This is a genomic window from Bradyrhizobium sp. Ghvi (genome assembly GCF_900115265.1).
Lineage (GTDB): Bacteria > Pseudomonadota > Alphaproteobacteria > Rhizobiales > Xanthobacteraceae > Bradyrhizobium.
In genome coordinates this window covers 1-57,671 of the sequence record NZ_FOVU01000015.1, presented here as the reverse complement: position 1 = coordinate 57,671, position 57,671 = coordinate 1, and the positions used below count along the sequence as shown (strand labels likewise).

Below are 57,671 nucleotides of genomic sequence, written 5' to 3'. Positions count from 1 at the left end.
GCGACCATGTGGCCTACGCCAGGTTTTTGAGGGGGGTCCTGAGTCGCGCCGCCGGTGAAGGCAAATTCCATCGCGATCAACGGGACAGTGGAATCCTGCACGAACCAGGCTTCGATACCGCAAGACGAAACCAGGCGCTCGATCCTGGCCCCCGCAAGCGTCCTGGTGGCAGCAAGCGAATTTGGCGAAGCGAGCATCGCGATTGAGAGCGAGGCTTCCCCGGGGAGGATCCCACGTCGTGTGCAAGGATGGACCACTAGAGCTTCTCCCCGTGTTTTGGCGCAGACTCTTTGATGAGATAGCCGGTCACCGATCGTTTCTTGTCGAGCCATTTCCGCACGGCCTCGCGCACCTGCTGTGCACCGACCGCGCGGATGCCGTCCGGCCAGCCTCGAATATCGTCGATGCATAGTCCCGTTGCCAGGCCGCGGCCATACCGGCGCGCGAGCATTTCCTGATTGTCCCGGCCGTAGGTTACCTGCGCGATCAGGCGCGTTTTGACCCGCTCTAGATCTTCGGCGCTCGCGGGACTACGTGCAAGATCGGCGATTACCTCGTTGATGGAGCGCTCGATCTGGCTGAGTTTGACGCCAGGTTTTGGTATGGCAGAGATCGCGAATAGCGAGGGATCGAGCGCGGCAGAGTGGTAGCTCGCTCTGGCTGTGACCGCGAGCTGCTTTTCGACCACCAGCGAGCGATAGAGATATGAGTTGACGCTGCCGCCCATCAACTGCTCTAGCACGTCAAGCACTTGGCTCTCGCCGGCGGCTGCGGTGCGAGCCGACGGTACGAGATAATAGCGGTGCAGCGCTGGCTGCTCGACGCGGGAATCGGCCAACGTCACTGTGCGCGCTGCCGCCGGCGTCGGCTCCTGCGGCCGCAGGCGTTCCAGGGGAATCGATGGTTGCGTGGGGATGCCGCCGAACGTCTCCTTCACCATCGAGCGGATTTCCTCAGGGGCGACGTCGCCAGCCACAATCAGGATCGCGTTGTTCGGTGCATAGAAGCGCTTGTAGAAGGTAAGCGCGTCCTCTTGGGTAAGCCTTTCGATTTCCTGGCGCCATCCGATAATGGGGCGACCGTAGGGGTGGTTGAGGTAAAGCGCCGCCATCATCTGCTCAGCGAGCCGTTCACCTGGACGGTTGGCGACGCGCATATTGAACTCCTCCAGCACGACGTCGCGCTCGGATAGCACGTTCTCATCTTTGAGAACGAGACCGGTCATGCGGTCGGCTTCAAATTCCATCATCTTGCCGAGGTGCTCGCGCGGCACGCGCTGGAAGTAGCTGGTGTAGTCGAATCCGGTGAAGGCGTTTTGATTGCCGCCGGCGCGCAGCACGGCCTTGGAGAATTCATTCGCCCGATGTTTGGAAGTGCCCTTGAACATCAGGTGTTCGAGGAAATGCGCAAGCCCCGATTTGCCAGGCGGCTCGTCTGCGGAACCGACCTTATACCAGATCATCTGAGTCACAACGGGTGTGCGATGATCCGGGATCACGACCACCTGCAGGCCATTCTGAAGCGTGAAACTAGCTGGTCGATCTGATCTGACCGTGTCGGCAACGACGCTCCCCTCTCCAGGAAGATGTAAGTCAGTGCTATCATCCATTCTGTGCTCGACCGCCAGCACGGTGGTCGTCGTCGAGTCGGAGGCATTGGCGGCGGTGCCTCCCGCCTTGGCGGTGACCGAAATCCGGTTCTTCATGGCATCGCCTTTCGTTCCATAGTGATCCACGTTTATGGCGGACAAATCCGACAAAGCGGGCAGCCGCACGTCGTTTGGCAAAACAGCAGAGCAAAGGCCGGACCAATTGCGGGATGGCGTACTCACGGTCGCGCGCACGCCAACTGGACACAAAACAGAACTGGCGCGGCCAAAGGTGAACCGTCGACATGTCGTGAACGCGACATTGCGCACAACGCGTCAGGGCAACTTGGCGTACTGACAGAATGGACTGAAAAGGTGGGGTTCAGCGGCGATATGACGCCGGTGCAACTCTCGGCAGGTTCGCTGTTACAGATGTTGCTCTAAACGATGAGTGGCTTGGCAATATTTCTCATGGTCGCGAGGCGGGAGTCGGCGAGCAGCTCCTTGGAGTACACTGCGCCGAAGTAGTCGAGGACGAAGGTGCCTGAATAACGTAGATTATCGGCCGCACGGATTAGGTTATCGAGAATTGTGGCGGCTTGGTCGATGCGGTCGCGATAGCGTGCGCGGATAACGTTGACGGCATTCATCGAGTGGACCGCCTCGTCGGCAATAACCTGCCGCAGCCAATGATGGAACGTATTGTTCCCAAGGGCGTCATAAAATGGCTTTTCTGCTGCATAGGCGCGGCAAGTGCACATCTCATCAAACGCGATTATAACCATTAGAGAGAATTCGTCCTTCAGGTGTTCAACGATCGGACCAAAATCATGCGTTCGGGCCTCCAATCTCGCCCGAAGATCCTTTTCCGATCCGTCAGCGACAAGTTCAATGATTCGGATGAATCCGTCGGTGTGGCGCTCTTCATCAATCGCCCAAGCGTTGAAGAATGCCGCGGCTTCATCGGAAGCAATAAGATTTCGCGCCACTAATTCTTGTTTCAGATAACGGGCGTCATATTCCGTGTACAGATCAGGCCATAATTTGTCCCAACGTGCCCGGACAGCCGACGGCTCGGCGGCAAACATCGCCGGCGTAAGAGCGTCGAATAATTCTTTTGGACTCCAGTTCCGTCGAAACGGCGTGATCATCCGAGTGCCCCTAATCGCCTACAGGTGCGAGCGCTGCGGCGCAACATTGTGTCATCTGTTGTCGTACGCTTCACACAGCACATGCTACAAACTTACAAAGGATGCCGTCGTCTCCTTGTTTTGGTAGGCTGACGGAACACTTTGAGATATCAAACACTGGCGGCTCGGAAATGAGCGAGTACGGCGGGGTCGCCATCCAAGATCGACTGGAGGAAGAATTCGATGGCGCCGGAATCTTGAGCAGAGACTATGTCCTGGAAACGTTTGACTATCAGTTCAGAACGAGCATTGTTCGTGGGTCGGTCGCGGATACACTTGGCGTGTGGTTGGGTTACTGATCTGGTTATACATGCCGGTTTCATTGTACGAACTGTCGCTTCGCCGGGAATTTAACTCTTGAGCCTCCACGGCGGCTGATAATCAGCTAGCTGTCGGTAAACTGACAGAGAAGCACCGAGCAACTGCGATCCGCTCTTGTTCGTTGGCTACATCTAACTGTGCGGTGCGTGCCGACCATCCGCTCGCAGTACCGGGCCCGGATTGCCGTTCTGCGTCGTCTCTTCAAGGGCGAGCGACAGCTTGAGATTGTTGCTCAACATCGGATTTGCTGGGTCAATTGCCAGAGCCTGGCGGTATAGCGTTTGCGCCTCGTGATGGCGGCCTTCGTGATCGAGCACAACACCTTTGGCGTTCAGTGCGCGCAGGTCGCCGGGTGCTGCAAGCAAGATATTGTCGAGCACCTCAAGTGCCTCATCGGACCTTTCACGCATCAGCAGGCCCCGCGCAAGAGTTATCGCTGCATCGACATTATCCGGTCGTTGCTTCAGCGCATCGCGCAAAGCCCTCTCGTCAGCATCCTGACCGAGGGCGTGAGAGATGCGCTCGCGCATAGCGGGATCGACCTCCTTGGCCTCAACCAGCTCTGCCGTAGACGCCGGCTGCTCTGAAAGACCCGACTTGTGCGAGTTAGCGCAACCCGCGAGCAGCACGATGACAAGCATGGGGAGAAAGGCCGAGCACGAATCGCGACGAAAGTTACGCCAGCGCCGCGGAAAATTAATCTTACATGAATTCATAAGCGACCTCACGACCACACACCTGTGCTCGTCAGCCAGCCACAGGGAGAAGGTCACGATGGCCGCCTGTCGGAATCTTGTCCTTGCCAGGCGCAAGTTTGACCGAGCCAATCGGCTGGACGGTGAAATCCGAGGCGAGATCCTGATACGAGAGAACAGGTAGGTCTATTCCATTGCGGGTGAGAAAGCCGCGGACGAAGCGCCGGATATCCATCGAGCCCAGGATAACTGGCTGGTTCTGACTGCGCGCGATGCTCGAATGGATCTGGCGAAACTGTGAAAGTAGCATCTCGCTCTGCCGATCCTCCAAAACGAGGTAGGGACCGACAGCGGTCTCGCGCACCGCGCCTCGCACGATATCCTCGGTCTCACGCTCGATGATAAAGGCCGCCACAACACGATGGGCGTTGGCATAGCGGTGACAGATCTGCCGCTTCAGAACCGAGCGCACATATTCGGTGAGCAGTACGGCATTTTGCTCCCGTTCGCTCCATTCTGCAAGCGCCTCCAGAACCAAACGGGTGTTCCGGATCGGGATGCCCTCGTCCAGCAAGCGACGTAGGACATCCGCGATGCGAGGGATCGGTGTCGTGCGCAGCACCTCCTTCACCAGATCGGCATATTCCTGCTCCATCCGGCTAAGCAACTGACGTGTTTCCTGAATGCCCACCAGACGCTGTGCATAGCGTGTCAACGTCGACTGGACGCCCAAGGCGATGATTTCGCTCGGACGGTGGTGCCCTATTCCGGCAGCTTTGAGAGCAGGCGCATGGCCTTGTTCGATCCAGATCCGATTCGTGTCTGGGTCCTGCCAAAAGGGGATCCCGCTCAATTCAATGTTCGCCACGTCGTCGTTAAGTAAGAGCTGTGTCGGGTCAATGGCGCCGCCTTCCACCGGCACTCCTTCGACATCCACCCGGAATTGCGATTGGGCCAGGTGCTGTGCGCTTTGGGCGGGAATGCGTGGAATTGTGATGCCAAGATCAGCTGAAACCAGTGCCGAAACCCCTGCGACGCACTGCTCGAGTTCCCCTACGTCGATTGCCTGCATCAGGCTCGGCGCCAGCAACAGCGTAATCGGAAGTGCCTCCGCGGGCACGGTTCGTTTCTGACTTTGTGCGGAAGCGGGAGCCGAACCGCTGGGACCGGCGCTGGTCTTGGGAGCGGTCTTGGCCTCTTGCGCGCCAACCTTGAGAAAGCTGCCGGCTGAGAACAGCGCGGCCAGTATGACAAAGGGGAGCAAAGGGAAGCCAGGAACGAATCCCATCGCAAGCAAGACACAGGAGGCCAAGCGTAGCGCTTGTGTGCTGGCCGTAAGTTGGTTGACGATATCGGCGCCGAGATTGAGTCTCGAAGGACCGTTGACACGAGTGACAATGGTTGCGGCTGTAATTGACAGCAGCAGGGCCGGAATTTGCGAAATGAGCGCATCACCGATCGTCAGGATGGTGTATTGATGCATCGCCTCCTCAAGGGACATGCCCTTGGAGAGCGATCCGATCGTGATGCCACCCAGCATGTTGATGCAGATGACTATGAGTCCGGCTATGGCATCGCCCTTCACGAATTTCATGGCGCCGTCCATCGCGCCGTGCAGTTGGCTTTCTCGCTCCAGCACGCCGCGCCGGCTGCGGGCTTCGTGCTGATCGATATGGCCGTTGCGCAGCTCCGCGTCGATAGCCATCTGCTTGCCCGGTAGTGCATCGAGCGTGAAGCGCGCCGATACCTCCGCCACCCGCTCGGCGCCCTTGGCGAGAACCATGAACTGCACCATGGTCACGATCAGGAATATGACAATGCCGACGGCGATGTTGCCGGATATGACGAAATCGCCGAACGTATGGATGATGCTGCCGGCATCGCCCTCGGCTAGGATCAGTCGCGTCGTTGCAACGGTAAGAGCGAGACGAAAGACGGTGGAGATCAGGATGACGCCCGGCAGGGACGAAAAGTCGAGCGGCGTGTTGAGATACAGGGCTACCATCAACAGCAATATGGCAAACCCTAGATTGAAGCCGATCAGCATGTCGATCACGACGATCGGGATCGGCATGATCATCATTCCGATCGCCAGAAGAAGCATCAACGCGACCATCAAATCCGGGTGAGCCGGCGCGCGCGTGATGAGATTTCGTAGCAGGTTGGCCATGAGAAGCCTTATTGTTGTTTGATCGCAGCTGTGCTGCCCCGCAACAAAACATAGCGTTTGAAGACGGCTTGCGCTTCGGTCATGCGGCCAGCGTGACGCAGGGCGTGGCTGCGCATCAGCATCAAGGGCAGACACGAAGACGGCTCGTCATCCAGTTTGTCAAGCCTGTCCAATACCGACAGTGCTTCGTCACCGCGACGCTCCGAGATGAGAGCGTAGGCTAGGATGCGAAGCAGGCCGATGTCTTGAGACTGTTCGTGAGCGACCAGCCGCAACAGAGCCAGGCTCTTGGCGCTCTGTCCGCACGCAAGGTAGACATAAGAAAGCACGCAGAGCAAATCTCGCTCCGGCCCGGAGATCAGGTCGACAGCGCCGGCTTCGGAAACGATTGGCGGCTGTGTAGATGTGAAGTGTTGCACTTTGTCTGGCCCGACCATCGCTAGCCTTTGATCAAGCCGTTGTGACTCTGCCGGAGCAGGATTAAACGTTGCAGTTCCAGTTGCAGAAGGGCGGTCCCTTCACGTGGCACCAAATCCTCCGGCGCGGCTGATAGCGTATCAGCCAAACGCTCCAGAAGAAGGCCGTGTTGCTCAGGACGCAGAACATGCGCATGACGTAAGCGCGGCGTCACGAAGGAGAGCAGACTGTGCGCGAGATTGGGCTCATTAAGCCACGCGAGTTCTGAGCCTGGCTCGATCTGACGTGGCGCGGCGCGCGCCGCGTCGAAATTGATGCGCGAAACTGCAGCGATCGAACTGAGCTCGAGCGCGCTCTCGATCGTGGCGTCCACCAACCGATCCAGCACGTCATTATGACGAGAAATCGAGGTGTGGCTCTTGTCATCATTGCCACGCGTCCGGTCAAGCCCGATGGACTTGGCTCGAGAATTGGCCGGCGTAATGGCAGATGCATGATGATCAACGTGTGGCCCCTGAAAAGAGGTGCCGGGCTCGACGAGATTCGGGGGCAGCCTAGTCATGGCACTTTGCTTCCTTACCTGCGGCCTAAAACGCTAATAGGATAGAGTGGCAAGCCGGCCATCCCGGCTCAGCAGAACACGCCCTTCCTCAATGCCGTAGACGGTCCATCCATTGCTCAGGAGCGCGCCGACGAAATACTTTTGACCAGCAATGACAATATAGGGGTCGCTCCCGCGCCAAACTGCTTCAACCCCGATTGCGGGAGGCGTCTTCTCATCCTTGATAGCCACCGTATTGACGAGCGTATAAGCGCCATTGCTATCGTGATCAAACCGCTGCTGGACGTCTCGCCATGTGGCGAGCGAGGCGGGCGTAACGGTGCCGTCGGCGGTGACAACGCCCGCCCCAGAGCCGACCTTGATGCCGACAAGGCCCGCTCTGTCAATCTCCTCTTGCAGCCGCTCGGCAGCTGCATCGGTGGCCAGAGAATCAGGAGTGCTGAGCGCCAGCTTGGGTGCAGCAGGGGATGGACTTGACGCCACAGTGGTGTCGGTCTGAGCAAAAGTGGATGAGAATGCGCCAGCCGCGGCAGAACTGATCAGGACCAAAGCGAGAAAGGCGAGCGATATGCGCCGGCGGTCGATGGAGCCAGCTTGTTTGTAGTCCTCGATCGTCCAGCGAATGGACATTGCCCCCGCATGCAAAACGACAGGAAGAGGGACAACAATGGACTCGTTCGGTAAAACAGTCTCGTGCCCCTCGATCCTAACGTCCCTCGCAAGGGCCTCGATCTGGATTGAATTGGAATGGGGGGTGACACGAAGATGGTGCGGTTCGAGGCCTTGTTCAACGAAGATTAAGTCGGCATCGAGGCTGCTGCCAATCAGACACGATCCGACCCCCAATTTACTTGTCAGCCCTGAGTAACAGCCCGACAACACTTCGAAATGCGGGCAATTCGGTTCGTCCACGGTCGGTTTCCTGAACAACGAACGGAACCGTACGGCAAAACCGTACGGCCCGTTGCGACTTCACAGATTAAGCAGCCTGGAAAGTGGGGCGACGACGCCGCCCCACCTCATCCCTTACTGCACCCGCTCATCGGCCGCTTTCTTGACGGTCGAGAGCTCGGTCGAGACGACGCGAATTTCCACGTCCCTCTCAGCGGCCTTTGTGCTGGTCGCAGTGAGAGCGGCGATTTGCCGTTGGAATGCCGCCTCTCCAGCAGCTTCAGCGGCCGTGGAGGTTACTGCAGCAGTAGCGGTGCCGGCTGCCCCACCTGCAGTCGAGGTATGAGACGCACCAACATTGTTAGCCATACTATTCTCCTGTGTGTTCAAGTTCGCCGCAAGTTGCGGCTCCTATTTCCTAACGTCGCAACATGCGACGTCAGGAATCCTCCTCTGTCTCGGCCATAACATCGTCGAAATCGCTCATTGAACTATTCGCAACCTGGAGAGCAATGGCTCCCAGAGCGACGTTGAATGCTTGCTGCATAGCGGCTTCATGCGAGTTACCGCCCGGAGTGGATGCGCCGCCATTTACGGGGACGTTTGCATCAGGCGATCGGCCATGATCGTCACGCTCGCCAGGCTTGTGAGATTCCTTTTTGCCGCCAGCAGCATGGATGTCAGCATCAACGTGTCCAGCGGCGCTAGAGCTCGTAAGGCGCATCGGGTTCTCCTACGTCAATTAGATCTGCCAAGGGAGACAGTTTCCAACCTCCATTATGGAAGTATTAGCTTTCGGCAACCTGACGAGTCGTAGAAACCGCAACAAGCCGATGGTGGATCGTCATGAAACGTCTTCACCAGCAGACCCTATTTGAAAGGTTGCCGGCGGAAAGCTGGAGCTCAGATGGTTGAGATATACAATTGCTTGTTGGGCTTGGTGGGGTGAGTACGTTGCTCGTCGCTTCGAAAGCTTCCAAAAGGCAAAATATCAAAGCCACCATTAATAGAACCGTCTTCGAGCCGAGGTGATGCAATCTCGGGCTCACGTTCCTTGTGATAACTCCGAGCTCTTTCGACAATTTGCTTGCGGTGAGGGAAGCGGCACGGAGCTTGACCTGGTCGGGAGCGAGGCGGGAAGCCAGAGTCACGGTCGATTCAGCGGCACAGAAAGGCCCATCGGTCCTCACGGGCCCATAGCAGATCCGTCGATCGCGCCCCACTGTTACGGAGACCGAGCAGGAGCCGCCACTTGATACAGAGCACTTCGGCCGCTCGGGACCAATGAGCTCTCGATCCGTGCGCAATCGGCAGGCCGGGGCTATGGCCGGTTTGTCGCGTAGTGTCACGGTCCTGACAGGCGGCGTATGCAGTCGATCTAACTTCACAGGGGGGCGGGTGATCGAGTGCGGCCAACATAGTGTGCGCAGTGAAGAGCTGAACGAGAGTCCGCGGATGAGTGGCGGTCTCAAGTATGCTGGTAGAGCTTGCGCGACCTACTGCTCGGCAGAGAAGTCCAAGCGCGCGGAGGCCGCGCAAGCTCCGTTTCCAGTGCGATCCTGAGAAGATGCGCTTCTCCGCCTAGGCGAAAGCGCCTGCAGCTTGCAAGCGATCGGACTCGATGCGAGCCTTCAGGTTGTTCAGATAATCCTCCGCATAGGACTGGGCCACCGACACGGGCAGGTTGATGCCGGCCGTCGCGGCTTCTTGAATTGCCTGCTTCACCAAGCCTTCTCGCATTGCTAATTTGACCTCAGGTCCGGCGATGCAGCCCACCGCCTGTGCCGCAAGGCTCAGCCCGGCTTCTTCCAGCGCTTGCTTTATGTTGCCGCCGCTGATCGCAGTATGAAGGAGATTCGCAGCTTGCGCCTCCGCTTCGAGCACCATTGACGCCAGGTCAGTCAACTCACCCAAGCCTGGAATGAAGCCAAGTACACCAACTGCTGTTGCGGCCCAGTCGAGTACCTTAGAGCCAACCTTGAGCACGTCATTAAGCGCGTGCATGAAGGCGCCACCGTTCTTTTTGGGTGACTTTATGTCGGGCTGGTCTGCCACGCCCATCGTCATGTCCGCGACAGCGTCCTGCTCGGCAGGCGTTCGGGCGCTATGCGTCTTCACCTGCTGAACGGTGCGGTTCGCGCCTGACATGTTGTTGAAGAACTGACTGAAGTCGCTGTTGCTGATGTTGCCAGAATCAACGGTATGCCCCCCGCCGAAGTCGAAGAACTTGTGGTGGGTTTTGTAGCCCGTAATCGCGTTGTTCATCAGCCCGAACAGCACAGGATCGGCGAGCAGCTGGGAGGCCGCCTTTCGCAACTCGGGCGCGAGGCTCTTGTCATCGACCATACTCACCAGCTTTTCCCGGGTCAGGTCGTCCTTCCCGAAGAAAGCCTTTTGGTTCTTGCTGATCGTATTGAGGGTATCGAGCTCGGCTTGCGTGAGATTGATCGATGATGAAGCAACCTGCAGGAAGTCCTCTTTGTGGACCTTGTCTATGGAGCCACCATACAACTGCTTCCATTCATCCGGGTGGTCGAGGAAGTATTGAGCGGCCGCGAGCACTTGCGGCGGGCATTTTCCGGTTTTCGCTTCGCCGTCGACGATCCGCTTGAAATCCGCAAGGCTCAGGTTCTTAGGCAGGTTGTCGGAATACCGATAGAGCTCGCGCAATGCATCGGTCTCGGTCATAACCGATAGCTCGCCATTCCCGGTGCCGTCGGAAGGGATGTAGTTTTGCGTATAGCTCTTTGCCCGCTGCTCCTGAAACGCAGCAACCTGAGGGTGGTGATCGGAGAAGCCGGAGAGATCAGCTGCTTTGATTTTCCCGCCGCAGCGGCCGTCACCTTGCGAGCCGATCGCATAGAAGAGCTCTGGGTCCTGTTGCAGAGCCTCAATCGCCGCCTTTAGATCGGGCGGTGTGGAGGGATCGTTGGCCAAATCTCCAAGAGATTTCCAATCCAGCGGGCATTTGTCTTTGTGTCGATTCAGCACCGACACAATCTGCAGCTCGGGATCAGTCAGCGTGCCGCTGTTCCACGTGATCCTGGAGCTTTGTACGGGTGCCTCTGCAATGGTCGGGGCGCTCGCAGCGGAGGACGACTCCGGGGAGGATGGCTGTGGGGCCTGTTGACATGCGTCCAGTGCGGCCTTGATCTCCGGCGGGATGATGTTCCGCACCTCTTGCGTGAGTTCCTCCGTCAGCTGCTTGGCTGAGTCCGCAGCGCCCGGATCCTGCGGTGCGGAACGGTCATCGGTCTTGTCTTTCAACGAGAAACTAGCCAGCATCGCCTCGAAGTTTGAAAGATCCCGCGCCGATGAGGACCCGGGGGTCAGCCCGGATAAAGACGAGCTGGCGGTTAGCGATAGGTTGTTGACTGACATCATACGTCCTCTGATTTGACATTGCACCACAAGCCGGTCATGTGGCGCAGACTGAGAAACGCGACGAACAACGAGCAAGAAATGTCGATCGGATTCGATGGCTCCTACGACTTGCTTCCGATTTCTCCGTGCGCCCCAGCGTTCAGTTCCGCTACAATCTATAGGCACATCGCCCCTAGACATTCACGCCGTATAGTAGGTTCGATTAGCTTTCCAAAAGCTGACGGCGCCCAGAGGCTTCACAACCGCACGCGAAATGACAGTGTGAAAGGCGGTGATGGGGTCTCGAGATCGAAATCGGCTTGCATGTTATGCCCGATCGCTCACCTCCGCGCCAACCACGATCCTGGAGTGCCTCACACAGCGGAATGGCGAGTAGAGGGGGTATTCGTCTCAGACCCTTCGCTGGGCTCTGCCCTTTGACTGTCGGATCGAACGAAGGCTCGCGAAGCGGCTAAGCATGATAACATGAAGAATGCCAAGCGCAGCTGAGCTTCGATCTGCTCCGGGCAAGATGATCCGTACAATACCGTCGGACTCTCTCGATTATCTAGTCACTCTGATACGATCATTCTGTAATGGGTCATCGGGCAGGCGCCGTCGGCGTGAGATCGCGGCCTCTTAGCATTTCGATCTGAGCAGGCGCAGCAGTTTGAGCAGTGAAGACACACTCGTACCTGGCGCGAACGACCGTGCGCCATGGCGAACAATTTCCGGCGGAGCAACCCGTGCGCTCAACGTGGGCTCCGCTTGAGACGGTCCAGCGTAAGCTGACCCGGCCCGCACGAGGCAAGGATCTCGAACTTGCCAACAAGATCGTTGCCGAAATCGGGGCCTCCGCGCGGTGTTGAGTAATCGGCTGTTGGGATTTGGAGCGCTTGCTGATGGCTCGACACGCGATGATCTGCCTCCGAATCCTGCCAAATTAGCTTCTGACTGTATTCGGGTATTTCGCCATCCCATTAGTTCACGCTCAAACTCCCTTGAACGGGCCGGCGACGAGGACGAAATGGGGCGCTGGGCGGTTGTCCGCCGGGCTTAGCACGTTAAAGTCCATCCTGTTCCTCCTTTTGAGCAACGGAGTGGCTTCATTCTTTATGCGACGAAGCTCATTTGCATGACGGATTTCGTAGAGTTGTTCAAAAGCTCGCATGAGGCGCTACAGTGGCAAAGCACGGCCGCCGATGCTGCTGGCCAGGAGGTGGTTCGCATCCGGCTCCGGCCTGGACGTTTATTGCGCAGTCCTGCGGCATCCCATCTACACATCCGCGCTCCGACAATCGCAGCAGTAGCTTTCGAAAAACTGACATAGGGCATAAACAGACGGATTGGATCTCTTCCTGAACCATCTGTTGTCATCTCTTAGTTGCATCGGGTGTGTGGACCACGCCTTCTTGATGTGATGTCTCCGGCGAAGGAGCGTCATTGGAGCGGCCTTGGCGAACGACCACGCTGGAGGATCCCCGAAATAGCATCAAAACCGACTCGTGCGGTGGCTTTTCGTTACCGCTCGGGTTTCGCTGTGCCTGCGCCTCCGCCACAAGTCCTTTGAGTGTTTGCTCCACAAGCGCGACAAAGCGGGGTGGACCTGAGGCGAAGACGAGGCCATCTCCCGGTACGGCTCTCACGATGTAACGCTCGTCGGAGATGTTGAGCGCATCGAGTGCCGCCTTCAACGCATCAAAGCTGATTGGACTCAAGACCAAAAGGCGGCTTTGCGCCTCATGCGCGTCCGATACGTAGAGCACCAGCCCATCGTAGTACCATTGAAGATTGTAGAGATTGATCAACCGTTCGAGGAACTCTCGCGGTGGGAGATCGGGCATTCGCCCGCGAATCCGCCCCTTTACCCCGGCGCTGACATTGACTCTGATATTTAGGTTGTTGCCGAGTTCCTGCAGTGCGGCCGCGAGGTCCTGATCCAGAACTGTGTAACTATAAGGCGTCGACGGCAGTGCCAGGGGAGCGCCGAGCGCCTCGACGACGCCTAAGCAAATGAAAACACCAGCAAAGAGAACTTTCTTCAATTTGTGCCGCCTTATGGATGAGTTGAGCATTCCTGCTATTTACACTTGCGAACAAGCACCGGAATTCGTGCCAAAATTTGGAAGCCGGTGCTTCGTCTCAAATTGAAAGCTGACCGTGATCATTAGGTGACAGATGCTCGTCAGTTTTTGGTCAGCTTGCTTCTCTACGGTGCCCCGATCCGTGTGAACGGATGGCTCATCTCACTACGTGACAGCAATGATTTCCTCCATGTTGTTTGGCATTACGTCGGCCTCCGCCAACTCCGTCGAGTGTGCCTCCAGCGGCTGTTCGGCGGCACGCGCCCAGTTCGATGAGAGTCTTGCGCAGGCGGCCTCGAACCAAGGTGCGGCCTCTTCTGTGACCGAGTACGCGCCAGCTCCATCGCTGCCGGAAGTGCAGCGCGCAGTCACCCAGGCGAGCCCGCTCGGCGATCGCATCCTTCAGAGCATTTCTGCTCTCCACCAGGGCAAATCATTTCCGCCAGGTTCAGTTTCGCCGACGCTCGTCGGGGAGGCTGATTTAACCGAGAGTCTCCAGCGCGGCCCGGCGGCCCAGCCAGTCTTGCGTGTACAGCAAGTCGAGGTACATCCAGTGGGCAAGCCGGAAGGTGCGGATCATTTCGACTCGGCGCTGGCGAATCTGCGGAATGTTTACAATGACGTCATCCAAGTCTCGCTTCTCTCCAAGGGGACAGGTGCCGTCAGTTCATCCCTGAACAAGCTTCTATCGGCCGGCTGAGCGGGCCGGTTGGCTGTCTTGAAGAAAGATCAGATCGATAACGGCTGGCCTGCAAGCAAGCGGCTTTATGCTCTTGTCCTGTTGCCGGCTTTGCTAACCCTGGCCGGTTGCAAAGCTGATCTGTATACCAAAGTTCAGGAGCGTGAAGCTAACGAGATGCTTGGGTTGCTCCTGAGCAAGGGCGTCGATGCCATCCGTGTCGTCGGTAAGGATGGGACCAGCACAATTCAGGTGGAAGAAAAGCAGCTCGCCTATTCAATCCAGCTGCTGAACGATCAGGGCTTGCCGCGCCAACCCTTCAAGAGCCTTGGTGAGGTGTTCAAGGGGGCGGGCCTCGTTGCCTCTCCGGTTGAGGAGCGAGCCCGCTACGTCTATGCTCTCAGTGAAGAATTGTCGCGCACGATCAGCGACATCGACGGGGTTATCTCCGCCCGTGTTCATGTCGTTCTGCCGAAGAATGATCTTTTGCGACAGGATGCAACTCCGTCCTCAGCATCGGTGTTCATTCGACACGCCTCGAACGCGAAGCTCCCAGCCTTGCTGCCGCAGATCAAGATGCTCGTCGCCAACAGCATCGAAGGTCTATCCTACGACAAGGTGGCGGTCGTATTCGTGCCGGTTGAGCGGGCTCAGCATGAGCTCTTCGCTGTGCCAGCGGCAGCTCCCGCCGAACAAGCCAAGTTCATCTCAACCCACATTGCGATCGCTGTAGGAGGTGCGCTCGCCACCTTGGGCATTCTATCTTACGTGCTGCTGAGCACACGTGGACGACAGCTTCGTCAATCCTGGCGCAAAATGATAAATCTCGGCAGAGACGCCGGCAAACCAGTGGTCCAGTCGGCCGGCAAGAAGCTCCCCTCCGTTTCGAAATAGCGGCAGCATGTCGGCATCAATGGCATTCACTGACCAAAATCGTTCAATCAACTCGGATTCCGATCGTCTGCGCGAGCTTGCCGCCTTGATCCATCCCAGCCGGTTTGCCGGTCGTCTTGATGGGCTCCTATCGGCCGCCACAGTGCTGCAGTTGCAGAAGTCTCCGAGACTTCAGCAAAGACTCGTCGAATTGCTGCTAGGTAGTGAGCTGGTTTCGAACGGCGGCCCCTGGGGTAGGGACCTCCTGCTCGGGCAAGATCCGCGCCGGGCGGCGCTGCTCGCCGGCAGCATCTGGCATGCCCGTTCGGTGCTGAAGCTCGTGTCAAGGCATGATGTAGCGATTCTGATCGAAAATGTTGGCGCCGAGGCACATGCTTTCGCAATCCGGCACTTATCCAGCGCCGTCGCGACTACATCGATTGGCGATCCGGAGAAGCTGGCGAGCCAGATTGAACACGACGGATGTGCCTGCCTCGGCGCTTGGCTCAGCGACGCATCAGAGCTTGACCGTGTGCGCGTTCTTTTTCGCTTACCTGTGGGGACCGCCGCCGAATCCCCAGCAGCCGAACACCACAACTCAGCGGGTCAGTTGCTGTCTTTAGTGGTGGCCCACTTGGCCACGGAGGAGCCAGCGGCATGACGGACAATGAAACAGTCTTGCCAGATCGTCCGCAAATACGGCCGCTTGATCGGCTCATACCAGCCGCGGAACTTGGCATCTGGTCCGATGCGGTGCAGACGCGCGCGTTAGCTGAGCGATACCTGCGGCAGGTACGCAGCTTTGCAAGGAAAGCCTATCAGCAGGAGCGGGAGCGCGGCTACTGCGAGGGTCTTAGGTCAGGCTCGGACGAAATGGCACAGCTGATTGCCCGAGCTGCTTCCGATGTGGCCCGGCGAAAAGCCGTTCTGCAACAGGAGCTGCCACAGCTCGTCTTTGAGATATTGACCGATTTACTGGGCTCCTTTGATCCAGGTGAGATGTTGGTAAGGACCGTCCGTCACGCCGTCGAGCAAAGATATGGCAGCGCAGAAGTATGCCTTCACGTGTCTCCCGTGAACGCTGATGCACTAAGACATGAATTTCTGGCGTTCGACGGAACGGACGGTCGGCCGAAAGTCAGAATTGATCCGGACCCGGCCGTGCAGCCGGATCAGTGCGTTCTGTGGAGCGAGTTCGGCAGTGTCGATTTAGGACTTGCCGCGCAGCTCCGAACATTGCGTCTCGCCCTTAATCCATCTTCTCAGGAAAGCCCTCCGTGACGACGCAGCGATCAGGCCATGATCAAGCAGGCGGAGAAGGAGATGTACGGGCGGCGATAGCATCTCTAAGATTCGCAGCAAAGGAGGTCGATACGCGGGCCCTGCGGGGACGGATCACGCGTGCGGTCGGCACCTTGCTCCATGCGGTGTTACCAGGAGCCCGTGTTGGAGAACTTTGCCTGTTGCAAGACGCTTCCGGATGGTCACTTGAGGCTGAAGTGATAGGTTTGCTGCCGGACGGGGTGTTGCTGACGCCCATTGGCGATCTGGTGGGCTTGTCCCACCGCGCGGAAGTGATCGCGACCGGACGCATGCAGGAAGTGTCAGTCGGGCCAAACCTGCTCGGCCGCGTAATCGATAGTTTCGGCCGTCCACTCGATGGCAAGGGGCCGATAAAGACGGTCCACACCTGTCCGCTCCGCGGCAAGGCGCCAAACCCGATGAGGCGGCGTGGCATCGAGCAGCCGTTTCCACTCGGCGTTCGCGTGCTGGATGGACTTCTGACGTGTGGCGAAGGTCAACGGATCGGAATCTATGGAGATGCCGGTTGCGGCAAGTCGACCTTGATGTCGCAAATTGTAAAAGGCGCGGCGGCAGATGTCACCGTGGTTGCCCTCATAGGAGAGCGTGGACGCGAGGTGCGTGAATTCATCGAACGTCATATTGGGGAGGCTCTCGCTCGCACGATCGTTGTCGTTGAGACATCCGATCGATCGGCAATGGAGCGGGCGCAATGCGCCCATATGGCGACCGCACTCGCCGAGTATTTTCGTGATCAAGGGCTGCAGGTTGTTCTAATGATGGATTCGCTGACGCGCTTTAGCCGTGCGATGCGCGAAATCGGCCTTGCCGCAGGAGAGCCTCCTACCCGGCGCGGCTTTCCTCCTTCCGTCTTTGCTCTGCTTCCTGGTCTGTTGGAGCGAGCCGGTATGGGCGAGCGGGGTTCGATCACGGCATTCTATACCGTGCTTGTCGAAGGTGACGGTACGGGCGATCCGATTGCCGAAGAGTCGCGCGGCATTCTCGATGGTCATATCATTCTTTCGCGCTCGCTGGCCTCGCGAGGGCACTTTCCCGCTATCGACGTGCTGTCGAGCCGAAGTCGTGTCATGGACGCGGTCGCCTCTGGTCCACATCGCAAGGCGGCATCCGTCTTCCGCGATCTGCTCTCGCGCTACAATGAGGCTGAGTTCCTGATCAAGGTCGGTGAATACAAGCCGGGCGGCGATCCACTGACTGATCGGGCAATCGATTCAATCGAAGAACTGCGCGCATTCTTGCGCCAGGGACAGGACGAGCCGTCAAGTTTTGAGGAGACCATTTCATGGATGTCGCGTCTGACGGCCTGAATCTCGTGCAAGCGTCGAAATTGCGACTGGTGAAAGACATGAGAGAGCGAAGCGCGCTTCGTGAATTGTCGAACATGGAAGCCAGGCGCCAAATTGCCGTCGAAGCGTTGCAGCGAGCGTCTGAGAATCTTACAGGCGCGGAGAATCATCGTGCCAAGGTCGAAGCTGAACTTTATCAGGAGTTGGCGTCGCTCGAGACAATGTCCGTGACCGAGCTCGATCGTCGCTGTCAATTGGTTCTTGAGCGCCTGGCCGCAGAGATCGAACCGGCACGCCAGGCGCGTGAGCAGGCGCGCATCGCGCTTGAGCACGCTCAGCTGGCAGTGAATGAGGCGCGGACCATATGGGCCAAGCGTTCGGCGGCGAGCCAGAAATGGCAGGGGATTGAGGGCGATGTCCGGCGCACTACAGCTGTCCGTTCGGAGTTCGCAGCCGAAATCGATGCCGACGATGAGGTTTTGCTCCGATATCAGGCTGGTTCGCGCAGTCAGGCGGTCGGTGGCTCGAACTGATGGCTGGTTCTCCTATGAAGTCGCGAGCTGCGCCCGCGGAAACTGTCGGTAAATGCCGTGGGTGAATCCGCACCATTTCAGCCAGCGGCAAAGCTGTCGCATGAAGTGGTCTCGTGGCTCAACGAGATCGCCGCGCCGCGCATGGTTCTAAATAGCCGCATTGGCGATAAGCCGTTATCGATGCGTATGAGCCGGCTTGTTTGGCAGGCCGAGCCATATGCCATATCGATGCTCGATTGCGTATTTTGCGCCGGAGGTGAGACCGTTGTGTCGTCCGTGCCCCGCCTTCTCATCGAGGCACTGATCTCAACGGTCCAGCATGGCCTTGCTTTACCTTCCGACCCAACCCGATCGCTTCTTCTCGAACTTGCACTGGAACCTTGGCTCGCCCAATTAGAGATCGCGCTCGCGCGGAATTTGCAGCTGATCGGCGTCGTGGACGCAACGTCCAAAGGCCCCTATTTAGAACTCGACGTTACTTTCGGACCGCTTGCGGCCAAGGCCCACCTGTTCTTGTTCGCGCCCCTTGACGGTCTGGTTCCGTCTGCGTTTCGTGCCTTAGGCGAGTTGGTCGGCCAATTACCGGTAGATCTAGGCAAGATTTCTTCGGAATTGCCAGTTGTAATTGCGAGAGAGATCGGCTCGCTGCGCGCGCCCATCAAGCTTCTTCGCCAAGCACAGCGCGGCGACGCGCTGCTACCCGACGTCATTCCTTTTGCCCACGGCCAGCTCATCCTCACTGCGGACAAGTTGTGGGCGCCCGCGCAGGTCGCGGGCGACAGACTTATCCTTCGCGGCCCATTCCGCCTGCAGTCACATCCTCTAAGGTATGCAAATATGACGATACGTCCAGAAGCTGAGCAAGCGCTCCCGCCCTCGGAAGCCGACATTGATTGTGTTGAGATCCCGCTTGTGTTCGAATGCGGCCGTTGCTCCATCCCGCTGGGTACGTTGAGAAGCATCAACGAGGGGCACGTGTTCGAGTTTGGGCGTCCGGTGGACGGTCCGGTCGATATTGTTGCCAATGGTCAATTGATCGGCCGCGGCGACATCGTACGTGTCGGTGAAGCGTTGGGGGTCCGGTTACGTAGCAAGTTGGCGATCAATGGCTGACATTCAACCGAGCCTCCTTGCCCTTGTTGCGGCGACCGTCGGTCTTGGCCTGCTGGCGTTCGCAGTCGTCACAACAACGGCGTTCATCAAGGTGTCCGTCGTTCTCTTCCTGATCCGCAACGCGCTCGGAACTCAGTCCATACCACCAAACATCGTTCTGTATGGTGCTGCATTGATTCTTACCGTGTTCATAGGCGCCCCAGTATTCGAGCAAACCTACAATCGCGTGACCGATACGCAACTTCGTTACCAAACCGCCGATGACTGGTTGACTGCCGCCAAGCAGGGCAGCGAGCCGCTGCGTGCCCATCTCAAAAAGTTCACCAGTGAGGAGCAGCGCAAGTTCTTCCTGTCGTCGACGGAACATATCTGGTCGGAGGAGATGCGCGCCAACGCAACAGCCGATGATTTTGCGATCCTCGTGCCGTCCTTTTTGATCTCGGAGCTTAAGCGTGGGTTTGAAATCGGTTTCCTTCTCTACCTTCCGTTCATCACGATCGACCTGATCGTGACGACAATTCTGATGGCCATGGGAATGTCAATGGTATCGCCAACAATGATATCCGTTCCTTTCAAGCTCTTTCTGTTCGTCACAATCGACGGCTGGTCGCGGCTCATGCACGGATTGGTCTTAAGCTACGCATCGCCGGGGGGGTGAGATGGACGAGGCCAGCATCCTCACCCACCTGAGCCGATCACTAGTCCTGTTCATGATCTGGGTTCTACCGCCGCTACTGGCAGCCCTCGTGGCCGGATTGGGTATTGGCATCGTCCAGGCAGCAACCCAGCTCCAGGATCAGACGTTGCCGCTGACCGTGAAGCTCCTCGTCGTCGTCGCCGTGCTCGTTCTGTTTGCTCCGGTCCTGAGCGCGCCGCTGATCGAGCAAGCCCAGCAGATCTTCACTGAGTTCCCCGCGCTAACAGCGAGGTATTAGTGCGCGCGGAACGCAAGTATCTAAGTGTCAGCTACAGCGTCGCGCTTGTCGGTCTTCATTGTGAGCCATAAAAAAGTGAGTTCGTCAGCTTATTGAAAGCTCGCTTCACTATCATGAGACGGATAGACCTCCGACCTGTCCTGATCGGCTCTATGAGCCTGTCGTATTCGGACGTAAATAGACCCAATTTGGAACTTCTATCCGTTCGATACGCGTTGCTTACGTGATGGAATTACCTGCTGAGACCCCGTTCTCGATGCACAGCCTGACGAGTTGTCGACGCAAGTGAACGGGCGAGCCGCTTTGACTGCAAGCGGTCCCGCGATTCTGGCGTCCTGGTGAATGAGCTTGCGAATGAAGGGGCCGCTCGAGACCGATCTCCATAGCCTGCGAAAAATGATGGAAGCTTTTAGGTCCTCAGATCACGAGAGCGCGCTGCGGCCAGTGAGAGTCGAAGAAGCTTGGCTTGTAGGCCGCAGCGCGCGATTGTGGCCGGTGCTCTCATAGAATGGTTATACCTCTGCGCCGGATGACTCTAGCCATATGGAATTCAAGCCCAAGTCCTCTACCTTGTGGATGCGTGTCGCTCTGCAACCGCTCGGAGACGAGGGTCGCTGATCTGCATGGTTCTTGAGGTCTCACATCATGTTGAGGCGAGTGCAACCGTTGCAACGACGAGCTGAGTTCAAATGGATGCCTTGTCACCTACCGAGATGCAAACTCTGGTTCAGGCTGCTGTCGAGTTCGTCGTTGCCGCGGGACTTGGCGCGGCCCGGACTCTGGGCATTATGCTGGTTCTTCCGGTATTCACGCGACCGCACATTAGCGGGATTATCCGCGCAAGCGCGGCGATTGTGATTGGATTGCCTTGCTTGATGCAGGTCAGGAACGGCTTGCAGACACTAGATCCGGGCACCCGTATGATTGCGGTCTCGCTCCTCGGTTTAAAGGAGATATTTATCGGCCTGCTGTTTGGTTTTCTGCTTAGTATACCACTTTGGAGCATTCAGGCCGTTGGTGACATCATTGATACCCAGCGCGGCATCTCCAGCCAGGTGGACGATCCTGCGACACGCAGCCAAACCTCCGCGATGGGGCTCTTTCTCGGGACTGCTGCGGTTACGATCTTCGTTGTATCAGGAGGTCTGCAGACGATGGTCAGATGCCTATATGGAAGTTATCCGATCTGGCCCGTGTATCGGCTGCTACCTCCGCTGACCCAGCAAGGGGCAATGGAGTTTATCGGGCTTCTCGACCATATCATGCATACGACCCTCGTGGTCGCCGGGCCCGTGCTGGCTCTGCTGCTTCTGATTGACGTATCCCTCATGCTGCTCGGGCGCTTTGCGCCGCAAATCAAGCTGAACGATCTCTCTCCGACCATCAAGAATGCCGCCTTTGGCATTATCATGGTCAGCTACGCCGTCTTCCTGGTCGACTATATGGGAGCAGAGATCATTCAGTTCAACGGCGTGCTGGAGTGGCTCGAGAAGTTCTTGAAATGAACGACACAAGCGAAGAGAAAAACCTTCCACCTAGTCACAAGAAGCTGAGGGATGCGCGTAAGAAAGGGCAGAGTCCCCGTAGCGCCGACTTTGTGACCGCGGCAAGCCTTTGCGCTGGTTTCGGCTGCCTGTGCTTCAGGGCCGGCCGGATCGAAAACGGATGGCGCGAAGCCGTGAGGCTCATCGACAAGCTACAGGAACAGCCCTTCAACAGTGCGGTCCGGCAAGCACTGGTCGGATTGATGGACCTTTCTATAACAGCCGCGGCTCCCATCCTAGGTGCGGCGGTGGTTGGGGCGATTCTGGCCGGGGTCTTGGCGGGAGGCGGGCTGACGATTTCGGGTGAGCCGCTTAAACCCAGCTTTGAGAAGTTGGATCCCGTCAAAGGGCTGAAGCGCATTGTGTCACAGCGGTCGGTAGTCGAGCTTGGCAAGTCTATCGTCAAGGTGTTGGTTCTTGGCGCTACGTTCGTTTTCACTGTGCTCGCAAGTTGGAGAGCACTGGTATATTTGCCCGTTTGCGATTTAGGCTGCTTTGGTTTTGTCTTTAAAGAGCTCAAAGTGCTGATCGCGATAGCTGCCGGCGCTCTTCTGATCGGCGGCTTGGCCGATCTGCTCATTCAGCGTTGGTTGTTCTTGCGCGACATGCGCATGACGCAGAGCGAAGCCAAGCGCGAGTCCAAGGAACAGGATGGTAATCCGCAGATCAGGGGTGAACACCGCAGGCTCCGAAGGGAGTCGGCAAACGAGTCTCCGCTCGGCATCAACCGGGCTACATTGATCCTGACGGGGCGAGCGACATTGATTGGGCTGCGCTACGTTCGGGGCGAGACTGGCGTCCCGGTCCTGGTGTGCCGCGGTGAGGGCGAAAAGGCTTCACAATTGCTGGCGGAGGCGCGTACCCAACGTCTGAGAATTGTCGAGGATGATGTGTTGGCCCGTCAGCTGATCCGAAAAGGTGCGATGGGCAAGGCCGTTCCGATGGAGTGTTTCGAGAGGGTTGCCAAGGCAGTTTTTGCCGCCGGCCTTGTTTAGCGTCGCGCAAAACAGCGATGCGCTCAAATCTCTGGTGAGCGACGCAACTGTCCAAGAACCTGGTCTGCAAGCTGCACGATCCCAAGAAAAGGACCGACCAAAGATTGGATTCCAGGAGGCTCGTCGGCCGAGTCCAAGACTGATATGACCAAGAATGCCAACAGGCGTCATGCTGCTCTCGGATCTTACGAGCCGCTTTATTGGGCTTCTGGCGCACCCCTGTTATGCGTTTCATCCTCCAAATTGCTCCTGTTGCCCGCCGACGTGGCCCCTCGTGCAGTAATGGGAAGCACGGCACGGTCACCACTGGTCGGCATGACAGCGCCATTTCCTAACAAGTCGCCAGGTTCATTGACCATGACCGCAAGGTTATTCCGGACTGAGCAGCCAAGGGTTGGATTGAACGAATTGTCGTTCACTGTAGGACCGACGATAGAGAGCGAGGGGCAGACCGGAGGATGGGCTTCGAAAATGATCGCTTCGATCCTCACCCCGGAACGCGCCGGCAAATCCACACGAGAAGCAGACAGACGGATGTTGTAGGTGGGAACGCCCATGGCGCGAATCTCGTGGGCGACCTGTGCAATGAGTCTGGGTGGTCCGATGACACCCACATGGAGGGCATCCCGCCGGCCGCGACTAGCCGCTGCAATAAAGCTTCGGAGCCGATGCCGTTCGGGGCCACGAAGGGTCGGCAGCAACAGTACGCTACTCTTCTGCTCCACCTGGATCTCTTGGTCAGCCGGCGCGGCCTGGATCGAGACAGTATTTGCGCAGCCACCCAATGTTGCTGCAACGAGGATGGGGAAGCACAGATATTGCAAAGTCATTTGGCGATCCTCATTCGATAATAAAGCCCGCGCTGCCGGTCAATCCTGGTGCGCTGACGTGAGGCGCATCGCGGTCTCGCGGGGGCCGGGTCACGGTGTTCATCAAAATCCGCCCCGCGTCTGAGGGCGGTGAGATGCGCTCGCTCGGAGCACTCATCCGGGTCGGATTCGATGCGGGCCGCACGATGTAGGGTGTGACAATAATGACCAGCTCGGTTTCACGTTTTTGAAAGGATGAGGAGCGAAAAAGCGCGCCCAGGATCGGCACATCGCCGAGCCAGGGAAACTCGCCTATATCAGTGTTGAAGTTGCGCCTGATGAGGCCGCCGATTGCAAAGCTCTGACCGCTGGCGAGCTCGACCACGGTGCTCGCTCGCCGTGTCGAGAGGGCAGGGACCGCCATGCCATTGATTTTGACTTCGCCCTCGCTCGACAGTTCGCTGACTTCGGGCTTCACACGGACATTGATCTGATTATTGTTGAGAACCGTCGGAACGAACTCTAGGCTCACGCCGAACTGGCGAAATTGGACCGAAACCTGCCGGTTGTCCTGCATGACCGGAATGGGGAATTCGCCGCCGGCGAGGAAGCTTGCGGCTTCGCCGGACATCGCCGTCAGATTCGGCTCAGCCAGGATTGAGGCGAGGTGCTCGCTCGCGAGAGCGTCCAGAACAGCGCTCAGATTGGTATTGCCGGCGTTAAACCCAATCCCGATCGTGCCGCCGCCGGCCGCGCCGGAGCCACCCCCTTTGCCGGTGACAAGGAAAGCGCCGTTTGGGCTCGAGGCGGTGAAGTTGATGTTGAGATCCTTGACGGCGCTGCGGGAGACCTCTGCCACTCGCACGCTGAGATTCACCTGCAATGATCCGGCGACCTGGATCTTGTTGACAACCAGCGCGCCGGCCCCAAGAAACTGCTCAGTGACTTTCCTGGCGGTCTCGACGACATCGGCATTAGGCGCCGTACCGCTAAGGATCGCGCCGCGGGGGGTATAGCTGACCTGAATCGGATAGTCGCCGACCTCGGCCTTCAGCGCGGCCCGCAGATCCTCAATAGGTTGGGTGACGACAACACGCAGCTCGGCGAGGGCCTCTCCGTTGTCGTTCAGGGCGAACAGGCTCGTCCGTCCGGACTTTTTGCCAAACACAAAAATCGTGGTGTTCGACGGCGCCTGATAATCCGCAATCGCCGGGTCGGCAACAAAAATGCTCGCAGCCGGTCCGGCCAGATGAACTGTCTTGCCCTGCGAGGAGGTAAGGGCGAGCGTGCCGCTGGTGCTGCCAGGCGCGGCATGTGGAGCTTCTCCTTTGCTATCCCGCTTTGTCTGAGCCGTGACATTAAGCGGAAATAGCAGAGCGACTGCGCACAGGACGTAGCAGAGGCGGAAAATAGCGGCATGGTGCGAGCCGCTGGCGACCGTCAACGGCTCAGCAGTGCCGGCGTCATTGTTAACGACGTTCAAGGGAGTGTTGCTTTCAAGTTCGATCGGCTAGGCAGCCGATGCTGCGCCAATGAGTTCAAGGGTGTAGCCGACACCGCGCGCGGTCTTGATCCTGAGCGTTGCACCCGCCTGACTCAAATGCGTGCGTAAGCGATAAATCCCGACTTCCAGTGCATTGGTCGAGACCTCGTCGTCAAATGCATACAAGCTATCTTCGAGCGATGCGCGCGGCACGGTACGGCCCGCGCGGTTGAGCAGGTGTTCAAGAATGCACACTTCGCGGCGGGCAATTCTCAGTGTTCGACCACCGACCGAGACCTGTCTGGCGATCGGATCGAAATGCAGATTACCGAACGTCACCACAGGCGCCGTCATTTGCGTTGAACGCCGCAAAATGGCTCGCATGCGAGCAATGAGTTCGTCGGTGGACACGGGCTTGGGCAGGAAATCATCCGCGCCCGCATTGAAAATCGCAATCCGCCGGCCGAGATCATTGAGACTGCTCATCATCATGGCCGGCATTGACCGCCCCTCGCGCCGCAACTGCCTCAGCCAGTCCAATCCGTCTCCATCGGGCAAAGCCGATTCGAGCAGGACCATGTGGTAGTTCGCGCAATCGATCGCGGCCGCCGCCTCATCCAGCGTGCGTGTCACGTCGACGGCGAAGCCGCAATCTAGGAGCGCTTCCTTCACGTCGCGGGCAAAGTCCGCATGATGATCAACCAAAAGAATTCGCATTCATCGCCTCTCGTCCATCCACGCCAAGACCTGAGCGCGTCACGATTGACCATAAGGCTCGATGGAACTGAAAGGCGGCTGCATTGGCGTGAATTTGAAAAGCCCGAAACGAAAGGGCGGAACATCCTGGCAGGCGATCCATATCTGGGGGGCGATCGTCACCGGGTGGACGGCGGATCGGCGCGGATAGCTTACACCGTGGGCGCCGCTCAACATGCCCTTCATACAAGCAAGAGATCTGACTTTGCTTAAAAGGCTGAAGGCCACGGCAGCCCGCCGACGCCCCTGTGTGCCGATCACAGCCGTTCTTGCATGCACTGAGCTGACGCCTGCTTTGCGAATAGCGCCAAGTCGCGCAATCGAAGACAAGGCGCGGGAGACGATCCGATTTGTGACCGAACAGATGAGCGAAACCGACATAAACTTCCTCAATTCGTCTTGGTCAGCGGTCGGTCTTGCTGGGCTGTTGAGCCCTACGTGTCGTGAAGTCACGACAATGCAAGTCTTTCCGCATTCGAAGACACTTCACGCGACGCATCTGACCAGTGGCTTCACAGGCCTGAGATGAACGACAGAAAAGATCAATGCCCCTCCGGCTTGAGGACCGCCCTCCTTCTTTCTAGCGAATTGTTCGCACGCCAGGTGTCAACTGTCCTGAAGTTCAGGCGCGCCCGAGGTCCCCTCGTACGCCGCAGCCAAGCGAAACACGCGACCGATGGCAGAACCGGGCTGCACGGTGTTGCCATCGCGCAAAGATCCAGGTGGCTACACCAGCACCATTTCTCTCACGGGGGGCACGGCGCCAGAATGATCGCTTGTGGACTTTGAAGTTGGCGTGCGCTCGGCAAGCGCGGGATGGCGACCGCCAGCGTTCCGCTCGCGCGCCCCATCTTGAGTCTCCTGCGAGGGCATCGGCGCTGCGTCCTCCGATCTGCACATGGGCGATGTCGCACGCGATCCCCGAAGAGGAGCAGTCTAGCAGCGTGAGGGGGCCGAGCGGTGGAGTATTGTGCTTTTGAGACGTTCGCAATTCTTGCTACCTGTCAGGAAGAGTTCACGCGAGCGGGTTCTGTGTCGCGGACTGTCGGAAATCCTACAATCTGACGCTAGGTGAGATTCAAGTGCCTTTGACTGCTGGCTGGAGCAGTGCTCTCGAAACTCGCAAGCATTCTGAAGCGGGTGGCGACACAGTCCGGACCAGACTATCGCCCTGCCGTAATGCGCGTACCTCTCGCCAATGTCATGACCATTTTGTCGATCCAATTAAGGCATAGCTTGACCAACACCGATGACACTGTGTGAAGGCAGTCGCCTTTGCTGGGCCTTAAGGCGTGACGTCACGGTCGTTCAATCGACCCCATACGTCCCGATTTAGCAAGGAGAGGGTGGCGATCTGCGTGACGCTTCTATGTGACGCGCGGGACCCAACTTTTGGGATGCGGACGCCCAAGCGCGCAAGCCGATTTGACCGGCTAGGGACTGAAAGAAGAATCGATTGCCACACCACATTCTTGAATGCTGCCTCCATGGATCACGATCGACTATGGGGCCTTTAGGCAAGATCGGCAAAATCGATTGTTTTGATGGAACGCATCCAAGTAGCGAATAGGCCATTGGCTTTGCTTGCCGCTCAACACTCCATTACCTGATCCGTTGATGCGATCGCACCCTATCTCTTTTGATTGATCGCGCGGATCGATGGCAGGTCGAGCTGCCGAAGGGTTCGATGCTCCACCTTAGTGGCTCACGTCATCCGAACTTCCTGCCAAATGTGTTGACGGCGATCGGATCAATGCAGGCGAGGCCGCAGCGCTTTAACGAGAGCGGTGGAAGAACGAATAATAGGTCCGAGTGTGTCCTCCAGAGCGTCGGGTACCTCTTGTGGATGTAGGCGCGCCTCGTCCCTTGCGCAGGTCCAGGGATGGGGTTGATCGGAGCATTATTCGCAAAGCCATTTATCGTAAGGCCGGGCCGCTGGGAGGAGTGTTCCTTATTTGGTTGTCTTGGAGAATATCAAGGGAGGAGCGAGAACGACGCGGCCGCCGGTTGTCTAATCATTACTCTTCAGTGTCCCTCTTGTAGGGATTTGCTTCGCTGGCGGTTCGGAAGGCCTCCAAATTGCCACCCAGGAACAGGCGCTCGGTCTCACGGGTTGGCGTTCTGCCCAGCGAGCACATCAAATCCACATCCGCATCGATGTTGTCCTCATCCTCCACATTCATTCCAAGGCCAATACTACTCAGTACGTCGTCGGGCGTCAGCCGCGGGTTTCGGTAGGGCGTAGGTGTGCAGCCTGTTCGCATTGTTGGCGATAGCTCTCGGCCAGTGGTCACGAGAAATGGTGAGTTTTGAGGGGGCTTCGACCAACGACACGAATGCAGAAGCTGCTGTCTTGCATATGCCATCCAGCCTGCCGCGCCCGATCCATGGGATATCGTTCCAGAGGATCTCCAATGGAAGAATGATCCCGCGCCGTGTTACGGACATGTGATATTGCACACGTGCTGGCTTCCGTGCGCGGTTTGCAATCGCTGTCCTGGTTCTGAAAACGATGCAGCTGGATATGTGACGATGCCGCTACATTCTCAAAAATGCGGTCCCGATCGACACTCTCGTCCCACAGCGCGGTTGCTGGGGCCCATCGTGCTGATTGCTGTGCGGCAGGGCTATCTCGTTCTTGAGCGCTCCAAGCGTTGCGCCCGTTAGCGTTGCGGCAAGTTGGTCGCGCGCGCTGACAAATGATGCGGCCGGATAGTGATTGGTCTGCGGCACCGCCTCACTCGACGCACTGGATGATTCGATAGCAGGATCAGATGTTTGGTGAACCGAATGCAGGCCTTGTAGCTGGTCTTCAAAGTCTTCGTGATCGATCGACGGCCGCACCGGTGAGCTGGCTTGTACGCTCAGTTCGTCTGATTGCCGATCTGCCTGGTGCGGCTGCGGCAGCGCATCGTGACTGTCAATCGAGGCATCTGCGGCATTCCATCGATCGATGTTCATCCGTTCCCCCCCCCGCAAAGTAGTTGCTGGTGACCATTTCTTTGCAAAGGCAGCTTTCGGGAAGCTGACGGGAGCGAAAATGCTGCTGTTGTTTTAGATGAGAATCGGCGGATGTGCTGAGGCGCGAACGCGCAGCCGGACTCAAAGGCGCAAGTTGGCGCTCCCTTCCGCCATCTAACAGTGTATTTCAGGGGGTAAGCTCAGCTGCCTTGACTGCACGGACTGTTACCGCGGCGCGAGGTTTGTGCCAGCCTAAGTCCGGACCTGTCGTTCAGGCGGCAGATACCGGCGCCGTTTGCGGTTTCTGGATCGATGAATCATTTCGCGCGACGACGCTCGCGACGGGACGACTTGAGCAAACCTGACCTACGATGTTGTGAGGTCGGAATAGCCGTCACGACCACTTGCGTCTGATTGCAACCGATTGTCTTGTTCGAAGTGCGACCACGCTTGATGCCTGTGATCCGCCAAGCGGGTTTGCGACAGCCGCATCTTGTGACGTTTCGCGTTCACGACCTGTCGTTCCTATGAAGGGAGAAGAGCATATGAAGTTAAGTGGCAGAGCCTTGTTGATCCTGTTGTCCGTGCTTTCTGCGACAACCGTGCGCACGGTAGCCAGGGCCGATGAGACCTCGCCGAAATACGCCGAGGTGCTCAATGCCCTGCAGACCGGCAGGAGCGTGAAACTCATACTGGATCTGAACCGCTGTACGACCGCCGAGGGTGGCAAACCGGGGCCCGCGACGCAAGCCGGTCTGGTCATCAATGCCTTCAGGGTGACTGCCCAGAACGGCATCAGCTTCGCTAACGCGCACCAAACGGTGGACAGCTCCGGACATGCCGTGACCGAATACATTCGCCACAGCCTCAGCCGCGAAGGCAAGCTCACGGTTCGGGCTTCCAAGCTTGTCGTGGGAACGAGTGAACTCGTGAACCAAGGCGAATTCATCTGCGAACTACCTGATGGCGCAAAGTTCATCTGGTAAGCCAACAAGTACGGCATAGGCGGCTGGGGATGGGCGGGGTAGCTTATTGCAAGTGGACGGCTCCACCAGCCGTGGCGCGTAGCCTCAATCGTGACACGACGGTCAGATAGTCTCGGGCCGTCTTCCGTCGCGGAACGAGCTGTAAGAACTTGCGTCGGTTCGCCTCGATGTGCTGACGAGGAGCCGTCGATCCTCATTGGATGCTAGTAGCGATCGGCAAGATCGCTCGGAGCCGCTATGCTCATATCGTGCGGCGCGATTCTCGCCCAAGCTGCATGTGAGCACGCGCACCGCGTCGTCGCCTGAAGCGGGGGCTGGCGACCTGCTGAAAAGATGTGATCAGCGCGCAGTTGCTGTTGAGATCACGCTCGAGAGGCCATCCTGGCGTTGTACTCGGAGCCTAGCCGCCGCTCCGCTGGTTCAGGAGAACGAACACCGGCATGCCGTGTTTCGCTTGCGGAGCTTAATCACGGCGTGTCCAAGGTTAGCCAAATTGTGGCCGATGGAACAGAAGAACGCGGCCTCCGGGTAGGCGTTCGGCCGTGTACAGCTGGCCGTGGATCAGGAAGCCGGTCATCGGGACATGCTCGCTCGGCAGGAGATTAAGGTTTTGAAGCATATCGATCACGATAGGTGATGCCTCTTGGGGGCCGTGCCTCCAGTCGTCGCCGAACAGCTCTCCGAGTTCAGGCAGATTTGGGAGTTGCTGATGACGCGCTGCCATTGGCGCAGACGGCAGCGCAGGGGTCTGCACCTGCCCCATATGAGCACTCTCGCGCAATCCGGCGGGCGGATCAAATCCTGGTACAAGAGTGCCGGGGATAGCTGAAGCATCCGCTGGCCTCGTAGGTGGGGCGTCACCTGGCAAAGCGAGGCGAGGGTGATAAATGAGCTGGACGTCGTTAGGTCCTTCCGGTCCCAACACGGCCGTGTAGCGTTCACCGCCAATCTCGTAGTTCATGATCCGCTGTTCCGCATCAGGCAAGAAGTCCCACTTACCCAGCGTCGAAAGCAGCATGCCAGGAGCCGGCTGGGTGCGATGGGAAAACTCCCTGGGAACTGCGAACGACACGTCAAATGTGTCGCCCACGGGGGGAGAGCGAAGGTGGATAAGCTGAATGTCATTCGGCCCTTCCGGGCCTAACACCGCTGTATAGCGTTCGCCGCGAATGTCGTAGCTCTTCACCCGCTGTGCTGCATCCGGCAACAGACCCCAGCGGCCCAGTTTAGAACGCATCATGTCCGGCGCGGGCTGGGTCCCGTGGGAGAAGTCCTCGGGAACTGTCAAAGAAGCATCGAAGCTATCCGTGGTAGTGGAAGCTGCCTGCTCAAGCACGGCCTGGGCCGCACCAGCGTCGCCCGTCATCCGCCGAGAGTTTTCAGGTGGCGCGGGATTCTGCAACGGGGAGGGATGCCAAATTGTGGCATCGAAAAGCTCTTCCCGACCGGCACTTGGAATGGGCGGCGGGACGGCTGACCACGCGGACGACCAGGACTCCTGGGCATCAAAACGGTCAGCAGGCACGCAATAGTCCAGTCCTGCAGCATTCAAAGAGCCCTCTTGCACTACACTTTGTACAGGTAAGCGAAGGGCTGAACTCATTGGCTGCCCCAGCACCGGTGCATCAAAGATCATCGCCGGCCGCGGAGCTTCCCGTTCAGCCGCATCGAAGAGCTCCTCCTGAGTGATACTTTGCATCGGCGAGTGCGCGCTTGAACTCGCGGTCGTAAAAAGCGCCGGCGCACCAAAGGCTCTGACAGGCGGCAGGCCCTCGCGATCCGCGGCATCAAAAAGCTCTTCTTGAGCGAAACTTCGGACGGGCGAGGCAGCGGATGAACGCATTTCCTGCCAAAGAGCTGGAGTTTCGAAGTTGTGAGCTGGAAGGTTGCCCTCCGCCGCGTCGAAAAGCACATCCTGGGCCACACTTTGTGTCGGAGAAAGAGCGGTTAACACCTGCCCTTGCCACTGCGGAGCATCGAAACCCTCAGCCGGCAATGCCCAATCCCGATCCGCAGCGGCGCACAATGACTGCTCATCGAAACCGCGTGGTAGCGAACCGACGGCCGGCTGAATGATCGCAGAGCGCGTGTTGTCTCCTTCTTCACCAGAATTGGTGTGTCTGATAATCTTACGATATTCACGTAGCCTATTCAGGGCGAAGATGACTTTCTTGTCTTTCGGAAACAAAGTGATGGCATGGCCGAGCAGTGCATCATCACTCAGCTTGGCAATGGACAACGGCCGGAGTGCTGCCGCGAGCTTCCGAAGAGAGCTCGAATAATTTGCGATGCTTTTCGCCTCTATTCGTCGGCCAAACCCTGCGGCGGCCGCCTGCCTGATCAGGCGGTCATCTTCCTTGGAAGGGCGGTAATGTGTTGGGGTCGGCTGAGGGTCCGCATTGGGCTCGCGGTATCGCTCGACCATTTGCAATGCTGGGGCGATGATTTTGTCGTTCGGCAGCAGCTTCTTGGCGTAACCCAGCAACGTGTCGTTATCGAGGTCAGCCATTGATTTGCCCGACTGCTTCAGCGCGTCGGCCAATTTGCGAAGCCGACGATCATACATACTGACGCTGGTAGGACCCGGGAGCCCGCGCTCGAGGGCGACGCCAGACGCTGCGCGGATGAGGCGGTCGTCTTCCGTGGTGACATCATAAAGCTCGCTATGAGGATATATCGGGCCAACCTGTCGCGCCTCTCCCAGATGCTGCTCAAACTCCGCTTGCCGCTGTTGCGGCTGTTGCACGGTGGAGTCAGCGAAATTGTTATCGGCTGGATTGATATTGGTGAGTCGGTCCATGATCCCGTCCGTTGACATCGCTCTCCAGTTCCATCGCTACGAACATTAGCTTTCCAAAACCTGACATGACACCGAACTAGGGCGGGGCTAGTCCCTTCTTCGAGCGTGCTGCATCCTTCGATCGACGAATTTGTCCTAAAGGGCATAAGATCATCGGACAATGCATCCTGCGGCCGTGGTTATCTCCAATAGCCGGCCGCCCAGGATTGTCTGCGCGTAAATCTTGCAAGGCCATTGAGTATGCCGTCATTCTGTCTGCTCCTTTCAAATGCTGGAGCAGGTAATTGCTAGAGAGCGAGCGCGGCATTCGGTGTGCCGTAGATTGCCTTGCTGCTTGGGGGATAGCAAATCCAGCATCGGCTATTTGCCAAAATGCGTTAGACGAAGCTCCTATCTCATTGCCAACAATGCGCCGAGTTCGACAATCCGCTACCGAAGGGGGGCTGCTCTGTCGGCTCGCTTTCTACAGGTTGATCGCCGCTTGGCGCCGTGGCCGCCACAAACATTCTCGTTACGTCTCGACACACGCCGGATGCCGGGCTGGATGGCTCTTGCCAATTTGCTCTGTTGAAGAGGCGGGTTCGGCTTGCGCCCAAGCATTCGATCCCGGGACCGCATCAGCAATCCGTTTCAGGCGGCTGGGGGGACGATCGCTGACATTGGGGTGCCCGCAGCTACATGCGTCGTGCCCAACGGTGCTCGTTTTGCAGGCGCAGACCAATCCACTGACTGTATTGCGAGGCAGGCACGCTTTCGCGTTTCATCGGTGTATCACTGGCGCCTCGGCGCCCGGCTAATATCACTACCGCTTCCGTTCCCGACTATGAAGTCTCGTCACCACCTCCTCGAAGTTGCACTTCTTAACGTGCACGCAGAGATCCGGATAACTGCTCCGCTCCGCGACCTACATAGTCGCCGGACAAATGATGGCCGAGCCCTTTCCAATCAGCCAGGCCTTGTCTTGCAACGAGCATCGCGTATTTTGAGTGTTTCATCGCATTATTAGATAGTTTCCGAGCGCAAGCTTGCTGGCTGCGCTTATTTGCCAAAGTCAGCAACTAAGCTGCTGATCAACATTGTCGCGCCGAATGTCTGATGTGTTCTCGAATGCATCAATTTATGTCACTCGGGTTCGGGGCCATCCTGCAAATTGAAGCCGGTGCGATCGTCGGCGTCGGTGTCATCCGTGAGCCTGATCGGCGGCCAGCCTCTTGAAAGAAGAGGATAGAGACATCGCGAGAGAAGAGGATGCCAAGTGAGGAGAGTAGATTGGAATACTCAACTATTGCGTTTGGCTGCTTTCAACCTCTACACATCCTTAAGTGACCCGCGCTCGCATCGGCGGCGGAGTCCAGGCGTTTGTGATCGCGAAGAGGCGTCCAAAACGCCTTCCAGAGAAAGTGGCGGGCATCTTGATGAGCTGTGCAGGGCAAATATGAAGGCACCCGTTTTGAAACAGCTCAGCGTTGGAATCGAGTTGAACGCGCCCTTGCGCCAGTGGGCATGCGTCATGGTCGAAGGCCTCCTGCGCCTCGAGCGCTGCGAGAAGGTGCCAAGAGGTAGCCAGAATGTCTTTGGTGATATCCCTCTCACACCAACGAGTGCCTTGTTGTTAGTTTCCTCAATATGGCTGTTCACGGGCATTCAGGGCGGACTTTCGAGAAGGGGCAGGATGGTCGCCGAGACCGCTGGCGATGGTCGGATTGCCAAGACGTATCGAGCGGCTAAGACGCCGCTGCATTCGGAGGTGTGATGTCTTCGGTCAACCCTATGCTCCATATCGGCTTAAATCTTCATGGTGCTGGCGGTCACTCTGCCGCGTGGCGCTGGCCGGGCACAAATCCAAGCGCGTTTTTTGATATCGAGCACTACGTCAGGGCTGCGAAGCTTGCGGAGCACGGTCTGCTGGATGCCGTATTCCTCGCCGATACCCCCGCGATAAATTCCGACATTACGCACCAGCCGCCGCTCAATGGGCTCGAACCTACGCTGGTTCTCACTGTGATTGCCCGCGAAACGGAGCGGATTGGGTTGATCGCCACCGCATCGACAACCTACAATGAGCCATACAATCTTGCCCGGCGTTTCCAATCGCTAGATGTCATCAGCGGTGGCCGCGTCGCGTGGAACGCGGTCACGACGTCGAGCCCGGCGACGGTGGCGAACTTTGGCGGTCAAGAGGTCGCACGAGCGGATCGCTACCGACGCGCCGAGGACTTTGTTGAAACCGTCCGTGCTCTCTGGCTGAGCTGGAGTGGCGAGATGATCATCGCCGACCAGGCGGGGGGAGTTTACGCAGATCAGAGTCAATTCCGGCTGCTCGACCCTGATACGAATAGTTTTGGCATCCGAGGCCCACTTACCCATCCCGCTTCGCCTCAAGGTCGTCCAGTCATCGTTCAAGCGGGCGGTTCGGATCCCGGATTACGGCTTGGTGCCCGCAGTGCAGATGTCGTGTTTGCGGCAGCCGGAGACTTGACAGCGGCGCTGCAGGAGGCCGAGCGCCTGCGTGCTCTCTCTCATCAATTCGGCCGCCCTGCGGCGCCGCTCATCCTCCCAGGTCTAGTCACCTGCATCGGCGGAACCGAAGAAGAGGCGGCTCGTCGCAAAGAGCAACTTGACGAGTTGCTCGATCTGGAGCGCGCCACCGCCGCTCTTGCACGAAGCATGGGCGTGGCGGTCGAGAAGCTCAACCTCGAAAGGCCCATCCCGGAAGAGGTTTTGCCCGATGCAGATAACGTTCCGTTTTCTGTGGGTCACCATCGCACGATTGAAACTCTGGCGCGTCAAGGCCGGACGGTTCGCGAGATCATCAGCAGCGTTCAAGCTTTTGGCCACCGCTTGGTCGTGGGCGCGCCCGAGCAGATCGCCCGGTCGATTGAGGCTTGGTTCCGCGCTGGCGCGGTCGATGGTTTCAACATCATTCCGGACGTACTGGCCGACGGCACTGCGGCCTTCGTCGACCATGTCGTGCCCCTCCTCCAGAAGCGCGGTCTGTTTCGCACAGAGTATCGGGGAGAGACATTGCGCGAGCATTTGGGAATTCCCCTTCACGTCGAACCGGCAAGAACGGCGAGTAGGTCAGCCGTCTGACGCTGACTTTTCCCGTCCGCATTCATTGCCCTGGAGCTTGGACATGTCTTTATCGAATACGCAATCATCGAGGCGTTTCACTCGCCAGTCGAACCATCGCGGAAGAAAAGTGGCGGCTGGCCTGTTCGTGCTCCAAAGCCTGTCACAGTTCGCGCCGAGTGGCCATGCACAGGAGGCGCCGGCCGGCAACGTCAAGCCAGGAGGCGTTATCCGTTACGGGCATTTTCAAGAGCCGCCGTGCCTGTTCGGAGGGTGGGTGCAGCAATGGTATCTGCAACGCCAGTACAGCGACAATCTGGTTGCCCGCAGCGAGGATGGCAAGTTTGTGCCATGGTTGGCCGAGTCATGGACAATCTCGGACGACAAAAAGGTATACACATTCGAGATAAAGCCGAATGTGAAGTTCACGGATGGGACTCCTCTCGATGCGCAGGCCGTCGCTGACAATATCACCGGATGGCTCAGCAACGACCCCGATCTTCGTAATCCGACTGCCGCTCCTTATCTTAGCGATAGCTTCGAATCGGCAAGGGCAATCGCTCCTCTGAGGTTACAGGTAATCTTGAAAGTGCCATTCCAACCCTTGCTAAACGTGCTCGCCCAATCCTCACAAGGCATTCTCTCGCCATCCGCGCTCAAACGTGGACTTGCGGTGAATTGCGAGAACCCTGTCGGCTCAGGCCCATTCATTGTCGACAAGTGGCGTCATGGGCGGGAAGTCACCTTCCGCCGCAATCCTGACTACAATTCGGCGCCGGCCACCGCGAAACATCAAGGACCGGCTTACGTTGACGGGATCAGCTGGAAGTTTCTGCCAGATCAGACTGTCCGATACGGCTCGCTGATCACGGGGGAGACCGATGCCATATACGATATCCCGGCCATCGCATGGAAGGACGCCAACTCCCGTTTTGCAGTATTGCGGCACCTGACCGGCGGCACCCCTCTGCGCCTGGCGTTGTATACGGCCCGGCCCCCATTTGACGACGTGCTCGTCCGCAAGGCCTTGGCCTATTCTACTGACCGAAAGGCCGCGGTCGACACATCCTTCCTTGGCTCTTTACCATTTGAAGGCAACGGTGCGCTAAGTCAGAGCTCGCCGGAATACCTGCATGAGCTCGGGCGCTCCTATGCGTACGATATTCGGAAAGCCAATCAGCTCCTTGATCAGGCGGGTTGGACTGAGCGTAATTCTAACGGCGTTCGTATCAAGAACGGCAACCCGCTCATCGTGCGCATTTCCTATTCGAACGCTTTTCTGAAGCCAGATGGCGAGCAAGCCTTGCAAGTTATCCAGCAGCAGGCAAGGGCGGCCGGTTTTGACGTACGTCTTCAGCCCACCAATCCGGCTGATTTCTTCGCCGGAAAAAACCTGGGGCCCGATGATTATGAGGTCGTTCTCCTCTATTGGGTTGCCCCCGGCGCTGAAATATTCCGGATCTCGTGGAAGCCCGATCAGAATGGCGAGTCCAATCGCTTCAATCCCTCACGGTACCAGGACCTGATGCTTTGGGACGTCATTCAAAAAGCGGAGCAGGATTTCAATGGGGCTGACCGTACCGCCCTTTATCAGCAGGCGGAACGGAAGATCGTGGATGACGCTCCTGTGATTGGGCTCACGGTGCTGGACGTAACTTTGGCGATCAAGCCGAACCTGAAAGACGTTTGGCTGGACCGCGGGTCAGTTGGCGAACCTGTCTTCTACGACGCTCATTTTGACGACAAGAAATGACGCCGTGAAGACTCATCCCATTGTTTGGTTCGCGCGCCGGATACTGTCCGGAGTGGCCGTGGTGTGGGCTGCCGCAACGTTTGCGTTCGTAACTCAGTGTGTGTTGCCTGGGGATCGCGCCCAGATCATCATCAATGTGACGAGTGGCAACGTCGGGCCGGCGTCTTCAGCAGAAATTGCGGCGATCAATGCGAAATACGGCTTTGATCAACCGCTCGCGGTTCAGTACGGCAAGTACATATTGCGAATCCTGCATGGGGATCTTGGCGAATCGTACCAGCAGCATCGGCCTGTCGCAGGGATCATCGCAGAACAGATTGGCCCCACGATTATTCTGGCGATCGCCGCGCTACTGATCGCATGGATCATCGCAATCCTGACAACCTTGTTTATCGCCGGCAGGGACAACATTTGGTCGAAGCTGCTCAATGACACGCAAGTCGTTTTGGCAACCGTGCCACCTTACTGGCTAGCCACAATTCTGCTGGTTGTATTTGCGGTAAAGCTGCGCATTTTTCCGGTCATCGGTGGAAATTCGCCGATCGGGCTCGTTCTGCCGACACTTGCGTTGGCTCTTGAACTGTCGGGGTTTTTCGGACAAGTCGTTCAGAACGAGTTCACGCGCGTGCTCGAGCAGCCGTTCGTTACGTCCGCGCGCGCCCGAGGTATGAGTGATTTCGGCGTCAGGCTTCGCCATGTCCTCCGCCACGCCGCATTGCCCGGCATTACTTTATCAGGTTGGGCGCTCGGCAAACTTCTTTCGGGCGCGATTTTGATCGAGGTGGTTTTCGCCCGTCAAGGCCTAGGTGGAGTCCTTGTCGCTGCAACGTCCTCGCGAGATGTTCCGATTGTCTCGGGAGCTGTTTTGATCTCTGCAGGCCTATTCGTGGTGGTCAGTGTGATTGTCGATCTGGCTTACCGGGTGGTCGATCCGAGGATCAACTTGACATGAGCATGTCTGCCGAAGTCACCGTGTCTCGGCCGCTCAAAGAAGTCCTGGCAATCGTCCGCCATGTTCCCTTCCGAGTTGCCGTCTGTCTCATCATCATTGGCCTCTTTGCCCTCGCGGCTAAGGCGCCAAAGGTGCTGCAGACGCACGATCCGCTTGCTATTGATTTGAGATCGTCATTGCAGTCTCCGTCGATCGCCCATTGGTTCGGAACTGATCAATTGGGCCGGGATCTTTACTCTCGAGTAGTCGAGGGGGCAGGCCAATCCCTGGCCATCGGACTTGGCGCGACGGGGCTGAGCATGTCCATTGCGATCGTTTTCGGCGCCGCCGCCGCACTTTCTGGTGGTGTATTCGACAGCATCCTCAGTCGGATTGTCGACGTGCTCTTCGCAATTCCAACGCTCTTGCTCGCCCTCGTGTTTGTGAGCGTTTTTGGGCCATCGGTATTGACTGAAGTCATAGCTGTCGGGATCGGCACAGCGCCAGGCTATGCGCGCATGATCAGAGGCCAGATGCTTTCCATCAAGGGGGCAGGGTATGTGGAGGCCGCCAAGGTGCTGGGCCATCCATTTCCCCGTATCGTCTGGAGGCATATTCTTCCCAACGCCATGAACCCGCTGACAGCAATGATGACGATCGGCGTGGGTCAGGCGATTATCTGGGCATCCGGTCTTGCCTTTCTGGGTCTTGGCGTCGCTCCCCCGGCCCCTGAATGGGGCGCGCTGCTCAATGCCGGGCGCAATTATGTGATCTACGCCTGGTGGCTGGAGATCATACCCGGTCTGGCAGTGACGACGTTTGCCGTCAGCCTCACCATTGTCGGGCGCCATCTACAGGACCGTCTGGAAGGAAAAGGGTGAATGTTGCAGCTTCGTCCCAAGCCTGTCTCGCAGCAGGCAGACCTCCTCACCGTCGATTCGCTGCGTGTTTCCTTCGGGCGCGCTATCGACGAGAAAGCGGTTGTGCGCAGTATGTCCTTCTCCCTCCGACCGGGACGGTGTCTTGCGATCGTCGGTGAATCCGGCTCGGGCAAGAGCGTGACCGCGCGGGCTCTCATAGGCCTCGCTGGTCGCAACGCCAATGTTCATGCACGCCAGCTAAGCTTGGACGGGACGGACCTGATAGGTCTTAGCGATCGTGCCTGGCGGCGCATCCGCGGCAACGAGATTGGCTTTGTATTACAGGATGCACTCGTCTCGCTTGACCCGCTTCGCCGGATCGGCAAAGAGATTGGCGAAGGCTTGCTCCTCCACCGCGCGGTATCATCACGCGAGGAGCTCACGCAGCGCGTCATTGCTCTCCTTAAGCTCGTCGGTGTCCCTGAACCCGAAACCAAGGCCGAGCAGCTGCCGCATCAATTATCCGGCGGCCAGCGTCAACGGGCTCTCATCGCTTCGGCACTTGCACTCGATCCGCGCATCATAATCGCCGACGAACCGACGACCGCGCTCGACGTCACGGCGCAAGCTCATGTGCTGTCACTCCTTGAGGAGACCAAAACGAGGGGCAAGGGTCTGATCCTGATCAGTCATGATCTGGCCGTGGTCTCCCGCGTGGCGGATGAGATCCTCGTCATGCGAGGAGGCGAGGTCGTCGAACGCGGCAACGCCGTCCAAATATTCAAAGATCCGGGGCACCCCTATACTAAGCAGCTGCTGGACGCCGTGCCATCAGGCCGGCCGCGCGGCTCACGCCTCTCACCATCGACCGTCATGCGTTCTCCTGCTCGGCGGCAAACGCAGCCAGCCGTGCAACCGCTGGCGAAATCTCGTTCCATCCTGCTCGAAGCGGCAAGTCTGGTGAAGCGCTTCGAGGGCCCGGATGGCACTTTACGGGCGGCTGTGAACGGCGTCTCCTTCGAACTGAGATCCGGCGAAACTTTGGGAATCGTGGGTGAGTCCGGATCAGGAAAGTCAACGATGGCGCGCATGGTCCTGGCGCTCGAGCAGCCTGACGAGGGAGCCGTTCAGTTTGCAGGCCAGCCTTGGACGACGCTCGCCGAACGCGAACGGCGGGCCCGGCGGCGGTCGATATCGATCATTTACCAGGATCCTCTTAGCTCGTTTGATCCACGTTGGACGGTCGAACGCATCATATCCGACAGCCTTTCGAGCGGCGTTGAGACACCGCGCAAGCGGCAGGAGCGCGTTATCGAGCTGCTCGACATGGTCGGACTACCCGAGGCCTTATTGGGCCGGCGGCCGCTCGAGCTCTCGGGCGGTCAGCGCCAGCGCGTTGCGATCGCTCGTGCGATCGGACCAAATCCTGCCGTCATCGTCTGCGATGAACCGGTTTCGGCGCTTGACGTCTCGATCCAGGCCCAGGTCTTGGACCTGCTCGGCTATCTGAAGGACCACCTCGGCGTAAGTTATCTCTTTATCTCGCATGATCTCAGTGTCGTTCGCCACATCAGCGATCGCGTCATCGTTATGCGCCGGGGGAGAGTCGTCGATAGTGGCGCCACTGAAGAGATATTTCGCAATCCGCAGTCTGAATATACCAAGAGCCTTATCACCGCCATGCCGCGTCTGGTGCGTGACCACCAGATAGGTCATTCAGCTACGATCCCCGAAGAAGGCATCGCATGAATGCCTTCGAATTCGATCCTTTATCTGGAAATCATCTATCTCCGGTGGCGGGGGCATTGGCCTTTGCGCACCACAGTCGGCCACGACTGCGCGCTCGCTCATCGCTCAACCAGGACAGTCTGTGGTACGACTTCCCACCGGATAGACCGGCCGCGCGCGGAGCAGGGCTAGCCGAGTTCGAACAGTCGCTAACCATGAGGTCGGCGATCCGCAAATGTCGGATTGCAAGTCATCGATTGCGTGCCCGCAAGGACGGGCGGCCCTTGTGCTTCTGCAAACGAGCTTGCAATCTTCGCTTTCACGAGAGCCTGGCATTCATGGTGCGGTCCCTGACAACGACAGCGGGTTTGTCAGGTTCAAACCATTCGGCGTCAATATCGATTTCATGACGCCTGTTCAGCCCTTAATTGCGACTGATGCGGCTGGCACGGTCATTGCTATCGGAAGGTAACGCCGAGTAGGGGCTCGACTTCAGCCCGCGAACGATCACTCTTCCGCCTGGACGCCAAGGGCCCATTCTGAATGAGAAGCAAGACCCTGAAATTTTCGTAACCGGTTTGAAGGAGCGCGATTTGGATTTGCTTATAAGCGCCTACCAGACAAGCCGCAATGACTGGATATATCGGCACTGCCAAACGAACGTTGCGTTGTCAGCGTTGGCGGGCTCGGTGAACAATCTCAGCGAGCGACGGTGCGGGGCATGACTGGAATTCGGCCGACGTGCTCGAACGCGCAGGCTGCGGAGGTCACCGACACAACATGCACCTCGTCGTCTCGCCATTTCGCCGACGAGTTCGCCATAGGCCACATAGCGTACCGCCAAGGCGGAGCAAAAAGGGGTCAATAACAGGCCCCTGTAATCTGGGCAACACGGAATCGTCATGTCGCAAACGATCGGCGCTGATAGCGAGTGCACCGCGAATGGAGAGCACTGGTCAGATCCGAAACCCAATTCTTCATCAGATGGCGACTTTGTTCGGTACTGGAGCCGAGCTGCTGATCGGGTGCGCGCGGTGGCCGCTGTCGGGAGGCGGACCGAAGAGGCGATCAGAAGGACCGGGATTGGCTTGCAGCTAACCTCCGAGAATTTTAACGGTCATGACCTGTCAGATTTCTCGTTAAGGCGCTGTACCCTCAATCGTGCGCAGCTCTACGGTGCAAAGTTGGATCGGGCAGACCTTTCTGGGGCGAACCTTATCTGTCCGGGGCTAGAGAGGGCAAGCTTCCGAGGGGCCAAGCTCGATTTTGCGTATATGCATGCGCTTGCAGCGCAGGTTTGCAACTTCGATGATGCCAGCCTACGCAATGTAATTGATGCTACAGGCAGCCTGTTTCACGGTTGCAGCATGAAAAGGACCCGCTTTGATAACGCCATGCTCAGCGGGCTTCTCGCGTACCAATGCGACGCGAGTGATGCTGTATTCGATGGCGCGGAGCTACAGGGTTCGACCATCAATGAATGTTTCCTTCCTTCCGCATCCTTCCGCTTTGCCAAGCTGAGCCAACTCACGATCACGAAAGCACATCTGGCGTCCTGCTCGTTCTTCCAGTCAAAGGGGAATTGTTTGTCGATTGTGCGTCCCACGTCGGTCGATGGTCTTGTCCTGGAAGGCGCTCATCTTCCCTATCTGAGACTCTCCAACGTAAGCGGCCGCATTGCCGCGAGAGGCATGAGCGCACCATTTGCTGATATTCACCTGTCAAGTCGTCCAAATGCGGAGCTTGAACAGGCAGACCTGACCGAGGCGCGGCTTTTGTCCGTAAGCTTGTCCAACGCAAATCTGCTCGGTGCCGTGCTCAACGGTGCATCCATGCATTCCTGCCAGCTCGACGGAGTGGATCTGTCCCTGGCATCAGGCGAATGCATTTCGATAACAGAAAGCACAATGCGAGCCGCCAATTTATCGGGTTTTCGTGGCCGCTGTGCCTTTCTGCGCGACTGTGATCTCGAACGCGCAGACCTATCCAATGCTTATCTCTACAGGTCGATGATCACCGGTGATCCCCCGCAATCAATGGCACTGGATGAGGCAAATCTCGAAGGATCGAATCTTGTTCAGGCCTATCTTGCCGCAGGAATGACGAGAACCAATCTGGAGGCAACGCGGGCCGCCTACGCTCGCATGAACCAATCGTCCCTGCGCGAGGCGAACCTGAGTGGGATGTCGCCGTTCCAGGCCAGCTTCGTAAAGGTGGACTTTTCAGGCGCTAAGATAACCACATTCGAGCCTCCGTTCTTTGCAGACCGATGTCCGGGCCTGCAGGCCGCTTTGAAGGGGGATCAGCCACGCGAGCCATCAAGCTATCTAACTGAATTCTCATCGTTGATCAGACGAGGTCGAGAAGGGTCCACGTGACGGCTTCGGAGACTGCAAAATAGAGGAATGCAGTGTCGGAGAGCTTAGGACAGGTCTGGGCGGTCGTCCGAGCTGTGAGCGAGTGCTAAAGCGCTATGGGCTCGTTGGCATTCACGGCCGGGACGAGAGGCAGGGCAGACCTTCAGCGCGATCCGACCGATCAGATCGCCTGTTTAGGCGCTCAAAGAGACTGGAGTAGGAAAATGCATCTGGCATGTCTTTCCGCAGGTAAAGCGTTCATCCGGGAGGTGGCGAGAACAGGGCAGACTATCGGGACGGTACATACTCTCGGCGCCCTGCATCTTGGGCATGCAGAACTGATCAGAAGGGCGGCATCGGAGAATGACGTCGCGATCGTCACAGTCTACCCGAACAAGATCCAGCTTAGACCAGGTGGGAGCTACGATTTCAATTTGGACGAGGATATTGGACTTGCATTGCGTTCGGGAGCAACTGCCGTGATCTCCTCCAACGACACTGAAATGTTCCCGCCTGGCTATCGTACCTTTGTATCGCAAGGCGACTGTCAGTTGCGCTTAGGAGGGCGCGATGCGTATTTGAAGGAAGCCGTTACCGGGGCAGTCCGCTGGATCTGCTATGCAAAGCCAACTCGCAGCTACTTCGGCCTGAAAGATATCGGTCAGGCGATCCTGGTGAAGCGCGCCGTCGCAGACCTCCTTCTGGATTGCGAGATAAGGTTTGTGCCGACCGTGAGATACAAGAACGGAGTGCCCATTTCGTCGCGTTTGAGGCGATTTAACCGTTCCGAGCTTGATGAGCTGTCGTGCCTTTTTACTGCACTCAACCATTCGAGGAAGGAGATCGCGCAAGGGGTATCTAGGGTGAAAGATCTGGTCGCGTCGGCCACATCTCAGATCGAGTTCCGACACTTTAAACTTGATTGTGTTCGAATCGTCGGCACAGACAACTTCGAAGACCTGGAGCAAGTCAAGCTCCCTTTCATAATTTTTGCAGCGGCAACGGCTCATGGTCTCAGGGTCTTCGATAGCATCTACGTTCCAGATCAGGAAACTCTCGTGAAGGGTCCTTCGGATATCTGGATCGATCTGCCCGAACAGTCCTAGCCAGACGACTATTCATCCATGACCTTGAGAAAGCTATCGGCTCCGGCGGTACCTCAAGGTGCAGGCTACCTATGAAGGCGCATTCGGCTTGATGTTGCCTCACTCTAACCAGCGCTGAGAACTCTCACTGATCCATTGAGTAGATCGACTTGGAAAGTCAATGCGATCCTGACTGTCCGACGTGGTAGGGCGAGGCTAGCTGCACTGTGAGGTAGCCTGGTCGAGCGGCCCGTCGCAGCCAAGCGCTGCGGCAGCTTGAAGCGATGAATCGCGCCACACCTTAAACTCTCGAGAGCAGACTCTGCAGAGATGATCATGACATGGCGGTCGGAAGATTATAGGGCGGAGGATTCGTGTGTTATCCCGCTCAGCAAGCTGGATGTAAGCGAGGGCAAGCGCTTTCAAGACGACAGCATTTGGGCTTGCTTTGAGCGGTTGCGAAAGGAAGATCCGGTTCACTACTGTCAAGACAGCGCGCACGGTCCATATTGGTCCGTAACGAAATACCGGGATATCGTAGCAGTAGACACAAACCACAAAGCGTTCTCGTCAGAAGAGGGTGTCACGATTGTCGACGTGCCTGGCGAGCACTGGACCCCGAGTTTCATCAAGATGGGTCCTCCCAAGCACGCCGAGCAGCGCAATACCGTGAGCCCGATCGTCGGACCGGAAAGCTTGACGAAGCTCGAAGGCCTAATCCGGTCTCGGGTCAGGGCAATTCTCGCGGGCTTGCCGCGCAATGAGGCCTTCAACTGGGTGGACATGGTGTCCATAGAGTTGACGACGCAAATGCTCGCCACGCTGTTCGACTTTCCATTTGAGGATCGGCGACTGCTGACCTATTGGTCGGACGTAGCTGTTACAGCTCCGAAAGCGGGTCATGCGATCGACAGCTGGGACAAGCGAAGCACCATCTTATCCGAGTGCCTGGACTATTTCACGCAGCTTTGGAACGAGCGCATCAAAGCCGAACCGCGCCTCGACTTAATCTCCTTGATGGCGCATTCGCCTGCCACGCGCCAGATGGAGCCGAGTGAGTTTCTTGGAAATCTGATTCTGTTGATTGTTGGGGGCAATGACACCACGCGCAACTCAATTACCGGCGGCCTACTGTTCATGAATCAGTACCCCTCCGAGCTGCGAAAGCTAATTGAGAATCCCGAGCTGGTCTCGGGCGCGGTGTCCGAGATTATTCGGTACCAGACGCCAATTGCACATATGCGCCGTACCGCCGCGATCGACAGCATCGTAGGCGGAAAACAGATCAGGAAAGGCGACAAGGTCGTCATGTGGTACATCTCCGGTAACAGGGACGAAGAGATCATTGAGAACGCCAACCAATTCGTGATCGATCGCAAAAATGTGAGGCAGCATCTCTCGTTCGGATTCGGCATCCATCGCTGTCTTGGTCGACATCTTGCGCAACTGCAATTGAGAGTCCTCTGGGAAGAGATTTTGTCTGCGGAATTGTGGTTCGAGGTTGTCGGCGAACCCGAGCGGATTGCGTCCAACTTCGTGCACGGCTATTCCGCTCTTCCCGTGCGGATTACAGCCTAGCTCCTGATTGCTCTACTCACACAGGGGCGGCGGAGCGGGCTGTCCTGAATTATTTTTGGCTTGTGCAAGCAAGCAGATTGGGTGATTCACGCGAACCCGTGCTGCATGTCGGACGCTATTACCGACTGGCAGACGCTTTAAGGACTGCGAGAAGCGACAGGTGAGTCGCGCGCGCTCTTCGACTCGCAAGCGCCTGGCATCCCGAAAAATTGAACCTCAACTGCTACTCCGATGCAGGTCTCTGGGCTGCCTTGAATAGCCGAAATCATGGAGGCCGATGACCTTGATATTAAAAATTGTAGCTATGGCAGCCATTCTTCTTGGAGAAGCGCTTTCGATATGCGCCGAGTTGATTGCCTCACGGCAATTCGGAAAGACCGGTGGCGATCTGACGATGCTTTGGCCGATGTTTCTCCTGGTATGCTTGGGTGGCATCCTGCTCGTTTTCGGATACGCGCTGGGCTACATGCATCTGAAGAATATCTGGATCATTGTCGCGATATCGGTGGGAGCTATCCTGGTCGTGGAGCCAATACTCACGGTTCTGCTCTTCAGAGACGTGCCGACGGCCGGTTCGCTGATTGGGTTGGTTCTCGGTGCGTTTGGTGTGCTCGCTGCGATATTTCTATAAGGGTGAGCTTTGCGGGTGTGTGGATGGGCGCCGGGTTCGGCGAAATGTAGCTTCAAAGGCAGTTGCGCAACGTCGATTCTACGTTCGGAGGGGAAAAATATCGTTGCCGATCACCGTCTCGTCATGATCGGTGTATGGCCGCTAGCTTGGCAGGCTCTCCAGTCGAAGTGCCTTTGTCGGTAGCGGGACGCATGCAAGGGCCTATGGTTCCACTGATCGCGCGCCATTTCTGAGTGACCAGAATCCCCGTTCAGGGGAGCGTTCTCCTGTTTGCTCTCTTTAGACTCGGGATGACTTGGCCCAAAGTTCGCGCGGACAGAACCACCGGTAAACGGCATGGGACTTTTAGATGCCAAGGTACTTCGGCCGCGATCACGTTTCAGCTGATTATACGCAACTGACCGAGTGACCGGCATCTCTCTCTTCACCAACACAGGAGCTGCGATAGAACCCAAGCCGATATCGGCCTTCTTGCGTATCCAAGAACGCTCTTGGTCAGCTACTCGTCAGCCAGGCGGTCTATCCAGACAGGCTGCGCATTATCGACTTTATCGGAGATAAAATATGACGGGCATTGGCCGAGCTGGCACATCGCAGGTTGGCGCTGCAGGAGCCGACAGTACCGAGCAATGGAGCCGTTCGAGCCCGGAACCTGGCCTCTTCCTCGCGGAACGCAGTCAATCTTTCGATGCCGTCATTGAGCGGATGCGCTCCGGATCTCAAGATACAGCTGCTGCGCTCGCGAACCCGCCACCAACTTCTGGCGTGGCGGCGCCAACGCGTGACGAGATCAAGGCAGCAAAGCGAAAGTTAAGCAACCTGTTTGAGGAGCTTGAAAGGTCTCGTCGAGAGGCCAAGCACGCCCAGAACTTGCCAGAGGCGCAAGAGCTGATCGATCAAGTGGTCAAAGCAGGCGCAACAATTCTGGAGTACTACGCGAGTCTGCCCCTCGATCTGGCCCGTCGCATTCTGCCTGACGATCGGGCTCGCCGGCTGCGGGATGACACGCTGGACGCCGGCGACGAATGTAACGCCGTGGCCACCAGGATTATCTATCCCATGGAGGCGGATAGAAGGAAAGCGTCACGCGTGCTCGATAACATCAAACACAGCGCCACGCCCGCTCAACGGAGCCAGATGTTTGCAAGCGTGGCGAACCACTATGTGGCTTGCATGAAGTGGTGGGGAAAGAAGGCATTGCGCTTGGAGTGGATGCAGTCGGTCTGCGCGGCGACTGCCGACCTCCCAAGCAGCACGCCTGAGATGCGCAAGGCCGAAGAGGCCGGACTACGACATCAGACCGGCTGGGCGCTCAACACGAAGTGCATGTTTCTGCAATCGCGGGTCGCTCTCGCACAGCTCTTGATTGACGAGCGAGCGAGCACGCTCGACGCAGATGTGCGCAACGCCCTCATGGACGAAAATGGGCGCGTGCGTCTGCTCGGGACCTTCATCGGCGATGTTTTTCCGGCGTTCAATTCGACCAGCGAGGCCGTTCTGAAAAGCGACGGGGCGCCGCTGGACGCTGAGCACCGCGCCGTTCTGGAAGGAGTCATGGAGCGGCTTTCGGAATTTGGATCAGGGGTGAGCTCCATGGTTGCAACGGTGAGGGAAGCCGGAACGGGAGCTGACCTTCCGTTACAGTTGCTGGACGAGATCGTGGAAGGTGCCTGGCTTACGGCGAACGAGGTCATGCGCCTGCTGGCGGTGCAGCCGAAGACGCCAGTCACGATTGAACCGCCGCCTTGGGCTGCGCTACCGGAAAATAACGCCGTGGTGGGCGAAGGCAGTCCGGCCCGTAGGAAGGGCAAAGGAAGGCGCGCAGCCGCCGCAGGCGAGGGGAGTTCGACGGCCCGCCCACCAGAGCCGCAACTCGCCAAGCCCGATGCCGCGCCGGCACCGGCAGGCAAGGTTATCGTGCTCTCCGATCTCGGTACCAAGAAACTCGCGTCCGCGGAGGAGGCACGCGCGATGGCGTCAGCCTCCGCGACCGCGCACCTCCAGATGTGGCAGGCTCCGCCGTCCAGAGAGGCATTGGCGGGGTTGCTTGAGCGACTGGATGAACTGCTGCAGTTTAGTGTGCCGGCTCAGCAAAGCGCCGTCTCGCAAGCGCGCCAGATGAGGCCAGAAGACGCCGACCACGTCTTAAATCTCGTCAATGATCGCTTGCAGACGCAGGTCGCCGAGATCAAGGCCTGTGTAACCGCGCTGGAGGAGCCTCGCCGACGTGGCCTGATCCCGGCTTTGCAAGTGCCAGAAGTCCACAAAAAAATAGTCCGCCTCAAGAGGATGTGGACCGAGGCGCAGGGACAGGTCAACCTTTTGGAGGCGCCAAAGGCAGAAATCATGATGGATTGCATGAAGACCTATGCGTTTCCATCACAAAGGTACCTTGAGCGGTTGCGAGCGGCAGGGGAACTGGAGTCAGTGGATCGACCGCGCGCGTTGAAAGGAGAGCCAGGGAAGCTGTTCGAGATCAAGCTGCAGCCCAAGGCGCTGGGCAGTGGTGCGACGGCAAGCCCGATGTGGGTGCACATCCATACCAAGTGGCCGGTACATACCTGGCAATTGGCAACGCTCGGCGATCGTGAATTCGCCGCGTGCCACGTGAAGTCCGACGAACAGCGCGGATACAATCGGCAGTGGCAGAACGCTCGAGCCGCCGAGGGCCACGAGAACGTTGTGATCCACCGCGGCAAGCTGACGACTGCGTTCTGCAGATCCTTGTTGAGCACCGCGGCGGGCCAGTCGTGGCAGCCTCTTCCCGATCCGGCGCACGTTTCAGCGCAGATGGCGCGACTGGGGATCTAGTGAGCTGCTGTCCTGCACTGAGCCATTCGGTGGCAGCGTCCATGCTTTGGGATCGGCTCGGCAAAGTGCCTCAGCAACACCCAGCCCTTTTCAGGCTCCACCTCGCAAAAGGATGGAGCCTGGAAGAGAACACGCCTCCGGGAGGCTTGCCAGGCGTCGATCCCGGAGGATTGTCGTCATCCCACAGGCAAGCTGAATTCCGCGGTGTGGCGAGTGGGGGCTCGGGCGAGAAGCGAGGCCCCTAAGTGCATGCAGACGGAAAAACATGTCCGCGACGATCCACTCGGACATAACAATGCTTTCGTCTGTATGCCCGCGGAAAACTGGCGCGCAAGCCCTCAGCGGAGCTTCGGCGGATCGCGGAGGGGTCGGTGCCACGGGAGGTGAGCATTACGGTCGCTTTGACGAATCGGAACGGGTGATGCACAACAACGCGGCCTGTTTGCTACTCTTGCATAAGGCTACGACGGCCCCAGCATCAGCCTCCTTGGCCCCCAAAAGATGCTGGGGCTCGTCGTCATTCCTCGAGCGTCTCAAGCCGAGTGGCGTTGGAGCTGCCTCGCTTCAACTGCAATGGCCCCGAGGGGCTCAGGCGGTTCAGTCAGCTGGTTGCTTGCAGCGTCGAGCTCCTCCAGTGATCAGGTCGAGACTCTTCTCTGGATCAAGATGCTCTTCTGCCAGAACCCTGAGCTGTCGATAAGCTGACTAGTCTCATCGGTTACCGGCCTTTGCAGCTGTGCTGGCGCGGAGAGGAGTCTGGCCATAATGCCGTCATCGACACTGTCGCGTCTTCAATCTTCGGCCGGGTTGTCTGACGGGATCGGCAAAAGGCTGCGCCCCGAAACCATATGCGACCATGGCAAATTCTGGCGAATGCAGTCCCGTTACGGCGCCAGCATGTCGCCGGGGCCGGCTCCGCCAAAGCCTCGGCTTGTGGCATGCGGGCCGCCGAACACTGGTGCAGCGATCTTCGCACTCCTCAGACACGGTGATGAGCAGTGCGTCCAAGAGTGAAGCAAGCATGTTCGGGACTAGAAGGCCGGCTAAGGTCTCGCTCGCACGCTGCAAGTCAGATTCAACAAATGCTGTACTGGAGTGCTCCGAGACATGCATCGGTCACTCCGAGACGTCCAGCGTTCAATGCGAAGCAGTTGCAGGTTCCGAGCGGCCTAACATTGAGCCATACGGTGAGGTCAAAACTTATCTATTCCGTAGATAGATCTAATCAACAAAATCAATTTTACCGCATCAGGCGTCGTCATATAGACCTCCTCGAGTACGGTTGGGGCTAACCGATGGAAGCGATTCTCGAATGAAAATGTCTGTATTAGTGACAGCGAGTGCCTATGCGCTTGCAACGGCGACGGTGCCTCCTTTTGCTACAACAGTTGCCGCGCAACCGATCGCTGTCAGCGTGCAGGTCGCCGATACCGCGTATCCTGAGTGCGCGGACGACCCGTTGGATGGTATCTGCGACCTGTTTTTTTGTTTGGCCGATCCCTCGTGCGCACGGCACTGAGAACGGAGAACAAGCCAAGCAGATAATGAGGATTGAGCCTCGTGCGGCCGCTTGCTCCGACAGCGGCCGCGTCCTCATGCCGTCGGTAAAAGGCAGATGGTGCAGGCGGCGTCACCTGTTCTCGTAAGATGATCAAAGTGATCGCTCACGCTCAGCCAATCGCTGATTACGGCCATCGCGCAATTGCCGGATCGGCGAAGGTGGGGTAAACAGGGACGTCGCAGACGCTGTGTTTCGACGCGAGCCCCTGCTTGATCTGAAACTGGTCAAGTTCTCAAGATAATTGCATTCATGCTACGCCATACCGTCTTTGTTCGACGTTTTGCATTTCGAGCTCACGGAAAACATCTTAACTTGTTCGGCTATGCCCAGGGCAGCGATCCTAGCATTACCTTCGTCGATGGTTGGGCGTGAGTGGCGCCGTCTCGGGCATCATGAGCATGGCAAGAAGCCCGGCCGTGCCAGCGAAAAGCATGTACCAGGCAGGCACGAGTGCGCTCCCCGTAAGGTGGATCAGCCAGGTGACAATCGCTTGAGCTGTGCCTCCGAAAACCGCGATCGCCAACGCATAGGTCGTCGCGAAGGCGCGACCACGAATGTTCCTGGGCAACGCTTCGGCCATGCTCACGTAGAAGGCGCTGTACGGAATGGTTCCGATCAGGGTGAGGGCGCCAAGACCTCCTATAAGTGCGAAGGCGCTGCGGCTCTCTGCAATCCATAAGAATACCGGATAGGTCATAAGCAACGCGATGACTTGCGGCCATATCATGATACGACGGCGGCCTGCGCAGTCGGCGAGCACGCCGCCAAGCAGCGCTGCAGCAATTCCGGCCGTATTGCTGATGAGCGTGGTACCAAAGGCGACCGGCGCCGAAACGTGGAGAGTGTTGATCGCGTAGGTGGTCATATATCCGGTCACATAAGTACTGATCGTGCAGCTGGCCAAGATGACAAATCCCAAGCTCATGATGCGGCGATCGGAATCCGATTGCCTCCCAGGCTGGGTGACCAGAACGTTCGCTTCAGACCGGTGCAACGTTTCGGGCAGGACGCTCCGCAACCAAAATCCAAACGGTAACGTAGCTGCGCCCAGCAATAGCGCGATCCGCCATCCGTACGCATTGAGAGCTTCGGTTGTCATCGTGAGCGAGAGTATTTCTCCAGCCAACGCTCCGGCCGTCGCAGCTATCTGTTGGCTCGCCGGCTGAAAGGAGACTGCAAGACCGCGGGCGTCAGCGGGGGCCGCTTCCATCAAGTAGGCGGTCGTCGGCCCCACTTCACCTCCGAGCGCAAAGCCTTGCAGCAAGCGTGCGAAGACGACCAGTGACGGAGCGGCAACTCCTATTGTCTCGTAAGATGGCGTCATAGCCAACAACAGGACGGCGACGCTCATCATGGTAAAGCTGGCGGTCATCGCGGGCCGGCGGCCGGCCCGATCCGAATACGAGCCGAGTACGATGGCCCCGATCGGTCTAGTCAGAAAACCTGTGCCGAAGGTTGCGAGTGACAGCATCAGGCTAGCGAACGAGTCGGTTGCCGGGAAAAACGCTTGGCCGATCTGTATCGCGAAGAAGCTGTAGGTCCCGAAATCGTAGAATTCGAGAATGTTGCCGATCGTTGCGCCCAACAAGGCGTGGCTCGTCAAGCGTTGGTGTGCGGGATCGAGAACGGGCTCCAGCCTCTCTCGAGTAGATTGCCTTGACATGCTCGACCTAATCTGAAGCGCGATCCCTGATCCAAAATTTTCGCCAGGCAGGTCGCACTGTTGCATTGCACGGCCCGAACTCGGCCATTGCGCCAGGCAACATGGAGGCGAAGCACGTCAGGACGAAGCTCAGCGTAACGTCTGCAATAAAAATGCCGGTCCCGTTGCCACCATTTAGCCCTTGATCTGAGCGCTCGCCTGCCGGCAAAGACAAATATGCGAACCTGCTGCATTAGCACGCAGGATCGGAGGACTGGCGGACGACGCCGAATGCCCATTATACACGGCCAGCGTTGCACCTTTAGCCTTGCGCGGGATGATCGCCTCGGCTGCTTTGCGTCTGATCGATCCCCGTGCTGCGGCGGGCCAGCGAGGCGGAGACTTGCCAGCGCGCTCAGACGGGCCATGCCGCCAAACCTGCGCTCGACGTCGGTTGGGGTTCGCGCAAATTGGGCAGCGAAACCGGTGACAGTTGAGCGCACTCGGAAGCGGCGTAGTCTTTGCCGGTGCGAACCGACACAGTCTGGGCGGGCGCGGAGGTATTCTTAAGGAGATGGCAGCAAAGGTCGCGTAGCCGCAACCGACCCGTCGCAAGTGGCGCAGTCGCTTGTTTTGTAGCAGTGGGACTGCACAAGCGCATTTATTGGATGGGAGTCCTGTCAATTGGCTCCACCAGATCTGGGCGTTTTGCAAGCAGTACCTCCACCGTAGGCTCACGGTAGATCGCATGCACATGGGCGTGTGCAGCCAGCTTCGAAACCCGGAAAAAGGGCGCATGACGAACATCAATCTTGACTTCCAATCTGTTACGGATGCGCGCGTACAGAGCACCGTCGCCGATCAAAACACGAAATGGAGAGCGCTGGCCCGGAGACGTCGAGGTTCCCAGATGAGACGAGGAATGAAGCCGAAGGCGCGGATGGTCATAGCAATAAGGCGGGCGCTCGCCATGTACGATCTCGACCGGTGCTGCGCAATCTGGTGGCTCTATAGTCTCCATTTCGGATTCACGGGCGACGTGAGGTTGGGGCTCGCCGCGATCACGGTCACCCAGGAGAGATCCCGCTGCGGAATTTAGAGATCGTGGCGTCGAGCGCGTGCCGGCTCGGCCGCCGAACCTGCCGCAGGTTACGCGTTTGGCTGGCGGACAAAAGCGTTGCCGAACGCCAATCGCTTCAAGTCTCCCCCAGCCAACAGGCCGCAAATCACATCGAGTACCGGCGGCCTGCGCGGGGCGCGGATGGTGCTGGCCAACGCGATCAGCAGGCCGCGAAGATCGGACTTGTGCTCGCACTTCACACCTAAAGTCGAAACTGTCGACGGATGATGCTGCCCACAGCCGATTTGTGAGTGGCCGACCGGTGGCGCAGGCGATCGTCGAGGATTTACGTACTGCTACGATGCGCAAGGCGGCGGCTGCGCAACATGCCGCTCTTGCTAAGAACCGATTGTCAGGTTTGAGGCGGACGTCCAAAAGGCGACACTTACATGGGTTGGAAGCGACTGGAGAAACGTCAATTTTCAAGCGGCACGCTGCTTGCAGCATCGAAAGCCAGCGGACCCAGTTCCCGCATACCCGCTCTTTGAAGCCGAGTATGCATCTTCCGAATGCTTCCACTCACTTTGCAAGACGCCCAAGTCCGGCTGGCTAACTTCAGGACACTCCCATGAAAAATTCGTTCTTTCTCGCAGCGTCGCTATCCATGAGCTGTTTGATGGCCGCGGGATTGTCCCAAGCGCTAGCGCCTGCGAGCTGGGCTGAGGATCCTTTTCTTTGGCTTGAGGAAATCGAAGGGCCGCGCGCATTGGCTTGGGCTCACACCGAGAACGACAAGACACTCAGTGCGCTCCAATCCGATCCACGTTACCAGCGCTTCTACGGGGAAGCGCTCCACGTTCTTCAGGCCAAGGACCGGATTCCGTACGTCTCATTGGGACGGCGCGGCCTCGACAATTTCTGGCAGGACGAGAACCAGGTGCGCGGCGTCTTGCGGCGTACGACGCTTGAAAGCTATCGAACCGAAAGCCCTCGATGGGAGACCATCCTCGACGTGGACGCTCTCGCTAACGCGGACAAGAAGAACTGGGTTCTTAAAGGGGTGAGCTGCCTTCCGCCCGAAGAGCGCCTATGCTTGGTGAAGCTGTCCGAGGGCGGAAAGGACGCTGTGTTCGTCCGGGAATTCGACTCAGTTGCCAAAACCTTCGTGACGAACGGCTTCGAACTTCCTGAGGGAAAACAGCAGGTCACTTGGGTCAACAGCGACACGGTCTTAATTGCACGAGATTGGGGCGAAGGGACCATGTCGCAAGCCGGTTACCCTTTCGTTGTGAAGGAGCTCAAGCGCGCTCAGTCGCTCGCGGAAGCGCGCGAGGTCTTCCGTGGCGAGCCGACCGATGTCGGGGCCAGTCCATTCGTGCTGCGCGACAGTGAAGGCAGGATCCATGCGACCGGTGCCGTACGCGGCATCAGTTCGTTCGAGCATGAGTATGTGCTCTTTGGGCCCGAGCCGATTAAGCTCAATCTGCCAAAGAAGGCAGCCATCAGCGGCATCGCCAGCGGTCGCCTGCTGGTGACGCTCAACGAAGACTGGATGCCGCCGTCCGGACAAACCCTCTTCTCAGCCGGCTCGATAGTCTCGTATGACCTGGCCGAATGGAAGCAGGATCCGCTGCGCGCCAGACCCACGCTCGTTTTCAAGCCCGGGCCTCGACAAGCGCTCGGCGGATTCACCGCCACAAAAAACTTGTTGATCCTAACGATTCTCGACAATGTTCAGAGTAGGGCGTTCGTCTACAAGTACCATCAGGGCTCCTGGCAGGCCACGCCGATCCCGCTTCCAGAGAATGCGAGTGTCGATCTGGCTGCGGCATCGCACGAAACGGACGAGGCGATGTTCGCCGTCTCCAGCTTTCTTAGCCCGACGATGCTCTGGTACTTCGACGCTGCAACCGAACGCCTTGAGACATTGAAGGCGACACCTCCTAGGTTCGACGCCTCGAGACTTGTCGTGGAACAGTTCGAGGCAATCTCGCGCGATGGCACTCGCATTCCTTACTTTCTGCTACGGCCCAAAAGCGCAAGGTTTGACGGATCAACTCCAACGCTTCTCTATGGCTATGGTGGGTTTCAGACTCCGCTCATCCCCTCTTACGTGGGCCTCACGGGACGACTCTGGCTCGAGCAGGGCAACGCGTATGTTGTCGCGAACCTGCGTGGCGGGGGTGAGTTCGGGCCACAATGGCACCAGGCTGCCCAAGGAGCAACGAAGCAGCGCACATGGGATGATTTTATCGCCGTCGCGGAGGACTTGATCCGGCGCAAAATCACTTCTCCCCGCCGGCTGGGCGTAATCGGCGGCAGCCAAGGAGGCCTGCTGGTAGGGACCGCAATCACCCAACGACCCGAGCTCTTCAATGCGGCCATCATACAGGTTCCGCTGTTCGACATGGTTCGGTTCACCAAGCTGGGCGCCGGAGCCTCCTGGATTGGCGAGTATGGCGATCCCACCATTCCCGAACAGCGCAAGTGGCTCGAGGCCTACTCGCCCTATCAGAAGTTGGTGCCAGGCAAGACCTACCCGACCCCCTTCATTCTAACCTCCACCAAGGACGATCGCGTGCATCCAGCGCATGGCCGCAAGGCAGCGGCGAAGCTCGCTGCATTAGGCCAACCGTACCTCTACTATGAGAATACCGACGGGGGGCATAGCGCCGCCGCCAACCTCATTGAACAGGCACGCCGGATCTCTTTGGAATATACTTATGCTTCCCGGCGGCTTGTCGATGAGTGATGTCGAGGACGACGATCTACTTCAATGATGACGCTCGGCAGAGGTTATCGGCAGCGGTGTCGCAAGCTCGCCCTTGCCCGTTCTCCGCAGACTATGGTATCTCAATGGGGATGAATCCGAGCGATCAGCTACGTTCTCGGTCTCGCCTATCAGTCCGGGTAGGTCACTCAAGGCCGATTTACCCACGAGGCATTCCGTGTGAACAGCCCTCAGGGGCAAAGCCGGTGCGTTAGCCTCTTGATTCCGAGGCTAACCTCAGTGCGGATACGGATAGGGAGCGCGTTTCTCATCAAGTCCCCTCCGTTGCAGGCGCCAAGTCGCATCGCCGCCGCTTTCCATCTATCGCGGACCGGCGTTATGTCGCTCCTCGTGCGATGATGTATTCTCTGTCGCATCACAGACCTTACAATTTAAGTCCGCAATCATCATCGGGGCTCGCTTTTCGTCAATCCGCAGTATTCCAGATTGAAGGCTTGCTTGGAATTCCACACATGCACTCCGACAATCGACCGATACACGGAGTACGACGAACATAGCAGTACAATATGCACGGCAGAGGGACGGGCAGGCGCAAAGCACCGAATTGGCGTCACAGCGAAAGCGGCGCTCTAACGGTGGAGTATCGACGATGGTATGTCCGCAACCGGCAATGTCTCCCTGATCAGCAGCCTGAACCCTCCGGGTGACCCTCAAGTCGTGACGATGACAGAGTGAGAGCATGTCTGAGTGGTTGCAGGAATTTCCGTGCAGATTGAGCGGGTATTGATAGCCCACGCGGACCATTGACCGACCGCGCAAGGGCCGGTCAGCTTCCAGTAAGCTATCACAGATACAGAGCTTTTTGGGGCTAACGGGATGTGACAGGGACAGCGCTATTGCTGCAGGCCGATCAGCGCCGAGTCACCTTTCCGCTAGTCTCAACGGCAGTGCGGATGTGGTAGGGACTAATTGGCCTGGTTTCAGCCCCCGGGTCCGTTAGCACCGAGCCGCGCCCGCACTGTTTTACAATCTCGCTCCGACCAATCCCGGCGGCTATCTCGACAAGCTTCGCAGTACTCTGGCGAAGGTCGGTACACCACATGAAAAGGTGAGCGCCACGTACTTTCATTTCTGCCGCGAGGCGCGCAGTGGCGTTGGAGACTACATGCCGCCACCAGAGCCGCCTGAATCGTGAGTTGGTGTCGCGCGGCGATCAGGATGGAAGGCAGCGTCAATCAAGGTGAGAGAGTTTCGCTGGGCTCGTGACGGAGGGAGGGCGTAGCCCGACCGGAGTTACGAGCCCAGCGTCGGCGCGATCCCGAGGAGGACCGCGCCGACTGGTGATCGCGGCCGGCGGGGTTATGCAAGTGGTTCTTCCGCCAAGAGGAATCACTCGCTTGCCCGGCCGACACATCACAGATCACCAGATGAGGCTCTACATGAAGTACCGTCAGACCGATAGCCCGCCAGTGGCGGCGGCCAAGGCGTCATTCAGTGCGTCGACCGCCTATCGG

At 58.0% G+C, this 57,671-nt stretch carries 43 protein-coding genes (1 of these 43 running past the window's edge); 24 read left to right on the top strand and 19 right to left on the bottom strand.

What is annotated here, in order from left to right; genetic code table 11:
* From BM374_RS38970 to BM374_RS33440, 12 genes are all read right to left on the bottom strand, one after another.
* Positions 1–197, bottom strand: partial view of a M16 family metallopeptidase gene (locus BM374_RS38970; RefSeq protein WP_177248715.1) — the beginning only. The gene continues 1,177 nt to the left of window position 1, outside the view; the window shows 197 of its 1,374 coding nt (coding positions 1–197); the start codon lies at positions 195–197; the stop codon falls past the left edge of the window.
* A 59-nt stretch (positions 198–256) separates the two neighbouring features.
* Positions 257–1,609: a M16 family metallopeptidase gene (locus tag BM374_RS33485; RefSeq protein ID WP_092302733.1), complete on the bottom strand. Its 1,353-nt coding sequence runs from the start codon at positions 1,607–1,609 to the stop codon at positions 257–259.
* Positions 1,610–2,028: 419 nt separating this feature from the next.
* Positions 2,029–2,739 (bottom strand): hypothetical protein, encoded by a 711-nt coding sequence (locus BM374_RS33480; RefSeq protein ID WP_244552790.1) that lies wholly within the window; start codon positions 2,737–2,739, stop codon positions 2,029–2,031.
* A gap of 491 nt (positions 2,740–3,230) precedes the next feature.
* Entirely contained in the window at positions 3,231–3,740 is a 510-nt protein-coding gene (locus tag BM374_RS33475) for a tetratricopeptide repeat protein (protein WP_092302635.1), read from the bottom strand.
* A gap of 106 nt (positions 3,741–3,846) precedes the next feature.
* Positions 3,847–5,964 (bottom strand): type III secretion system export apparatus subunit SctV, encoded by a 2,118-nt coding sequence (sctV, locus tag BM374_RS33470; protein WP_092302633.1) that lies wholly within the window; start codon positions 5,962–5,964, stop codon positions 3,847–3,849.
* A gap of 8 nt (positions 5,965–5,972) precedes the next feature.
* Positions 5,973–6,401, bottom strand: a complete 429-nt coding sequence (gene sctY, locus BM374_RS33465; RefSeq protein ID WP_092302631.1) for a type III secretion apparatus assembly chaperone SctY — start codon at positions 6,399–6,401, stop codon at positions 5,973–5,975.
* A gap of 2 nt (positions 6,402–6,403) precedes the next feature.
* On the bottom strand, positions 6,404–6,943 hold the full coding sequence (locus BM374_RS33460) for a hypothetical protein (protein ID WP_092302629.1): 540 nt from the start codon (positions 6,941–6,943) through the stop codon (positions 6,404–6,406).
* Between the two features lie 33 nt (positions 6,944–6,976).
* Positions 6,977–7,855 (bottom strand): SctD/MshK family protein, encoded by an 879-nt coding sequence (locus tag BM374_RS33455; RefSeq protein WP_092302729.1) that lies wholly within the window; start codon positions 7,853–7,855, stop codon positions 6,977–6,979.
* Between the two features lie 114 nt (positions 7,856–7,969).
* Positions 7,970–8,203 carry a nodulation protein NopA gene (locus tag BM374_RS33450; RefSeq protein WP_092302627.1) on the bottom strand — a complete coding sequence of 78 codons (234 nt, stop codon included), beginning with the start codon at positions 8,201–8,203 and terminating at the stop codon, positions 7,970–7,972.
* 70 nt (positions 8,204–8,273) lie between these two features.
* Positions 8,274–8,558, bottom strand: coding sequence for a hypothetical protein (locus tag BM374_RS38190; RefSeq protein WP_143270316.1), 285 nt, complete (start codon positions 8,556–8,558; stop codon positions 8,274–8,276).
* An 857-nt stretch (positions 8,559–9,415) separates the two neighbouring features.
* On the bottom strand, positions 9,416–11,215 hold the full coding sequence (locus BM374_RS33445) for an HrpF/NolX family T3SS translocon protein (RefSeq protein ID WP_283807100.1): 1,800 nt from the start codon (positions 11,213–11,215) through the stop codon (positions 9,416–9,418).
* A gap of 1,355 nt (positions 11,216–12,570) precedes the next feature.
* Positions 12,571–13,272 carry a secretin N-terminal domain-containing protein gene (locus BM374_RS33440; protein WP_092302623.1) on the bottom strand — a complete coding sequence of 234 codons (702 nt, stop codon included), beginning with the start codon at positions 13,270–13,272 and terminating at the stop codon, positions 12,571–12,573.
* A 199-nt stretch (positions 13,273–13,471) separates the two neighbouring features.
* Between BM374_RS33440 and BM374_RS33435 the strand changes: the two genes are divergently transcribed.
* The 11 genes from BM374_RS33435 (at position 13,472) to BM374_RS33385 (ending at position 22,562) form a co-directional block, all read left to right on the top strand.
* The gene (locus BM374_RS33435) at positions 13,472–13,981 is read left to right on the top strand and encodes a nodulation protein NolB (protein ID WP_177248714.1); all 510 of its coding nucleotides are present in this window, start codon (positions 13,472–13,474) and stop codon (positions 13,979–13,981) included.
* Between the two features lie 33 nt (positions 13,982–14,014).
* Positions 14,015–14,854 carry a type III secretion system inner membrane ring lipoprotein SctJ gene (gene sctJ, locus BM374_RS33430; RefSeq protein WP_502689483.1) on the top strand — a complete coding sequence of 280 codons (840 nt, stop codon included), beginning with the start codon at positions 14,015–14,017 and terminating at the stop codon, positions 14,852–14,854.
* A 19-nt stretch (positions 14,855–14,873) separates the two neighbouring features.
* Positions 14,874–15,494: a nodulation protein NolU gene (locus BM374_RS33425; protein ID WP_092302621.1), complete on the top strand. Its 621-nt coding sequence runs from the start codon at positions 14,874–14,876 to the stop codon at positions 15,492–15,494.
* On the top strand, positions 15,491–16,114 hold the full coding sequence (gene sctL / locus BM374_RS33420; protein WP_092302619.1) for a type III secretion system stator protein SctL: 624 nt from the start codon (positions 15,491–15,493) through the stop codon (positions 16,112–16,114). The genes BM374_RS33425 and sctL overlap by 4 nt, the downstream gene beginning before the upstream one ends.
* Positions 16,111–17,463, top strand: a complete 1,353-nt coding sequence (gene sctN, locus BM374_RS33415; protein WP_092302617.1) for a type III secretion system ATPase SctN — start codon at positions 16,111–16,113, stop codon at positions 17,461–17,463. The genes sctL and sctN overlap by 4 nt, the downstream gene beginning before the upstream one ends.
* The gene (locus BM374_RS33410) at positions 17,439–17,975 is read left to right on the top strand and encodes a hypothetical protein (RefSeq protein ID WP_092302615.1); all 537 of its coding nucleotides are present in this window, start codon (positions 17,439–17,441) and stop codon (positions 17,973–17,975) included. The genes sctN and BM374_RS33410 overlap by 25 nt, the downstream gene beginning before the upstream one ends.
* A 57-nt stretch (positions 17,976–18,032) precedes the next feature.
* Positions 18,033–19,088, top strand: a complete 1,056-nt coding sequence (gene sctQ / locus BM374_RS33405; protein WP_092302613.1) for a type III secretion system cytoplasmic ring protein SctQ — start codon at positions 18,033–18,035, stop codon at positions 19,086–19,088.
* Entirely contained in the window at positions 19,081–19,746 is a 666-nt protein-coding gene (gene sctR / locus BM374_RS33400; RefSeq protein WP_092302611.1) for a type III secretion system export apparatus subunit SctR, read from the top strand. Before sctQ ends, sctR begins: the two co-directional genes overlap by 8 nt.
* A gap of 1 nt (position 19,747) precedes the next feature.
* Positions 19,748–20,023: an EscS/YscS/HrcS family type III secretion system export apparatus protein gene (locus BM374_RS33395; RefSeq protein WP_092302609.1), complete on the top strand. Its 276-nt coding sequence runs from the start codon at positions 19,748–19,750 to the stop codon at positions 20,021–20,023.
* Between the two features lie 689 nt (positions 20,024–20,712).
* Positions 20,713–21,528, top strand: coding sequence for a type III secretion system export apparatus subunit SctT (gene sctT / locus BM374_RS33390; protein WP_092302607.1), 816 nt, complete (start codon positions 20,713–20,715; stop codon positions 21,526–21,528).
* A complete protein-coding gene (locus BM374_RS33385) occupies positions 21,525–22,562 on the top strand; it encodes an EscU/YscU/HrcU family type III secretion system export apparatus switch protein (protein ID WP_092302605.1) in 1,038 nt (345 codons plus the stop codon). Before sctT ends, BM374_RS33385 begins: the two co-directional genes overlap by 4 nt.
* Before the next feature lie 197 nt (positions 22,563–22,759).
* Here the strand turns inward: BM374_RS33385 and BM374_RS33380 are convergent, their stop codons facing one another.
* The 5 genes from BM374_RS33380 to BM374_RS39595 all read right to left on the bottom strand — a co-directional run bounded on the left by BM374_RS33380 (position 22,760) and on the right by BM374_RS39595 (position 28,571).
* Positions 22,760–23,392 (bottom strand): CpaD family pilus assembly lipoprotein, encoded by a 633-nt coding sequence (locus BM374_RS33380; protein WP_092302603.1) that lies wholly within the window; start codon positions 23,390–23,392, stop codon positions 22,760–22,762.
* Positions 23,393–23,402: 10 nt separating this feature from the next.
* Positions 23,403–24,854, bottom strand: coding sequence for a type II and III secretion system protein family protein (locus BM374_RS33375; protein ID WP_092302601.1), 1,452 nt, complete (start codon positions 24,852–24,854; stop codon positions 23,403–23,405).
* A 27-nt stretch (positions 24,855–24,881) separates the two neighbouring features.
* The gene (locus tag BM374_RS33370; protein WP_092302599.1) at positions 24,882–25,571 is read right to left on the bottom strand and encodes a response regulator; all 690 of its coding nucleotides are present in this window, start codon (positions 25,569–25,571) and stop codon (positions 24,882–24,884) included.
* A 39-nt stretch (positions 25,572–25,610) separates the two neighbouring features.
* Positions 25,611–25,991: a hypothetical protein gene (locus BM374_RS38185; RefSeq protein WP_143270315.1), complete on the bottom strand. Its 381-nt coding sequence runs from the start codon at positions 25,989–25,991 to the stop codon at positions 25,611–25,613.
* Between the two features lie 2,157 nt (positions 25,992–28,148).
* A complete protein-coding gene (locus BM374_RS39595; RefSeq protein WP_244552788.1) occupies positions 28,149–28,571 on the bottom strand; it encodes a hypothetical protein in 423 nt (140 codons plus the stop codon).
* Between the two features lie 545 nt (positions 28,572–29,116).
* Here BM374_RS39595 and BM374_RS33355 point away from each other — a divergent pair.
* A complete protein-coding gene (locus BM374_RS33355) occupies positions 29,117–29,557 on the top strand; it encodes a VirK family protein (protein ID WP_092302722.1) in 441 nt (146 codons plus the stop codon).
* A gap of 484 nt (positions 29,558–30,041) precedes the next feature.
* On the opposite strand, the gene BM374_RS33350 is transcribed toward BM374_RS33355, so the two are convergent.
* Positions 30,042–32,357: a hypothetical protein gene (locus BM374_RS33350; RefSeq protein ID WP_092302720.1), complete on the bottom strand. Its 2,316-nt coding sequence runs from the start codon at positions 32,355–32,357 to the stop codon at positions 30,042–30,044.
* Positions 32,358–33,792: 1,435 nt separating this feature from the next.
* On the opposite strand from BM374_RS33350, the gene BM374_RS33345 reads away from it, so the two are divergent.
* The 11 genes from BM374_RS33345 (at position 33,793) to BM374_RS33295 (ending at position 49,163) form a co-directional block, all read left to right on the top strand.
* Positions 33,793–34,110, top strand: a complete 318-nt coding sequence (locus BM374_RS33345; RefSeq protein WP_092302595.1) for a hypothetical protein — start codon at positions 33,793–33,795, stop codon at positions 34,108–34,110.
* A complete protein-coding gene (locus BM374_RS33340) occupies positions 34,110–35,450 on the top strand; it encodes an NtaA/DmoA family FMN-dependent monooxygenase (RefSeq protein WP_092302593.1) in 1,341 nt (446 codons plus the stop codon). Before BM374_RS33345 ends, BM374_RS33340 begins: the two co-directional genes overlap by 1 nt.
* A gap of 43 nt (positions 35,451–35,493) precedes the next feature.
* Complete coding sequence (locus tag BM374_RS33335) at positions 35,494–37,182, top strand: ABC transporter substrate-binding protein (protein WP_244552787.1); 1,689 nt, start codon at positions 35,494–35,496, stop codon at positions 37,180–37,182.
* Positions 37,183–37,186: 4 nt separating this feature from the next.
* Positions 37,187–38,134 carry an ABC transporter permease gene (locus BM374_RS33330; protein ID WP_244552786.1) on the top strand — a complete coding sequence of 316 codons (948 nt, stop codon included), beginning with the start codon at positions 37,187–37,189 and terminating at the stop codon, positions 38,132–38,134.
* The gene (locus BM374_RS33325; RefSeq protein WP_092302588.1) at positions 38,131–38,994 is read left to right on the top strand and encodes an ABC transporter permease; all 864 of its coding nucleotides are present in this window, start codon (positions 38,131–38,133) and stop codon (positions 38,992–38,994) included. Before BM374_RS33330 ends, BM374_RS33325 begins: the two co-directional genes overlap by 4 nt.
* The gene (locus BM374_RS33320; protein ID WP_092302586.1) at positions 38,995–40,722 is read left to right on the top strand and encodes a dipeptide ABC transporter ATP-binding protein; all 1,728 of its coding nucleotides are present in this window, start codon (positions 38,995–38,997) and stop codon (positions 40,720–40,722) included. It abuts the gene before it with no gap.
* 881 nt (positions 40,723–41,603) lie between these two features.
* Positions 41,604–43,079 (top strand): pentapeptide repeat-containing protein, encoded by a 1,476-nt coding sequence (locus tag BM374_RS33315; RefSeq protein ID WP_092302584.1) that lies wholly within the window; start codon positions 41,604–41,606, stop codon positions 43,077–43,079.
* 203 nt (positions 43,080–43,282) lie between these two features.
* Positions 43,283–44,164: a pantoate--beta-alanine ligase gene (locus BM374_RS33310; protein ID WP_092302582.1), complete on the top strand. Its 882-nt coding sequence runs from the start codon at positions 43,283–43,285 to the stop codon at positions 44,162–44,164.
* 309 nt (positions 44,165–44,473) lie between these two features.
* A complete protein-coding gene (locus BM374_RS33305; protein WP_177248712.1) occupies positions 44,474–45,721 on the top strand; it encodes a cytochrome P450 in 1,248 nt (415 codons plus the stop codon).
* A gap of 277 nt (positions 45,722–45,998) precedes the next feature.
* On the top strand, positions 45,999–46,352 hold the full coding sequence (locus BM374_RS33300; protein WP_092302580.1) for a hypothetical protein: 354 nt from the start codon (positions 45,999–46,001) through the stop codon (positions 46,350–46,352).
* A gap of 564 nt (positions 46,353–46,916) precedes the next feature.
* Positions 46,917–49,163, top strand: a complete 2,247-nt coding sequence (locus tag BM374_RS33295; protein ID WP_092302578.1) for a T3SS effector XopP-like protein — start codon at positions 46,917–46,919, stop codon at positions 49,161–49,163.
* 1,907 nt (positions 49,164–51,070) lie between these two features.
* Here the strand turns inward: BM374_RS33295 and BM374_RS33285 are convergent.
* On the bottom strand, positions 51,071–52,387 hold the full coding sequence (locus BM374_RS33285) for an MFS transporter (protein ID WP_177248711.1): 1,317 nt from the start codon (positions 52,385–52,387) through the stop codon (positions 51,071–51,073).
* A gap of 1,667 nt (positions 52,388–54,054) precedes the next feature.
* On the opposite strand from BM374_RS33285, the gene BM374_RS33270 reads away from it, so the two are divergent.
* Positions 54,055–56,178, top strand: coding sequence for a prolyl oligopeptidase family serine peptidase (locus BM374_RS33270; RefSeq protein WP_092302570.1), 2,124 nt, complete (start codon positions 54,055–54,057; stop codon positions 56,176–56,178).
* Positions 56,179–57,671: the final 1,493 nt, after the last annotated feature.

Excerpts from the sequence above, each read along its gene's own strand:
- BM374_RS33485 (WP_092302733.1), bottom strand. The coding sequence starts at position 1,609 with ATGGATGATAGCACTGACTTACATCTTCCTGGAGAGGGGAGCGTCGTT.
- BM374_RS33480 (WP_244552790.1), bottom strand. The coding sequence starts at position 2,739 with ATGATCACGCCGTTTCGACGGAACTGGAGTCCAAAAGAATTATTCGAC.
- BM374_RS33475 (WP_092302635.1), bottom strand. The coding sequence starts at position 3,740 with ATGCTTGTCATCGTGCTGCTCGCGGGTTGCGCTAACTCGCACAAGTCG.
- sctV (WP_092302633.1), bottom strand. The coding sequence starts at position 5,964 with ATGGCCAACCTGCTACGAAATCTCATCACGCGCGCGCCGGCTCACCCG.
- sctY (WP_092302631.1), bottom strand. The coding sequence starts at position 6,401 with ATGGTCGGGCCAGACAAAGTGCAACACTTCACATCTACACAGCCGCCA.
- BM374_RS33460 (WP_092302629.1), bottom strand. The coding sequence starts at position 6,943 with ATGACTAGGCTGCCCCCGAATCTCGTCGAGCCCGGCACCTCTTTTCAG.
- BM374_RS33450 (WP_092302627.1), bottom strand. The coding sequence starts at position 8,203 with ATGGCTAACAATGTTGGTGCGTCTCATACCTCGACTGCAGGTGGGGCA.
- BM374_RS38190 (WP_143270316.1), bottom strand. The coding sequence starts at position 8,558 with ATGCGCCTTACGAGCTCTAGCGCCGCTGGACACGTTGATGCTGACATC.
- BM374_RS33445 (WP_283807100.1), bottom strand. The coding sequence starts at position 11,215 with ATGTCAGTCAACAACCTATCGCTAACCGCCAGCTCGTCTTTATCCGGG.
- BM374_RS33440 (WP_092302623.1), bottom strand. The coding sequence starts at position 13,272 with ATGCTCAACTCATCCATAAGGCGGCACAAATTGAAGAAAGTTCTCTTT.
- BM374_RS33435 (WP_177248714.1), top strand. The coding sequence starts at position 13,472 with ATGTTGTTTGGCATTACGTCGGCCTCCGCCAACTCCGTCGAGTGTGCC.
- BM374_RS33425 (WP_092302621.1), top strand. The coding sequence starts at position 14,874 with ATGGCATTCACTGACCAAAATCGTTCAATCAACTCGGATTCCGATCGT.
- sctL (WP_092302619.1), top strand. The coding sequence starts at position 15,491 with ATGACGGACAATGAAACAGTCTTGCCAGATCGTCCGCAAATACGGCCG.
- BM374_RS33410 (WP_092302615.1), top strand. The coding sequence starts at position 17,439 with ATGGATGTCGCGTCTGACGGCCTGAATCTCGTGCAAGCGTCGAAATTG.
- sctR (WP_092302611.1), top strand. The coding sequence starts at position 19,081 with ATGGCTGACATTCAACCGAGCCTCCTTGCCCTTGTTGCGGCGACCGTC.
- BM374_RS33395 (WP_092302609.1), top strand. The coding sequence starts at position 19,748 with ATGGACGAGGCCAGCATCCTCACCCACCTGAGCCGATCACTAGTCCTG.
- sctT (WP_092302607.1), top strand. The coding sequence starts at position 20,713 with ATGGATGCCTTGTCACCTACCGAGATGCAAACTCTGGTTCAGGCTGCT.
- BM374_RS33385 (WP_092302605.1), top strand. The coding sequence starts at position 21,525 with ATGAACGACACAAGCGAAGAGAAAAACCTTCCACCTAGTCACAAGAAG.
- BM374_RS33380 (WP_092302603.1), bottom strand. The coding sequence starts at position 23,392 with ATGACTTTGCAATATCTGTGCTTCCCCATCCTCGTTGCAGCAACATTG.
- BM374_RS33370 (WP_092302599.1), bottom strand. The coding sequence starts at position 25,571 with ATGCGAATTCTTTTGGTTGATCATCATGCGGACTTTGCCCGCGACGTG.
- BM374_RS38185 (WP_143270315.1), bottom strand. The coding sequence starts at position 25,991 with ATGTCGGTTTCGCTCATCTGTTCGGTCACAAATCGGATCGTCTCCCGC.
- BM374_RS39595 (WP_244552788.1), bottom strand. The coding sequence starts at position 28,571 with ATGAACATCGATCGATGGAATGCCGCAGATGCCTCGATTGACAGTCAC.
- BM374_RS33355 (WP_092302722.1), top strand. The coding sequence starts at position 29,117 with ATGAAGTTAAGTGGCAGAGCCTTGTTGATCCTGTTGTCCGTGCTTTCT.
- BM374_RS33350 (WP_092302720.1), bottom strand. The coding sequence starts at position 32,357 with ATGGACCGACTCACCAATATCAATCCAGCCGATAACAATTTCGCTGAC.
- BM374_RS33345 (WP_092302595.1), top strand. The coding sequence starts at position 33,793 with ATGAAGGCACCCGTTTTGAAACAGCTCAGCGTTGGAATCGAGTTGAAC.
- BM374_RS33340 (WP_092302593.1), top strand. The coding sequence starts at position 34,110 with ATGTCTTCGGTCAACCCTATGCTCCATATCGGCTTAAATCTTCATGGT.
- BM374_RS33335 (WP_244552787.1), top strand. The coding sequence starts at position 35,494 with ATGTCTTTATCGAATACGCAATCATCGAGGCGTTTCACTCGCCAGTCG.
- BM374_RS33325 (WP_092302588.1), top strand. The coding sequence starts at position 38,131 with ATGAGCATGTCTGCCGAAGTCACCGTGTCTCGGCCGCTCAAAGAAGTC.
- BM374_RS33320 (WP_092302586.1), top strand. The coding sequence starts at position 38,995 with ATGTTGCAGCTTCGTCCCAAGCCTGTCTCGCAGCAGGCAGACCTCCTC.
- BM374_RS33315 (WP_092302584.1), top strand. The coding sequence starts at position 41,604 with ATGTCGCAAACGATCGGCGCTGATAGCGAGTGCACCGCGAATGGAGAG.
- BM374_RS33310 (WP_092302582.1), top strand. The coding sequence starts at position 43,283 with ATGCATCTGGCATGTCTTTCCGCAGGTAAAGCGTTCATCCGGGAGGTG.
- BM374_RS33305 (WP_177248712.1), top strand. The coding sequence starts at position 44,474 with ATGATCATGACATGGCGGTCGGAAGATTATAGGGCGGAGGATTCGTGT.
- BM374_RS33300 (WP_092302580.1), top strand. The coding sequence starts at position 45,999 with ATGACCTTGATATTAAAAATTGTAGCTATGGCAGCCATTCTTCTTGGA.
- BM374_RS33295 (WP_092302578.1), top strand. The coding sequence starts at position 46,917 with ATGACGGGCATTGGCCGAGCTGGCACATCGCAGGTTGGCGCTGCAGGA.
- BM374_RS33285 (WP_177248711.1), bottom strand. The coding sequence starts at position 52,387 with ATGTCAAGGCAATCTACTCGAGAGAGGCTGGAGCCCGTTCTCGATCCC.
- BM374_RS33270 (WP_092302570.1), top strand. The coding sequence starts at position 54,055 with ATGAAAAATTCGTTCTTTCTCGCAGCGTCGCTATCCATGAGCTGTTTG.